Here is a 42,703-nt window from a genome sequence, read left to right on the forward strand (position 1 = left end):
CCGCGGCCGGTCTCGGCCAGCCACAGCGCGGTGTCGGCGCGCGCCAGCCAGTCGGCGTAGACCGGCTCGGCATGCTGGCGCGCGCAGTGGGCGAGGATGTCGGCCCCGTCCAGCACCCCGGCGAAGGCCTCCAGGAAGCTGGCCGCGCCGACCGCCGCCAACGCGGCGGCATCGGCCGCGGTGGCGGCACGGACCCGGGTTTCGACAACGTCGCCGGCGCTCATTCGTCGAAGCGCAGGTGGCGCACCGACTTGCCGTGGCGGCGGATCAGCCGCAGCGCCTCGATGCCGACGTTGATGTGGGCGTCGACGTAGTTGGCGCTGACCCTGGCGTCGGAGGCCTCGGTCTTGACCCCCTCCGGGATCATCGGCTGATCGGAGACCAGCAACAGCGCGCCGCAGGGAATCCGGTTGGCAAAGCCGGCGGCGAACACGGTCGCGGTCTCCATGTCGATCGCCATGCAGCGCATCGCGCGCAGCCGTTCCTTGAACGCCTCGTCGTGCTCCCAGACCCGGCGGTTGGTGGTGTAGACGGTACCGGTCCAGTAGTCGTGCTCGAGGTCGCGGATCGTCGTCGACACCGCACGCTGCAGCGCGAACGCCGGCAGCGCCGGCACCTCCGGCGGCAGGTAGTCGTCGCTGGTGCCCTCGCCGCGAATCGCGGCGATCGGCAGGATCAGGTCGCCCAGCGCGTTCTTCTTCTTCAGGCCGCCACACTTGCCCAGGAACAGCACCGCCTTCGGGCAGATCGCCGACAGCAGGTCCATCACGGTGGCGGCGTTGGGGCTGCCCATGCCGAAGTTGATCAGGGTGATGCCATCGGCGGTGGCGCTGGGCATCGGCCGGTCCAGGCCGACCACCTCGGCCCCGGTCAGGCGGGCGAACACATCCAGGTAGCCGCCGAAATTGGTCAGCAGGATGTGGTCGCCGAAGGCATCCAGCGGTACCCCCGTGTAACGGGGCAACCAGTTTTCGACGATTTCTTCTTTGTTCTTCATCTCGGCATCGCGGTCGGTCGGGGGAATCCTCCCATCTTATGGGGTATCGCGACCCTCGCCGCCGCCCGGAGGGCACGGCCCATGACCTTCGTCAGGGTTGGCACCGCCGATGGCGGCCTCTACGGTCGCAAGGTTGTCTTCCGCGCCACATCACGTGCACGCCATGTGCAACACGCCATGCGCAACCAGGGGAATGCCCGCATGTTCCGAACCGCCCACGCCGCACTCGCCGTGGCGCTCGCCACCACCCTGGCCTGCGGCGCCGCCGCGGCCGCCGACCGCGACGGCGCGAAGCCGCGCTTCATCGACGACCCGTACCCGAGCACCTACCGGCCGATCGCCTCGCCGCCGGTGCTGATCCGCAACGCCACCGTGCTGACCGGCACCGGCCAGCGTCTGGACGGCGCCGACGTGCTGATGCGCGACGGCCGCATCGTCGAGGTCGGCCAGGGGCTTTCGGCGGACGCGGCGACCCTCGTCGACGGCACCGGCAAGTGGGTCACCCCGGGCATCATCGACGTGCATTCGCATCTGGGCGTCTATGCCAGCCCCGGGGTCAACGCCCACAGCGACGGCAACGAGATGACCTCGCCGGTCACCGCCAACGTCTGGGCCGAACACTCGGTATGGCCGCAGGACCCGGGCTTCGCCGCCGCACTGGCCGGCGGCGTGACCTCGCTGCAGATCCTGCCCGGCAGCGCCAACCTGGTCGGCGGCCGCGGCGTGACCCTGAAGAACGTGCCCGCCACCAGCTACCAGGCGATGAAATTCCCCGACGCGCCGTGGGGCCTGAAGATGGCCTGCGGCGAGAACCCCAAGCGCGTCTACGGCGGCCGCGGCACCGCGCCGGGGACGCGCATGGGCAACGTCGCCGGCTACCGTGCGGCCTTCATCGACGCCGCCGAGTACCTGGCCAAGAACACGCCCAAGTCCCGCGACGGCGGCAAGCGCCGCTGGTGGCAGGGCGACGGCAACGGCGCCGACAGCGACCAGGCCACCGGCGGCAAGCGCGACCTCAAGCTCGACACCCTGGCCGGAGCGATCAACGGCGACATCCAGGTGCACATCCACTGCTACCGCGCCGACGAGATGATGACCATGCTCGACCTCGCCGACGAGTTCGGCTTCAAGATCGCCGCCTTCCACCACGGCGTGGAGGCCTACAAGATCGCCGACCGGCTGGCCGAGGCCGGCACCTGCGGCGCGCTGTGGGCGGACTGGTGGGGCTTCAAGATGGAGGCCTTCGACGGCATCCAGGAGAACATCGCCCTGGTCGACCGCCCCGAGGGCAGCTGCGCGATCGTCCACTCCGACTCCGCCGAGGGCATCCAGCGGCTGAACCAGGAGGCGGCCAAGGTGATCGCCCACGCCAGGCTGGCCGGGATCGAGATCCCGCCCGAGCGCGCGATCCGCTGGCTGACCGCCAACGCGGCGAAGTCGCTGGGCATCCTCGACCGGACCGGCACCCTGGAGCCGGGCAAGATGGCCGACGTGGTGGTCTGGAACCGCACCCCGTTCAGCGTCTACGCCCGAGCCGAACAGGTCTACGTCGACGGCGCGCGGGTGTACGACCTGGCCGACCCGGCGCGACAACCGGCGTCGGACTTCATGCTCGGCCACGGCGCCAGCGACCGCGCCGGCATGACCGGAGGTGTCGAATGAAGCGCCTGTCCCTGACCGCGCTGGCCGCGGCCGTCCTCGCCCTGGCCTCGGCCGGCGCTCCCGCCCAGGACCTGCTGGTCCGCAACGCCCGCGTCCACACCGCGACCGCGCAGGGCACGCTCGACAACGCCGATGTGCTGATCGGCGCCGGCACGATCCGCGCGATCGGCAACGGCCTGGCCGCCCCGGCCGGGGTCCGGGTGGTCGATGCCGGCGGCCGGCCGCTGACCCCGACCCTGTTCGGCGGCATCACCGAAATCGGCCTGGAGGAGGTCTCGGCCGAGGAAAGCACGGTCGACGCCTCGCTGGCGCTGGGCGCGGAAACCAAGCAGATGGTGGTGCGGCCGGAGTTCGACGTCACCCTCGCCTACAACCCCGCCTCGGTCCTGATCCCGGTCAGCCGGATCGAAGGCATCGGCTGGACCCTGCTCGGCGCCGGCACGCCCGAGGGCGGCTCGATCATCGGCGGCCAGGGCGGCGTGGTGCGGCTGGACGGCAGCGCCGACCCGATCGGCAACCGGGTGCTGTTCGTGCGCCTGGGCAGCCAGGCCTCGGGCCTGAGCGGCAAGTCGCGGGCGGCGCAATGGATGCTGCTCGACCAGCTGATCGACGAGGCCCGCGGGCGCATTCCGCTCGATGCCAACAGCGCCCTGCTGACCCCCGCCGGGCGCCGCGGCCTGCTGCGCTACCTCGACGGCGGCGGCCGGGTGATGGTCGGCATCGACCGCGCCGCCGACATCCGTCAGCTGCTGCGCTGGTCCAAACGCCAGAACGTGCGGATCGCGATCGCCGGCGGCGCCGAGGCCTGGCAACTGGCGGCCGACATCGCCGCGGCCAAGGTTCCGGTGTTCGTCGACCCGCTGGCCAACCTGCCGTCCAGCTTCGACGCGATCCACTCCAGCTTCGAGAACGCCGCGCGGCTGGCGGCGGCCGGGGTCCAGGTCGGTTTCAGCCAGGGCGGCGACGCCTCGCATAACGCGCGCAAGATCCGCCAGCTGGCCGGCAACGCGGTCGCCCACGGCCTGCCGTGGGAGCAGGGCCTGGCCGGACTGACCACGGTGCCGGCGCAGGCATTGGGCGTGGCCGACCGGGTCGGTGCCATCGCGGTCGGCCGCCGCGCCGATCTGGTGCTGTGGAGCGGCGACCCGCTGGAGGTCGACGCAGTGGCGCTGCAGGTCTGGATGAACGGCCAGGCGGTGCCGATGCGCAGCCGCCAGACCGAGCTGCGCGACCGTTACCTGCGCCCGCAACTGCCGCGCGACCAGGGCGGCCTGCCGCGCGCCTACCCGGCCGGAGGTGAGTGACAGGAGTGAGAAACGAGGAGCGAGAGGAAAAGCTTCGGCGTTTGCCTTTCTCTCACTCCTCACTTCCATTTTCTCACTCCCGGCACCTAAGCCAGCACCACGACCTGGTTGCGGCCGGCGTGCTTGGCCCGGTACATCGCCTCGTCCGCGCGCCGGATCAGCGATTCGACCGTGTCGCGCGGCTCGCATTCGACAACGCCGATGCTGAGGGTCAGCCGCACCGGCGCCCCCATCACCTCGCGACAGCGCGTCTGCACCTCCGAGCGCAACCGTTCGGCGGTGCCGCGCGCCGCGGCCAGCGTCGCGCCCGGCAGGTACAGCAGGAACTCCTCGCCACCGACCCGGCCGAGCTGATCGCCGAGCCGGGCCTGGTCGCGGATCACTTCGACCACCGCGCGCAGGCAGGCGTCGCCGATCGGATGGCCGTAGTTGTCGTTGATCGCCTTGAAGTGATCCAGGTCGAGGAACAGCACCGCCAGCGGCTGATGCAGGCGCCGCGTCTCGTTCAGCGCATGACCCAGGCGCGCGGTGATGCCGTCGCGGTTGTAGGCGCCGGTAAGACCGTCGCGCTCGGCGTGGCGCTGCGCGGCATCGCGTTCGCGGCGGAAGGTCAGCATCCGGTCGGCCAGTCCCAGCACCAGCACCACCGCGGCGAAGGCCATCAGCAGCGGCAGGCCGTACTCCAGCCACGGGGTCAGCGGGATGCCGGCGCCGAGCTGGACGGTGCGGGCGGTCGACACGCTGATCATCGGCACCCAGGCGATCAGCACGAAGCCGGCGTGGCGACTGCCACGCAGCCAGGCCACCGCCAGGGTGACGATGGCGACCAGGTTGGCCAGCAGCAGCAGGCCGTTGCCCAGCGGCGGGAACCAGCCCTTGTAGGCCGGCCACGGCAGCACCAGTGCGATCAGCAACAGGCCCGGCAGCCGCGCGCCGACCCAGCCGAGGATCCCGCTCAACCGCGGCGCCCGCGGCCGCAGTTCGCCGAACTCGATCAGGAACAGCACGGTCACGATCGTCGACGAGGTGGCGACGAACCAGATGCCCTCGACCCCGAACCGTCCCAGCCAGGCCAGCGCCGGCAGGCTGTAGGCGTCGCCGTAGGCGCACAGCACGTACAACAGTTGCAGCGCCATGCTCAGCGCGAACAGCAGGTAGACGCGCTCGCGCAGCAGCGACCAGAACAGCAGCACCGCCAGCGACACCCCGATCAGGATGCCCGCGCTGCCCCACAACAGGCGCGCGTGGGCCTGGTCCTGCACCGCATAGTCGTGGGCGTCGCGGACTTCGACCGGCAACGGGTAGCGGGCGGATTCGACGCCGACGTAGAGGGGGCCGTCGCCCTCGAACGGGAACACCAGCGCCCGCCGCGAATAGGCCGGGTCGGGCTCGGGGGTGAAGATCGACGCGCTGCGTGGCCGGTAGTCCGGCGGCAACGCGACGGTGACCCGGGCGCTGTACGGGTAATAGACCAGCAACAGGCGCCCGCGACCGTGCGTCGCCGATGCGCCGGCCGTCGACGGCTCCGGACGCAGCCGCCACCAACCGCGGCCATCGACCGCCCCGGCCAGGTGCTCGGTCCGCGCCAGCGGCTGGAACCGGGCATCGGCGGCGGCGACCACGCGATCGGCGGACAGGTCCGCGGCAGCCACCGGAAGGCGGTCGTCGACATGGCGATCGATCGAGCGGATGCCGGCCCCATCCTGGCGCGCGCAGCCAGCCAGCAGGATCATCAGCAGCACAAGCAAGACTCGGCTCATCGCGACCCCGGTTACCCCACCGCCAGTCTCGGTCGCGATCGCCGTCACCGCAAGTCCGGGCCGACGGACGCATCGCGTATCGTGGAAGCCCCCCGTCGGAACCGGAGCCCCCCGATGCCGCTGAGCTGGTACTTCGACTTCATCTCGCCGTTCGCCTACCTGCACTGGCAGAAGATCCGGGCCCTGCACGGGGCCGGGGTGGCGATCGAACCGGTCCCGATCGTGTTCGCCGCGGTACTGGCCGCGCGCGGACAGAAGGGGCCGGCGGAGATTCCGGGCAAGCGCGAGTTCACCTATCGCCACGTGCTGTGGCAGGCCGGGCGTGAGGGCGTGACATTGCGGTTCCCGCCGGCGCACCCGTTCAACCCGCTGCCGTCGCTGCGGCTGTGCCTCGCCGCCGGCGGTGGGGTCGAGGCCGTCGATGCGATCTTCGAGTCGATCTGGCGCCGGGGCGAGGCGGCCGACAGCGCCGCCGCGATCGCCCCGCTGGCGCGGGCGCTGGGGCAGGACGCCGACGCGATCGACCGGGCCGAGGTCAAGGACGCGCTGCGCGCGAACACCGAGCGCGCACTGGCGGCCGGCGTGTACGGGGTCCCGACCCTGGCGGTCGGCGGGGAAATGTTCTGGGGCAACGATGCGCACGACTTCGCGATGGCCGTGCAGGCCGACCCCGGCCTGCTCGATTCGGCCGAGATGCGGCGCGTATCGACGCTGCCGGTCGCGGTCCAGCCGCGCGGCTGAACGCGCGTGACGGGGCTGCGGACAGAGCGTCGGCCACGGGTCGTGACGGCGATCGCGGGCAAAGGGTGCCGCAGCGCAACATGAGCGTGCCCGCAGTTCGGCGCTATCCTGACCGCAATCCGCTTCCCTGACCGTCTGGATCGCATATGCGCATTGGACTCGTCGTCGACTCCGCCTGCGACCTGCCGCTCGAATACCTGCAACAGCACGACGTCACCATCCTGCCGATCACGGTCAGGATCGGCGAGGCGGTGCTGGCCGACCATCGCAACGAGCAGGCGACGCTGGAGTTCCTGCACGCCCACGTCGCCGAGCGCGGCGCCGAGGCCGAGACGATGCCGTTCAGCGTCCAGCAGATCCACGATCTGTTCCTGGAGCGGCTGGTGATCGACTACGACTACGTGTTCTGCATGACGATCACCAAGTCGCGCAGCCCGATCTTCGACAACGCCCAGCAGGCCGGTTTCGCGATCCTCAACGACTACAAGAGCGCGCGCGCGGCCGCCGGCAACACCACCCCGTTCGCGCTGCGGGTGATCGATACCCAGAATCTGTTCGCCGCCCAGGGCATCACCGCGGTCGAGGCGATCCGCCTGCGCGAAGCCGGCGAGGGCGCACCGAAGATCCGCACCCGGCTCGAGCACCTGGCCCTGCACACCCACGGCTACATGATCCCGCGCGACCTGTACTACCTGCGCGCGCGGGCCCGCAAGAAGAACGACCGCAGCGTCAGCCTGCTCAGCGCGGCGTTGGGCAGCGCGCTGGACATCAAGCCGGTACTGCACGCGTATCGCGGCGAGACCGGCCCCACCGCCAAGATCAAGGGCTTCGAGCCGGCGGTGGAGAAGCTGCTCCAGGTCACCATCGGGCAGGTCCAGGCCGGGCTGATGACCCCGACTGTCTGCCTCAGCTACGGTGGCGAGCTGGAGGAGATGCGCATGTTGCCGGGCTACCAGGACCTCAAGCGGGCCTGTGCGGACAACAACATCGAGCTGTTCGAGAGCGTGATGAGCCTGACCGGCATGGTCAACGTCGGCAAGGGCGCGCTGGTGGTCGGATTCGCCGCCGAGCGGGTGCCGTCGTTCGACTAGCGCGCCGCACGAATACCCTTATCGCGGCTTACGTCGCTGCTACGGCATGGTCGGCGCCCCAGCCCCCTGAGTGAGGGGGCGATTCGTGCCGCAGGCACGAATGGGGGTGTGGTAGCGCAACGGCGGGGCCCAAGGTTTGCGCAGCAAACTTTGGGGATTCCCGGGCGCAGCCCGGGGATCGCGGCTTGCGCCGCTCCTACGATTTTCTGGAACGCGGATATGGGGCAAGAGGCTGGGCTACGGCTTGGTCGTCGTTGGGGCTCGGGATCCCTGTAGGAGCGGTGTGAGCCGCGATGGGCCTTCCCGATGAACCCGATCGCGGCTTGCGCCGCTCCTGCGGCCGTGCCGGGTACGACTTTCGGCCCGATGCCGGCGGCCGCTGGTCGGGTTAGGCTGCGGGGTCTTTTGTCCTGGAACCCGCACAGATGATGTCCCGCCGACTGCTTGCCGTCGCGCTTGCCAGCGCGCTGTCCGTTCCCGCCCTGCCCGCCTGGTCGCAGGATGCGCCGCCCACCGACAGGGACGAGGACGCGCAGCTGGAACAGGACGCACTCGACCCCGTCGGCAACGATCCGGCCAAGGCGTCGACGCAGACCGCGCGCGGCCGCGGCCACATCGAGGGTGAGGACGTGGAGGCCAAGTGGGACGTCAACGCGCCGCACGGCCCGGTCAGGACCGTGCGCTTCGAGACCGACGAGGGCACCTGGATGGACGTGGACGTGTCGCCGGACGGCCGCACCCTCGCGTTCTCGCTGCTGGGCGACCTCTACACCCTGCCGATCGGCGGCGGCCGCGCACAGCGGGTCACCTCCGGCCCGGCCTGGGACGTGCAGCCGCGGTTCTCGCCCGACGGTCGCGAACTGGCCTTCACCTCCGACCGCGGCGGCGGCAACAACCTGTGGCGCATCGGTGTCGATGGCCGCAACCCGGTGCAGGTGACCCAGGAGGACTTCCGCCTGCTCAACAACCCGGCCTGGACCCCGGACGGGCGCTTCATCATCGGCCGCAAGCACTTCACTTCCGAGCGCTCGCTCGGCGCCGGCGAGCTGTGGCAGTACCACGCCAGCGGCGCCGCGGCAGGGGGCGGTCTGCAGCTGACCGAGAAGAAGAACGACCAGCAGGATCTCGGCGAGCCGGCGCTGTCGCCGGACGGTCGCCACGTCTATTTCTCCGAGGACGTCAGCCCCGGTCCCAGCTTCCAGTACAACAAGAACCCGCACGCGGTGATCTATGCGATCAAGCGCTTGGACCGCGAGACCGGCGAAGTCGAGACCCTGCTCGCCACCCCAGGCGGCGCGGTGCGCCCGCAGCCGTCCCCGGACGGCCGTTCGCTGGCCTTCGTCAAGCGCGTGCGCGAGAAGTCGGTGCTGCACGTGCTCGACCTGGCCAGCGGCGAGGTGCGCCCGGTCTGGGACGGCCTCTCGCACGACCAGCAGGAGGCCTGGGCGATCTTCGGTCCGTACGCGAACTTCGACTGGACCCCGGACAGCCGCGCGGTGGTGATCTGGGCGCAGGGCAGGCTGTGGCGGGTCGACATCGGCAGCGGCCGCGCCGACAACATCCCGTTCACCGCCAGCGTCGAGCAGACCGTGGCCGAACCGCTGCGCTTCAGCCAGCACATCGACGAGGATCGTTTCACCCCGAAGATGATCCGCGACGTCGCCACCAGCGCCGACGGTCGCACGATGGTGTTCCACGCGGTCGGCCAGCTGTGGCGCAAGCGCCTGCCCGACGGCCGCCCCGAGCGTCTGACCTCCAGCGCCAACGTCTACGAGTACCAGCCCAGCTTCAGCCCCGACGGCCGCCAGCTGCTGTACACGACCTGGTCCGATGCCGGCATGGGCGCGATCTACGTGCGCAGCGCCGACGGCGGCGGCAGTGGTCGCCGGCTGACCCAGGAGAAGGGCTTCTACTACGGGCCGCGCTTCTCTCCCGACGGTCGCCGCATCGTCTACAGCAAGTCCGGCGGCGGCGGCCTGACCGGTTCGCTGTGGTCGGGCGACCGCGGCGTCTACGTGATCCCGGCCGGCGGCGGCACCCCGGTGCGGGTCGCCGACTCGGGCGAGGCGCCGCAATTCAGCGCCGACGGCCAGCGCATCTACTACCTGACCGGCGGCGGCCTGGAGAAGAAGCTGATGTCGGTCGGCCTGCGCGGCGAGGACCCGCGCGAGGTCTTCAACCTCAAGTACGTCGACTCGGTCAGTCTGTCGCCGGACGGGCAATGGGTCGCGTTCACCGAGTTGTTCAACGCCTATGTCGCGCCGCTGGCCACCGCCGGCAAGGCGGTCGAGCTGAGCAAGGACACCAAGGCGGTGCCGGTGACCCGGGTCACCGAGAACGTCGGCAGCTATCTGCACTGGGGTGCGGACAGCCGCTCGCTGCACTGGATGGTCGGCGACCGCTATTTCTCGCGCGCGCTGAAGGACAGCTTCGCGTTCCTGCCCGGCGCCCCGGCGACGCTGCCGGAACCGAGCAACGACGGCGGCATCGAAGTCGGCCTGCAGGTTCCGGTCGATACGCCGAAGGACGTGTTCGCCTTCACCAATGCGCGCATCGTCACCATGCGCGACGCCGAGAACAACGAGGAAGTGATCGAGCACGGCACCTTGGTGGTGCGCGGCGACACCATCGCCGCGATCGGCGCCGACGTCCCGGTACCGGCCGGCGCACACGTGATCGATGCCAGCGGCAAGACCATCGTGCCCGGCTACATCGACGTGCACGCGCACGCCGCGCACTTCGGCCAGGGCGTGGTGCCGCAGCAGAACTGGGCGTACTACACCAACCTGGCGTTCGGCGTCACCACCATGCACGACCCATCGGCGACGACCGAGTTCGTGTTCTCCGAGAGCGAGCTGCAGAAGGCCGGGCGCATGGTCGGCCCGCGGGTGTTCTCGACCGGCACGATCCTGTACGGCGCCGATGGCGACTTCAAGGCGGTGGTCGACTCGCTCGACGACGCGCGCGGACACCTGGCGCGGATGAAGGCCAACGGCGCCTTCTCGGTCAAGAGCTACAACCAGCCGCGCCGCGAGCAGCGCCAGCAGATCAACCAGGCCGCGCGCGAGCTGGGCATGCTGGTGGTCGAGGAAGGCGGCAGCACCTTCCACCACAACATGACGATGATCCTCGACGGCGCCACCAGCATCGAGCACAACCTGCCGGTCGCTCCGCTGTACAAGGATGTGGTGCAGCTGTGGTCGCAGACCGACGTGCGCAACACGCCGACCCTGGTGGTCAGCTACGGCGGCCTGTCCGGCGAGTACTGGTGGTACGCCCGCGACAACGTCTGGGAGGACCCCAAGCTCAACCGCTTCTTCCCGCGCGAAACCCTGGACGCGCGCAGCATCCGCCGCGAGACCGCGCCGGACTGGGACTACTGGCACATCGAGGTGGCCAAGGCGGCCAAGACCCTGCGCGATGCCGGCATCCGCATCCAGGTCGGCGGGCACGGCCAGTTGCAGGGCCTGTCGCCGAACTGGGAGACCTGGATGCTGACCCAGGGCGGTTTCAGCAATTTCGAGGCGCTGCGCGCGGCGACCTTCGACGGCGCCGACCTGCTCGGCCTGTCCTCGCAGATCGGCTCGATCGAGGCCGGCAAGCAGGCCGACCTGGTGGTGCTCAACAGCAATCCGCTGGAAAACATCCGCAGCACCATCGACACCCGCTACGTGATGGTCGACGGTCGCCTGTTCGATGTCGACGCCGACATGGCCGAGGTCGGCAACCATGGCGAGGCGGCGCCGCAGTTCTACTGGCAGCGCCATCGCGACGGCCAGACCTTCGGCCTGGAATTCGGACCGACCGCGATCTGCCACTGCCCGAAGGGCCACGGAGCACCGGGCGGACACGTGCATTGACGAGACGATATCCGGGGCGATATCCGGCTGCGCCCGGATATCGCCCGGGGTCTGCCATGCAGGCCTCGGCGCCTGCGGGCGTGCTTGCGCCTCCACATCCCCATTCGCACCTGACTCTGGGGGCTGCGCCCGGGCCCTTGTGTTGTAGGAGCGGCGTAAGCCGCGACGGGGCTTTCATGGGAAGGCCCTCGCGGCTTGCGCCGCTCCTACGGTCATCCGACTCGTGTCGTTCTCGGAGGTCCCTTCGTTTCGCCTGGCAGGGAGCGGCGGTTGGGCGGCTTGACGCGTAGCGAATATTCGATGCCCTAACCTGTCACTGGCCCAGCACAGGAAAGGATCCCATGGCGACGCGCTACTATCTCTCGCTCCCCGACAGCAACGCCGCGCGCGGCGACGAGCCGTCGCTGTCGTTCACCGCCCAGGGCGGCGATGCCTTCGCCGAGCAGTTGCAGGAGGCCTTGCGCCACGACGCGCTGTTCGAACGCTGGCGGCTTATGCAGGACGAGCCCGACGAGGTCGATCCCACCCTGGGCGCGACCGATCCGCAGGCGACGGTGGCCGGCAAGCAGCACGATCTGCATATCGACCTGGTCGTCACCACCTCGTTGCCCGGCGACGTGCTCAAGCACCGGCTGCGGCTGCTGGCCGGGCGCCACTGGCAACTGCGCGACGTCACCGCGGCCTGAGCGCCCTGTCGCGGCTTACGCCGCTCCTACACGCCTTGTCGCGACCAGTCGCCGCGGTCGAGGCGGTAGACGTGGCAGTCGTCATCGCCGAACCAGCGCCGTTCCACGAAACGGAAGCCGAGGCGCTGGTAGAACGCGTGCGCACGGGTATTCGAGGCCAACGGGTCGATCAGCGCCGCCGCCACGCCGTCCGCGGCAAAGCAGCGCGCCAGCGCCTGCCGCATCATCTCGGTGCCGAACCCGCGACCGAGATCGACGGCCTCGCCTATCCAGATGTCGATCGCCCTCAGGTCGGCGGCGACGTCGCCCCAGTAATGGCTGTCCTCGCGCGCGGGGTCGATGATCTGGATGAAGCCCAGCGGCCGCCAGCCTTCGCCCTCATCGACCTCGGCGATCAGCAGTTCACGCCAGTCGGGACGACGTCGCAGCTCGGTTTCCCAACCCCAATCGTCGTTGGGGTCGGCCGCGACCACGTGCGGCTGTTCGTCCCAGTGGCGCAGCAGGGTCAGATCATCCGGCGTCGCATCGCGCAGGCGGACACGCGTGCCGCGATCAGCCGCCACGATCCGACCACACCGCCAGCTCGTTGCCGGCCGGATCGGCGAAGTGGAAGCGACGCCCCCCCGGGAACGCGAAGATCGGCTTGACCACCTTGCCGCCGCAGGCGGTCACCGTCTCCAGCGTCGCCTCCAGATCATCGGCATACAACACCACGAGAGCGGCGCCGGCGGCGGCACTGGAGCTGAGTGGCGCACGGTAGAAACCGCCGTCGGTTCCGCCGTCGTTGAAGGCGGTGTAGTCCGGACCATAGTCGGTGAAACGCCAGCCGAATGCCTTCGAGTAGAAGTCCTTGACCGTCTCCAGGTCGGCGGCGGCGAATTCGATGTAGTTGATCGTGCGGTCGTTAGGCATGTGATCTCCTGGCGGATCTGTTCAGTCGCGCCGGTGCCATTCGCCAAGCGGCACCAGCACGGCGGGTTCGCGCGGCCGCTGCAGCAGTTCCGGCAGCCGCGCCTCGTAAGCTTCGCGATACGGCTTGGCCTGGCGTTGCAGGAACACCTCGACCGAGGGTTCGCGCCAGCGCTCGTAGAGCGTGAACAGGTTCGGATCCTGCGCGTCGCGGTGCAGCTGGCAGGACACGAAGCTGTCTTCCCGCGACATCTTCTCGATGATCTCCGTCACCGCCTCGCGCCACTCATCGACGCGCTCGGGCTTGACGTGGAGCTTGACGTAGAAGACCAGGTCTTCGTTGGACATTGGCACCGCCTGTCACCTGTGGATGCGCGCAACGATACCCCGCCTTCGCATCGCAGGCGATATGCAGAAAGGGACAGCTCGCCGCCGCGCCGACTGCCGCCTGGCCAGCGATCGCAACCGGGTCGATGCGCGTATCGCATGCGTATCGCCCGGTGAACAACGCTCACGGACTTGTCCGCGCAGGCGCGCACGTTGATATTCGACATGCCGCCACCCTATCGTAGCCGGCGGATCTCCCTGCGAACGCGGACATGACGCCCACAAGCGCTTATCACGGATGGATCGGCAGGCTGCTGTGCAGTCTGCTGCTGTATGGCCTGCTGACGGGCTGCTGGGCGGGGCTGCCGAGCACGCCCGAGGCGTTGGCGCGGCAACGGGCGGCGGGCGTCTTCGACGACCCGCAGGCGCAGGCGCTGGCGGTGGCGGCCGAGCTCAACCAGGCCGATGAAGTACGTCGGCTCATGCGCGAGGAAGGCGTCGACCCGGACCTGTTCTTCGGCAAGCAGAACGACCGTCTTCCCCTGGTCGCCTGGCCGGTACTGACCCGCAGCCCCGAGGGACTGAAGGCAATGCTAGACAACGGCGCCGACCCGAACGCGCGCAGCCCCGACCAACATGTCACCCACTACGAGGACGGCAGCGGCGGCACCTATTTCCTCGGCATCACCGCATTGCAGGTCGCCGCCCCGCTGGAAGACCAGACCTATCTCAAGCTGCTGCTGGAGCACGGCGCCGATCCGAATACCCCGACCCGGGGTATCGAAACGATGCTGTACTACGCCAAGGTCAACGGCGCGCCCTGGTCGTCGATCCAGATGCTGGTCGAGCATGGCGCCAAGGTCACCGGCCGGGCCAGTCCGGGGGCCTCGATCATCGGCAACTACGCTGCCTTCGCCAACTTCGACAAGGTGTACTGGCTGCTCGAGCACGGTGCCGACCCGATGGACCCGGCCGACCACAACCGCATGCTGCCGCCTCCACAGTCACAGGTTATCGACGATATCTACTGGTACCCTGCAAAGACGGCCAATGGCCGCCGATGGCAGCGCAAATGCCAGCTCTGGCTGCTTGAGCACGGTTATCCGCAGCCGGAAAGGATGTCCGACACCATTCGCAAGACCCGTGCGGACTTCGGCTGCCCGACCGAGGAGAAGGATATTCCGCTGCCCGGCCCCGGCAGCACCATGACCGACACCAAGGAAGAATTCGATGTCGACCCCTGCCGAACACCGTGAGCGCCAGGCCCTGCTTGGGGAATTGCGGGCCCAGGACAACCCGGAGACCCGGCGCCAGGCCGATGCCCTGCGCCAGCTCTATCACGACCGCGAAATGGCGGGACTGGCCGACGATGTCTATGCCGCCGCCATGCACCTGGGCGAGCCGCCGCCCGGCTGGAAACGCGCCAGTGAACACCTGGACGAGTTACGCTCGTTGACGCCTCGGCTTGGCGACTACAGCAGCGACGAGTTGCTCAGGCTGCTGCAGCCGCCCGATTCCAAGTTTCGTGCCGAGATCTATCTGCCCGACGCGGGCGTACTCGGCCCCGGCTACCAGCCCACGGTGGTGTTCAAGGGTTCGCGCGGCGAGGTGATGACGGCCGACGGCCTGGTCGACAGCACGGCGGAGGACTTCATCGGCAACAACTTCCCGCAGTCGGTCGGGTTGCAGACCGACTACTACGACCGCACGATGGATCTGGGCGCACGCTTGCAGCGTGCCGGCCTGGAATTCGAAACCGCCGGCCATTCGCTCGGCGGCGGCATGAGTTCGGCAATGTCGGCGGTGACCGGCGCCCCGTCCACCACCTTCAATTCTGCCGGGCTGCACCCTGAGACCATCGCGCGCTTCGTCCGCGAGAACCCGGAGGTTCGCGCCCACGACACCGACCGCACCGTCCGCGCCTACCAGGTCGAGGGCGAGGTGCTGACCGACGGCGTCCAGGAGAACCTGACCTCGCTTGGGACGCTCCAGAACCTCCAGATGGCCGGCTTGATCCGCGAGACGGCCGAGCTGAGTCGTGAGCTGCCGGAGACACGCGCCCTGCTCCAGCAGCACATGAGCAGCCAGATCTCGCCGTCGTCGCACCCGGTCGTCGAAGCCTTCCTGGAGCGGATATCCGAGCGCGACACCGCGCAGTTGCTGCGCGAGCTGCCGCTGGCCGCCGGCCAGGAACAGCCGCGACTGGCGGCGATGACCAACGGCGACACCGGCCCGGTCGCACGCGGTGACATTCCCTCGCTGCGCGAACTGATTCCGGATGCGGCGCCGTTGTTGACCAGCCTGCATGTGGCTGCCCACGGTGCGCGCGCGGGCCAGCGTGCCGGCGAAGGCATCGAATGGACCTTCTGTTCGACCGGCCGCTCGATGGACGGCGTCGGCGATCTGTATCGCAGTTACAACATGACCCTGGGCGCGGTCGGCGACGGCTCGGCGCGCTTCGTCGGCGAGGCCTCCGGAACCGCGATACGCTGGGGCGGCGAGGTCGTTGCCCAGACCCACGAAGCGGGGTCGAGAATCAGTGCCACGATCAACCTGGCCGAGGGCTACCTGGAGAAGACCCGGGCGGACCTGAAGTCCGGTGCCCTGCGCGGCATCGGCGACTGGCTGCCCGACTCGCTCGGCGAGCGTTTGCGCGACAGCGCCGAGCGCATCGAACAGGCCGGCGAGCAGGCGCAGCGCCGCCGTATCGCCGAGGCCGTCAGCGACCTGCGCGAGGGGCGCGAATCCGCGGAATCGGCCCGGACCGGATCGCGCGAGCTCGGCGACCGGGCCAGCGGGCTCGGCCGCGATATCGGCGAACAGGTCCGCAATCGCTACGAACGCCACGGCGCCGAGGTCGACCAGGCGCTCGATCGCGGCGGCGACGCCCTGTGCCAGACCGGCCGGCAGGCGCCCGCGTATGGTGCGATGGTCGGCGGCACGGCGACCGGGGTGACAACGGCGGTCGCCCTGCACGACCCCAGGACCGTGCCAGGCGTGGTCAATCTGCTGAGCACCCGGCGCTTCCTCGGCCAGGTGGGGGAAGCCGCGGGCGAAGCCACCGCGCGCCACTCGATGCCGGACACGGTGTTGCCGAGCCTCGATCAGCGCATCCGGGAAGTCGAACAGACCGCGCGCGAACATCTGCAGGGCCGCCAGACTCCGACGGCCGGGGAACAGACCCGTGCCGGCGTGGACAATGCCGCTCCGGCCTACTCGTCAGCGGCCGCCGCCGATGCCCATCAGCGATTGGACCGGCTGCTGGCCGGCGAGGTCGATCCGGCCTCTCGGGCCGGATGGGACCGCGAGGTCGCCGCGCATCGCGAGCGCATGGACCCGGCCCGCGAGCAGCAGGACGCCGTGCAGGTACAGCAGCAGACCGCGCAACAGGCGGAAATGGCGCGCTGACGCCAACGCGCCCGCTACGGCACGCTCAGGCCACCCATTCGCGCGGCCTGAGCCATGCCCGCGTTCTCAACCGCGCAGCGCCTGCGCGTGAAGCGCGATGTGTTCGCCGATGAAGCTGGCGATGAAGTAGTAGCTGTGGTCGTGGCCGGCGCGCATGCGCAGGTCGAGCGGATGCCCGGCGGCCTCGCAGGCGGCCTGCAACCGGGTCGGTTGCAGCTGACTGTCGAGGAATTCGTCGGCCTCGCCCTGGTCGACCCGCAACGGCAACCGGTCGGTGCCGGGCCGGGCGCCGATGATCAGCTCGCAGGCATCCCATTCGCGCCAGCTCTCCGAATCCAGCCCCAGGTAGGCGCCGAACGCCTTGTGGCCCCACGGCACCCGGGTCGGCGCGACGATCGGCGAGAACGCCGACACGCTGCGGTAGCGTCCCGGATGGCGCAACGCGGCGACCAGAGCGCCGTGTCCGCCCATCGAATGACCGCTGATCGCGCGCGCGGTGGTGGTCGGGAAATGCGCGTCGACCAGCGCCGGCAGCTCATCGACCACGTAGTCGTGCATGCGGTAGTGGGCGGCCCACGGCGACTGGGTCGCGTTGAGGTAGAAGCCCGCACCCTGGCCGAGGTCGTAGCTGTCGGCATCGGCTACGCCCTCGCCGCGCGGACTGGTGTCCGGCGCGACCAGGATCACGCCATGCTCGGCGGCGTAGCGCTGCGCGCCGGCCTTGGTGATGAAGTTCTGCTCGTTGCAGGTCAGCCCCGACAGCCAGTACAGCACCGGGCAGTCCCCATCGGCGGCCTGCGGCGGCAGGTAGATGCCATAGCGCATCTCGCAACCGAGCACGCCGGACCGGTGTTGCCAGACTTCCTGGGTGCCGCCGAAGCAGGCATGGGATTCGATGCGTTGCATTGAGGTTCTCGCTTTTCTTTTCCGTTTCTTCCAGCGGCGGAATGAATGCGCGCGCGTCGGCTGCAGAAGCCTGGGATGGCGGCGGCCGCGGATACCCGCACCGCCCCCGGGGCACATGGATTCGTCACATCCATGTGCCCCCCTCACGGGGCGGCTGTGCCGTCGAAACAGGCAATCCTGCCGATGCGCCTCCCTTGAGCGGGAGCAAGCGGACAGGGTCAGTAGTGGATCACGGTGCGGATCGACTTGCCCTCGTGCATCAGGTCGAAGGCCTCGTTGATCCGCTCCAGCGGCAGGGTGTGGGTCACGAACGGGGCCAGCTGGATCTCGCCGGCCATCGCCTGTTCGACCATGCCCGGCAGCTGGCTGCGGCCCTTGACGCCGCCGAACGCGGTGCCCATCCACTTGCGCCCGGTCACCAGCTGGAACGGCCGCGTGCTGATCTCCTGGCCGGCCCCGGCGACGCCGATGACCACCGACTGGCCCCAGCCGCGGTGCGCGCATTCCAGCGCCGCGCGCATCACGTTGACGTTGCCGATGCACTCGAACGAATGGTCGACGCCCCAACCGGTCATCTCGACGATGACCTCCTGGATCGGCTTGTCGTGGTCCTTCGGATTGACGCAGTCGGTCGCGCCCATCTGCTTCGCCATCGCGAACTTGTCCGGGTTGGTGTCGACCGCGATGATCCGCCCGGCCTTGGCCTGGCGCGCGCCCTGGATCACCGCCAGACCGATTCCGCCCAGTCCGAACACCGCGACGCTGTCGCCCTCCTGCACCTTGGCGGTGTTGTGGACCGCGCCGATGCCGGTGGTCACGCCACAGCCCAGCAGGCAGACCTGCTCGGGGTTGGCCTCGGGGTTGACCTTCGCCAGCGAGACCTCGGCGACCACGGTGTACTCGCTGAAGGTCGAGCAGCCCATGTAGTGATGCACCGGCTGGCCGTTGTAGGAGAAGCGGGTGGTGCCGTCGGGCATCACACCCTTGCCCTGGGTCGCGCGCACCGAAGTGCACAGGTTGGTCTTGCCCGACTTGCAGAACAGGCACTCGCCGCACTCGGCGGTGTACAGCGGGATCACATGATCGCCCGGCTTCAGGCTGGTCACGCCCTCGCCGACCTCGACCACGACGCCGGCGCCCTCGTGGCCGAGCACGGCCGGGAACAGGCCTTCGGGATCGTCGCCGGACAGGGTGAAGGCATCGGTGTGGCAGACACCGGTGTGGCTGATCTTGACCAGCACTTCGCCCTTGCGCGGCGGCTCGACGTCGAGTTCGACGATCTGCAGGGGCTTTCCGGCTTCGAAAGCGACGGCGGCACGGCTCTTCATGGCGACTCCTGGTTCATGTGCATGTTCGTGTGCATGTATGTGTGCATGAGGCCGATGCGGACGCATCGGCCGGGATGTTGGACGGGGGTTATTTCAGATAGGCGCGGATCAACGCGGTGACCTCGCCGACGCGGGCACCCCGCTGTTGTTCGGAGGCGGCGGCATGACTGAACTCCTCGCGGATGTGCGACTCCAGCACCTCCGACATCAGTCCGTTGACCGCGCCGCGGATGGCGGCGATCTGCTGCAACACCGCCCCGCACTCGGCACCGCCCTCCAGCGCGCGCTCCAGCGCCTCGGTCTGGCCACGGATCCGGCGGATCCGCGCCAGCACCTTCTTCTTTTCTTCCGGCGAGTGCGGCATGCGACGGCTCCGGTCAATGAACAATACTGGGGTACAGTATATAGATGATACTCCCCGGGAGTACACCCCCACGCGTCACCCGACCTGGCGAGCGCTCCCGACGGAGGCCTCCGGACCGCTGGCTCCCCGTCGTGAGCGCTTGCCGACACCTGCCCGACGACGGGTCTCCGCGATGATGCCGGCGTGACGTTCGCGGATCTGGCCCCATGCTATGGTCCCGGCAAGCGGCAAGGACTGCTGCCGCCGGGGACGCCCGATCCTTCCAGCGGATGCGGGAACTAGTGACTGAAGTGACTGTTGCCAGGCAGGGAGCGCCTCATGGCAAGCACGATCGAGTTGCCGAAACTGTCCACGCCCGCCGGCGGCGGAGCCGTCCGTGGCATGGGCGAGAGCTATGCCGCCGACGACTTCACCGGGGCGGCGACTTTCCGGATCCCGGTTCCCGCCTCCGAGTGCAGGGAAGTCACCCCGCAGTTGGTGCTGGGCTACACCAGCGGCGGGAGCAACGGCGCGTTCGGCCTTGGCTTCGAGCTGGCCCTGCCCCGGATCTCGCGACGGACCGACGCCGGCATCCCGCGATACGACGACAGCGACGAGTTCATCGCCGATGGCGAAGTGCTGGTGCCGGCCCTGGAACAGGCCGGCGACCAGTGGCGGCCGATCGTCTCGCCGCGCTCCGCCCACGGCATCGACTATGAGGTGCGGCGCTACCGCAAGCGCGTGGACGGCGACGGGACCCGCTTCGAGCGCTGGCGACGGCTGAGCGACAACGACGAGCACTGGCGCATCGCCAGCGCCGACGGCAGCGTGGCGGTGCTGGGCGCGGATCCGGCCGCCCGCATCGCCGACCCGGACGCGCCCGCGCGGGTGCTCAGCTGGTTGATCGAGTATTCGCTCACCGCCCTGGGCGATCGCGTCGAGTACCGCTACAAGGCCGAGGACGGCGACAACATTCCTTCCGTGCCCAGCAACGCGGGACGCGATCACCGTGCGAACCGGTATATCGCCGAGATCCGCTACGGCGCCTACGACGACGGCCAGGGCGGCCTGGCCTACGCGATGCGGGTGGTGTTCGACTACGGCGAGTACGACATCTCGGCCGCCAATCCCGACCCGTATGCGCCGGTACGCACCTGGCCCGCGCGGCCGGACCCGTTCTCCAGCTACCGCAGCGGATTCGAGATCCGCACCTATCGCCTGTGCCGTGGCGTGCTGATGTTCCACGCACTGCCCGAGCTCGGCGCGCAGCCCTGCCTGGTCGCGGCGACCGTGCTGAGCCACACCGTGCAGGACGGCCTGTCGGTGCTCGATCGGGCCGTGCAGCGGGGCTATCGCCACGACGACGCTGGATGCACGATGCTGGAGGTGCCGGGGATCGCCCTGGACTACCAGCCATTCGAACCGGCGCGCCAGAGCTTCCAACCGGTGGCGCCGGCACGGGGCAGCTTCCCGGCGCCGTTGTCGCAGGGCGAGTTGATCGTCGCCGACCTGTTGGGCGAAGGCCTGCCGGGGCTGCTCTTCAGCACCCCGTCGGCCTGCCAGTTCTGGCGCAACCTGGGCGATGGACGCTTCGCGGCGGCGCTCACCCCGCAGGCGATGCCGGTGCAGCGCGACGTATCGAGCGGACGGCAGTTGCTGACCAGTCTGCAGGGCAATGGACAGCTGGACTGCGTGGTGGCCGAGAGCGGCCAGGCCGGCTATTACCGGTACCGGCGCAACTCGGGCTGGAGCGCGTTCCAGGCCTTTCCGCAATGGGCGCCGGAATCGGCCACTGCCGCGGCCCAGTACGTCGATCTGAGCGGCAGCGGGCTGACCGACCTGCTGGTGATGCAGGACGCGTCGTTGCGCTGGTATCCCGGCAGGGGCGAGGAAGGCTATGGCGAGCCGGTGGAGCTGGTCCTGGAGGCGGGCGTGCCCGACCCGCGCAGCTCGTCGCAGACGGAGCTGGTGGACTTCGCCGATCTCATCGGCGACGGCGGCGCGCACATCGTCCGCATCCGCGACGGCAGCGTGGAGTGCTGGCCGAGCCTGGGCTACGGACGGTTCGGCGCGCGGGTGCTGTTCGATGCCGCGCCGGTCTTTCCCGGCGGATTCGACGCCAGCCGGTTGCGGCTGGCGGACATCAGCGGCTCCGGCGGCGCGGACCTGATCTACTTCGGCGAACGGCAGGCCCATGTCTACCTCAACCTGGCCGGCGACGGCTTCGCCGAGCCGGTGACGGTGGAGTTGCCGGCGGCCTATTCGCAGCTCAGCTATGCCGGCAGCGCCGATCTGCTCGGCGGCGGCAGCCACGACCTGCTGCTGGGCACCGCCACCCAGGGGCAGTGGCTGATCGACTTCACCGGGGGACGCAAGCCCTGGCTGCTTTGCGCCGTTCGCAACGACCTGGGCGCCAGCACCGAACTGACCTACGCCAGTTCGAGCCGGTTCGCCCTGGACGACGCCCTCGCCGGCCGACCGTGGCCCTGCACGCTGCCGTTCCCGGTCCAGGTGCTGACCCGGGTGGTCCGCACGGAACCGTTCTCCGACGCACGCGACACTCTGCGGCTGGCGTATCACGACGGCTACTACGATCCGGTCGCCCAATCGTTCCGCGGATTCGGCCAGGTCGAACGCTGGACCGAGCAGACCGTCGACGGCCAGGCCTTCGCCCCCACCGCGCATACCCGGACCTGGTACGCCACCGGCGCCTTCGTCGACGGCGACCTGCTGACCCTGCAATACCTGCGCGACTACTGGCACGGCGAGGCCGGCCGGCAACCGGCGCCGCCGGACAGCGCCATCCGCACCCTGGAGGCGCCGCCCGACGCCGCACTGCTGCGGGTCGCCCAGCGCGCGCTGAAGGGACAGGTCCTGCGCAGCGAGAGCTATGGGCTGGATGGCGGCCCGCAGGAGGACCGGCCGTTCACCGTGATCGGCAACAGCTACACCCTGGACGAAGTGCAGCCGGGCAGCGGCGATCACGACGCGGTGTTCCAGGTGTCGGCGCGCGAGACCGTCACCGCGGTCTATGAGCGCGACGCGCAGGATCCTCGCATCAGCCAGCAGTTCACCCTGGAGGTGGATGCCTACGGCCACGTGCTGCTTGCGGTCGAGGTCGCCAACCGGCGCGGCAACACCTCCAACGGCGTGCCCGCCACCGCCTGGCCGGCGTTCCAGACCGAGGCGCTGGCGACCGCCCGGCAATCCACGTTCGCCGCGCCGCTGGAGCACGGCGACGCCTTCATCGTGCCGGCACTGGAGGACATCGCCTACCAGTTGGGCCAGGTCGCGCCCACGGCCGGCGGCTGGCTGGATTTCGACACGGTGCTCGCGCGGACTCGGACCGCGCTGCAGCACGTCATCCCGCCGGAACAGGCCTTCTCCGGCGCGCAACCGCAGGCCCGCCTGCGCCTGGACTCCCGCCAGATCTACTGGGACGCGGCGCAGGCGCAAGCGCTGCCGTTCGGCAACGTTGCCTGGCCGGGGCTGCTGCACCACGCGCTCGCCACGCGCATGAGCATCGGCATGGTGGCGCAGACCTATGGCGATCGCCTGAGCGCGGAACAGTTGCAGGACGAAGGCTTCCTGCAACGCGATGGCGACTTCTGGTGGGCGCCGGGCGACATCACCCGCTATACCGACGCCACCGGCTTCCACCGCCCCGTGAGCGCCACCGACGCGGCCGGCAACAGCGTCAGCGTGGGCTACGATCCCTACGCGCTGCTGCCGGTCTCGATCACCAACGCCGACGGCACCGCACGGGCGGTGCCGGACTATCAGACCTTGCAGGCCACGACGCTGACCGACGTCAACGGCGTCGTCGACCAGGTACTGCCCGACGCCCTGGGCCGGGTGGTCGTCGCCACACGCTTTCATGCGCCCGCGGGCGGCACCCGCCAGGGCGACGGCGACCTGTCCGGCTACGTCCCCAGGACCGCGACCGGAATCGACGAGGTACTGGCCGACCCGGCCGCCTACCTGCAGCAGATGACCGGGTACTTCTATTACGACTACGGCATCGGCAGCGAACAGCCCCCGGTGGTGCTCAGCGTGGCCCGCCAGCTGCATGTCAGCCAGCTGACGTCCGGGCAGTCCTCGCGCCTGAAGCTGGTGACGAGCTACAGCGATGCGCTTGGCCGTGGCCTGGAAACCAGGACCCGGGTCGAAGCGGCGGCCTGCGGACAGGAACAGGACGCCTGGGTCTGCAACGATCAGGTGCAGCTGGATGTGCAGGGGCAGGCGGTGAAGCGCTGGCTGCCCCGGTTCGGCGACACGGCCGCATTCACCGGCGATCGCGGCCAGTGGTACGACACCGACTGGCGCGATGCCCAGGGACGGGTCGTGGAGACCCTGACCGCCAAGGGCTTCATCGCGCGCAACGTCTATCGCGCCTGGACCGGCGAGCAGTGGGACCTGGACGACACGGTGCCGACCTCGCCCTACTACCTAGCCCATATCGGCGATACCTCGCCGGAATTCGCCGACGAACGTCGCGCGCTCGAGCAGGCCGCATTCTTCGCCGATACCTACCTGACCCAATGGCTGGACCCGCTCGGACGCGTGGTCGACCTGGAGCAGCGCAATCGCAGCACGGACGCACCGCAGGTCCAATCGATGGTGACCGCCAGCGTGCTCGATCTGGACGGCCGCACGCTGGCGCTGGCCGACCCGCGCTTCAGCGCCCGCAACGCCGCCGGCGATCCGCCGGTGTGGAACATCGTCAGCGGCTACGACCTGGCCGGCAACACCATGTCGCTGGACAGCATGGACTCGGGAACCCGCGTCGCCTTCAACGACGCGCTGGGACGCCTGGTCCATCAATGGGACGGCCGCGGCGTGCATTCGCGTCGCGACTACGACGCCATGAACCGGATCACCGGGATCTACGTGGATGGCGCGCTCGGCCTGCAACAGGTCGTGGAGCGACTGAGCTACGGCACCGATGCCGCCACCAACTCGATCGGCCGGCGCGTCGAGCTGCGCGACGCCTCCGGCGTGCTCAGCGAAGGCCCGTTCGACCTGGGCGGCAAGCCGGTCAGCAGCCGTTTCCAGCTGCGCGTGGACTACGTCGACGAGGTCGACTGGTCGCCGGGCAAGACCGTCGCGCTGGAACCGGCGCGCACCACACTCAGCGAGCGAAACGCCTTCGAACAGTTGATCGACAAGACCTGCGCCGACGGCAGCCGGCAACGGAACGACTACTACGCGATCGGATGGATGGCCTCCGCCGACCTGACCCTGGCCGGGGCCACGGCACCCAGCCAGGTGCTCGCGCAGGCGGTCTACTCGCCGGAAGGCAAGCGCGCCTCCGCGCAGCTGGGCAGCGACCTGCTCGCGGTTCGCCGCTATGAGGACAGCACCGGCCGGCTGCTGGGCATCGACACCTCGCGGCGCGGCGACGGCAAGGCGCTGCAGCGGATCGCCTACACCTACGACCCGGTGGGCAACGTCACCTGCGCCGAGGACGCCACGGTGCCGCTGGTGTTCTGCAACCAGTCCCAGATCGGACCGCGCCAGGACTACGGCTACGACGCGATCTATCGCCTGCGCCAGGCCAGCGGTCGCGAGAACCCGGCGATCGGCGCGGACAGCTACCGCACCGGTTTCAAGCAGAGCGTGTATATCCCGCTGTGCCCGGACAACCCCACCGACGCGACCAAGCTGGTGCCCTACCAGGAAAGCTACAGGTACGACGACTCGGGCAACCTGACCCTGCTGGAGCACACCACACCGGAGTCGGGCCTGTCATGGACGCGCCGGTACTCGGTGTCGGAATCCTCCAACCGCGTGGTCCTCGACGACGGCGATGGAAGCGGGGCCGATCCCGATGCGGCCTACGACGCCAACGGCAACATGGTCGACTTCGAGCACCTGCGCTCGATGGACTGGGACTGGCGCAACAAGCCGCACCGCGCAGTGACGATCGCCCGTAGCGGCGACGACGACGATGCGCAGTACTACGTCTACAACAGCGCCGGCCAACGCGTGCGGCGGGTCACCCAGCGCCTCACCGCCGGCGGCCTTCAGGTGGAGGACAAGGTCTATCTGGACGGCTGCGAACTGGTCCGCGAGCTGCCCGCATCCGGTCCGCCCGAGGTCGTGCGCACCGGCATATCGGTGGGCGAAGGCGGTGGCCGCCTGTTGATGGCCTACCACTGGCCCGCCAGCGACGGCCGCTCGCCGCAATGGCGGTTCCAGCTCGCCACCGTCACCGGCTCCGCGGCGCTGGAGGTGGAGGCCGACGGCTCGGTGATCAGCTACGAGGAGTACTTCCCCTACGGCGGCACCGCGATCATCGCCGGCAACTCGCAGACCGAGGTCGAGCTCAAGGATTACCGCTTCTGCGGCAAGGAATGCGACGCCACCACCGGGCTGTACTTCTTCGGCGACCGCTACTACGTGACCTGGCTGGCGCGATGGCTCAGCCCCGATCCCAACGGACCGGTCGACAGCCCCAACCTGTACCAGTACGTCGGCTGCAACCCGTTGTCGTATGTCGACCCCAGCGGCGGCTGCAGGGCCAAGATCAACGTGCCGCCATCGGGGACGACCACGGCGTTCAGCACCTTCGAGAGCAACTACCGCTACCTGAGCCAGAGCGAATCCGACGCCTATCAGCAGCTGGCCCAGGACATCAACGACTACGTATACAAGTACAACTCCGAGGCGACCGGCAGCTACGACGCGCGCCTGTCGCCGCAGCTCGAATACCGCGTGCTGTCGATGTTCGAGAAGTTCAAGCCGCTGCACATCGCATCCAACCCGGAATTGCTCAGCGTGTTCCGCACCGCCCAGGGCAACGCCGGCGTGGACGACGACACCGGCGGCATCAAGTCCTATACGAAGATGCGCTCGCCGTACTTCACCCGGGCGATGAACGACACCGAGATGGGCGACATCGTCGCCTCCGACGATTTCTACCGGACCGTGGAGCTGCACCACGGCGCCAAGAAGCAGTTCCTGCCCGAATACGCCACCAGCGCAAGCAACCTGTGGGCGCTCTCGCGCGGCGGAAGCAGCTACGGCGTGGTCGGCCAGCACGAGGGCGCGTTCCACACCGTCGGCGCGGCCAAGTTCGGCAACATCTACACCACAGAACTGCCCGCCTACACCGGTCTGCTGCTGCACTGGCAGGGGCTGAGGACGCTGAAAGGCGACGATCCGATGGATGCGTTCAAGCCCCCGCCGCCGCAGCCGGTCTTCACGACGCAGCCGTTGCTGCCGAGCTTCTCGACGCTGCTCAGCTCGATTCCGCAATCGTCGTTCACGCAGCCGGTGGTCCAGGGCTACGCCCCTCCTCAGCAGCCGATGCTGCTGTGGTCGCCGCAACCGTCGCCGACGTTCTTCCCCAATCAGTCCGGCGGCCACGGCTACCCGTCGACCAATCTCTACTGACGGCGCGGCCCCGCAGCCCGCGCCGTCCCCTTCTTCTGCCCCATGCAACGAGGTTCGCCATGCTCGACTCCTCCGTTCCAGGCACTCCCGTCGGCGCACGCCGGCCCGCAACCAAGTTGCGCGTAGCGCTCTCGGAGATCGCCCACGCCCACCCCACCCTGGCCGCCCTGCCGGCCGCCCGGTCCGGCCAGGACCTGCTCGCGCTGAACCTGTGGGACCGCGACACCCTGGCCCGGTTGGGACTCGACGGGGACGAGCACGCGGCCGCGCGGGCCTCGTTGCATCACTACCAGCGCATGGCCCAGATCGGCGTCGCGCCCGCCGGCGCCGACACCCTGAAGGCGCGAGGGCTGACCAGCGCGCATCATGTCGCGGCGGTGCCACGGCGCCGCTTCATCAGCGAGCACACCGATTGCCTGGGCTCGGCCGACGAAGCCGCGCGCGTGCATGACGAGGCCCGCGGCATCCAGGCCCGGGTCACCCACGCATGGGCGCGACTGCGCGACCAGTTGGCACCGCACGTGCGCGACAACCGCTATCTGCAGCCCGGCGACGAACTGGTCGAGGCGGTGGCCGACCTGCCCAGCTACACCGACCTATTCGGCACCCTGGACTACATGAAGGTGCCGGAGTGCCAGTCGGTGCTGGGCCCCTCGGCGTATTTCGTCGACCTGATGCGGGTGATCGAGGAGACCATCGTCGCCGAGAACCCCGGCATCGCCGACGCGTACAAGCTCGCCACCCGGCGGCCGGACATGTTCAGCACGCCGCTGACCTGCGCGAACGCGCTCGACCCGGTGTCCAAGGTCGCCATCATCAACGAGGTCATCTCCAAGCGCCTGAGCGGCGCGCTCGGCGCCGACACCGACTACGCGATCGCGACCCGGGTGTTTCCGTTCTTCCTGCCGCAGAACCTGCACCTGCTCGGCCTGCGCGCCACCCTGGGCATCGGCGGCCAGTCGCTGGCCTCGGTGTACGAGGACTTCCTCGCCCAGGACGGCGGAAGCGCGGACATGCCGCAGCCGGTCGATGTCGCCAGCGAGCTGCTGGCGCTGAGCAGCGAGCAGCGAGCCATCGTCGTCACCGCGGACACCACCGCCGATACGCTGGCCCAGTACTACGGCCTGCCGGCCGGGTCCGACGCGCCCTCGCCCATCGCGCTGGCCACCGACCTGGGCGAGGTCTCGGTCGCCAAGGACCAGCTGGCGATGACCGGCAGCGGATTCACCGACGCGGTCGTCGGCTGGGTGGTGAACGTCGGCGGCACCCTGCGGGTGATCAACAGCGTCGACAGCGCGACCACGATCAGCGTCGACACGCCCTGGCCCGCCGACCAGACCGGCGTGGCGGCGCAGGCCTATCCGCCCCAGAGCGTGGCGCAACTGGCGGTGTTCTCGAAGGTGACCGGGATCGACACGCCCGGCGTCTGCGACCTGCTGAGCCAGAACCTGAGCCCCGATGAGATCGCCGCCGGCCTGGCGGGCCGCTTCTACATCAACGCGACCGGCGGCGGCGCGCCGGTCGCGGTGCTCAGCGACCTGACCGACGCCAACTACAGCCTGGACCTGCTGACCGGCCTGAGCCTGGACCGCCTGGATCGCATCAACCGATTCCTGCGCCTGGCGGCCAGCTGCGCCTGGCCGCTGGCCGACCTCGACTGGGCGATCGCCTGCGCGGCAGGCGGCAACCTCGACGAGGCCGCCCTGCCCCAGCTCGCACTGCTGGCACGCCTGCAGGAACGCCTGTCCCTGTCCCTGGACGAGGCCTGCGGCCTGTTCGCGACGGTCAAGACCTACGGTCGCGGCAGCGACGTCCGCCCGCTCGACCTGTTCGACCGTGTCTTCAACGTCACCCGCGTGCTGGAGGACGGCTCGCCGTACCGCCCCCGCTACGCCGACAATCCGCTGTTCACCTCCGATCCGATCGAATGGTCGCCCAACGCCGACGACGGCGACAGCCGGCGTGTCCTCGCCTGGCTTGCCGGCGCGCTGCGACTGAGCGAGGCCGATGTGCGGCAGCTGGCCGCCGCCGTCGGCGGTCCGGCGCCGATCCTGCTCGACGTTCCCCGGTTGTCGCGCTTCTACGCGCTGGCGCGGCTGGCGCGCGCGCTCAAACTGAAATTCCCGGCGCTGATGCAGGCCATCGAACTGCTGGGCGACGGGATACCCGGGACGCTGGAAGCGGTGGCCGCGCTGGTCGCGTTCAAGGATGCGGCGGACCAGGCCGGACTGTCGCTGGACGACATCGGCTACATCACCAACGGCCCGGTGCTGGGCAAGCTGCCCGGCGCCCTCGACCCGCAGACGATCCCGTCCTTCCTGTCCACCCTGCGCACCCTCGGCAAGGCCTGGCTGCTGGAGCCGCACTCCTTCGTGTTCGACAACATCGATCCGGAGCGCTCGGCCAACCTGTTCAAGGCCTTCGTCAAGGCGGGCTGCATCGACGCCAACGGCGTGGTGCTGCTGTCCAGCCCGCCGCAGTTCGGCGCGGTGGCGCCGCTGTTCCCGGTCACCGTGAAGGCGCTGCAGGTCCGCCCGCTTACCCAGGCCGATGCCGAACAGGCCCATGCCGAGCTGAACGCCAACGGCATCCTGGCCGACAACGTGCTGACCGCCGAGGTCACGCCGGACACCGACCTGTCGTTCCTGTTCCCGGGCGATCCCAAGCAGAAATCCAAGATCGATGCCGTGCAGGACGTGCTGCTGCAGGCCAGTGGCGACATCGTCCACACCATCGCGGTCGTCGGCGACGCGCTGGGCGAGCAGTTGCTGGGCATCTATACCCAGCTGTCGTTGCTGTACGAAGACGAGGTCGAGATGGCCCAGGCGGTGACCTCGCTCACCCTGGGCGAACTGGGCGTGCCGCAGCAGATCCTGCTGACGCCGCCGACCGACATCGGCGCGGTGGTCGATGCGCTGGTCAATGCCGATCGCCTGGCCTATGCGGCCGGCAAGCTGGGCATCGAGGCCGCGGACATGGAAACCGCCTGCCTGATCCCGGTGGCGTTCGGCTTCGTCGACCTCGCCCACCCCAATCTCAAGGACCTGTACCTGCTGGCGACCTATGCGCGCCTGATCAGGGCGTTCTCGACCACCGGCTTCATGATCGCCGGCTATCTGATGGCGCCGATGCAGCCGCCGTACGTCAAGCTGCAGTCCCTGCAGGTGGTCACCGGCTGGCCGGTCGAGCAGTCCGCGGCGCTGATCGAGGCGTTGTGGGGCAGCAACGAGGGCTTCAACAGCCTGCCCGGTCTCGACCGCATGCGCGTGTGCTTCAACAGCGCGGACAACTCCGGCGTGGAGCTGGAGTCGATGCTGGCGCTGGCATCCAGCGCCCGCTACCCGCGAATGCCGTTGCCGACCTTCTCCGGAGGCGACGCCTCGGCCTGGGCCCGCTGGGCGCGACTGGCGCAGTCGGCGCTGGACATGCTCAAGGCCAAGTACGGGGACGCCGCCTGGGCCGAGATGTCGCGGCCGGCGGTCGACGCGGTGGCGGCCAATCGCCGCGACGCGCTGGTGGCGCTGGCGGTGCTGCTGTTGCGGCCGGACATTTCGATGATCGATTCGCCGCAGGGGCTGAGCGAATACCTGCTGATGGACGTGGAGTCGGGCAGCTGCAATACCACCACGCCGATCCTGGAGCTGACCCTGGCCGCGCAGATGTATCTGCAGCGCTGCCGCATGGCGCTGGAGCCGGGCGTGACCAGCGCCGAGATCTCCGACCTGACCTGGAGCTGGATGTCCAGCTACCGCCTGTGGGAAGCCAACCGCAAGGTCTTCATCTATCCCGAGAGCTACATCGACCCCACCCTCAGGCGCGCCCGCACGCCGCTGTTCTCGACCCTGCTGGAACAGTTGCAGCAGGGCGAGATCACCGATGCGGCGGTGACCAGCGCCTTCACCCAGTACCTGACCTCGCTGGACGAGCTGGCCAAGCTGCAGACGGTCGGCTCGGTCTACTGCACCGCGCCCGACCCGGATACCGGCGAGCTGGTCGACCAACTGATCATGGTCGGCCGCACCGCGGACGAACCGTTCGGCTACTACCTGCGGACGATGGAGGACGGCGTGATCTGGTCGGCCTGGCACAAGATCGACCTCAAGATCCCCGCGCCCAACGTCACCCCGGTCCACGCCTTCGGTCGCCTGTTCCTGTTCTGGGTGGAGACCGAGGAGGCCAGCATCGGCCTGATGGAGGGCACCAGCCAGGAAAACGTCAGCAGCCTGCGCGGTTCGATCCGCTACTCCTACCAGCGTCTGGACAAGACCTGGACCGCGCCGCAGCCGGTGCTGAGCGGCATCGTGTTCGACGCGATGCCGGACACCTACTCGACCTCGCTGCTGAGCACGAACAGCGACGACCCGCTGTCGGGCATCGATGTCGGCCAGCCGTACTGGTACCGGCCCTACGTCACCGTGGTGCCGGACGCGCCCGGGATGTCCGAACGCCTGGTGGTGGCCTTCGGCAATGCCTACGAGGCCAAGACCACCTCGACACTGAACCCGCCCGACAGGAACGACCCCGCCGCCGACCGCCTCCAGCTCAACGAAAGCGTCTACAACGCCTCACGGGTCGCCAATGCGGTACCCGCCGGCACCCCAGGCTCGGTGCAGTTGCTGCCGGTGGCCGTGCTCGACGACACCCTCTCCATCAGCGAAGCGTGGGCCTTCTTCCAGGACCACGACGGCGCGCCGCAACCCTTCGGCGCCACCGCGTACGAGAACACGTTCCGGCTGATTCCGAGCCAGAACGTGCTGATCGACAACATGCTCTCGGAAGGCTCGGATTACTACGAGCGTGTGTATGCCGGCGGCGTCACCACCTCCTGCCTGTACAGCCTGTCCCGTCAGGCCCAGGTGATCGGCGTGGCCAACATGCCCGGCTGGTGGGTCTTCGACAACGGCGACGAAGCGTTCCTGGCGGTGACCACCGAGGTCACCTTCAAGCAGATCGAGAAGATCGTCAGCATGGCGCCGAACGCGCTGTCCCTGGCCGACGGTCCGGACGAGGTGTCGCTGAGCTGCGCCGCCTACAGCGACGAACCGATCAACGTGCAGGACGCGGTGGTGCAGTTCACCCGCCTGAGCACGGGCGCGGTCGGACACATGAACCGGGCGCTGTTCTCCGGCGGCATCGAGGCCCTGCTGTCCAACGCCACCCAGGTCGCGCCGGGACCGGGCTCGCTGTGCTTCACCCGTTTCTACAGCTCCACGCCGAACATCACCGCAACCTGCGAGCCGCAGGGCGGCGGCATGCCGCCGCCGCCGAACACGATTCCGCCGGACGTGCTCTGCGGCGGACAGGTCGATTTCAAGGGCGCGTACCGGCCGTACTTCGAGGAAGTCTTCTTCCACATCCCGTTCCTGCTGGCGACGATGCTCAGCGCCAACCAGCGCTTCGCCGAGGCCCAGCGCTGGTACGACTTCGTGTTTGATCCCACCGCCGCGGTGCAGGACCCGGATGCGCCGCAGCCGGCGGTGTTCTGGCAGTTCCAGCCGTTCCGCGAGGACACCTCGATGCCGTCGTTGTCGCAGGAGTTGTCCGACAACGCGGCGATCCTGCGCTGGAACAAGCACCCGTTCGATCCGTATTCGGTGGCGGACCTGCGTCCCAGCGCCTTCAGGAAGACGATGGTGATGCACTACATCGACAACCTGCTGGACTGGGGCGACGCGCAGTTCGCGCTGGATACGCGCGAGTCGCTCAACCAGGCGCTGCTGCTGTACCTGATGGCCTACGACCTGCTCGGACCCAGGCCGCGCGAACGCGGCACCATGCCGACGCCGGCGCCGCTCAACTTCCAGGACATCCTCGACACCTACGGCGACGACATCCCGCAGTTCCTGATCGAGCTGGAGACCGCGTTGCCGCCCGCACCGCCGGCCCGGTTCCAGTACAACCCGGCCCCGTTCAACCTGATGCAGACCTATTTCGGCGTCGGCGAAAACGCCGACCTGGTCGCCTACTGGTCGCGCATCGAGGACCGCCTCTACAAGCTGCGCCATTGCATGAACCTGGCCGGCGTGGTCCGGCAACTGCCGTTCTACCAACCGCCGATCGACCCCAACGCCCTGGTCGCGGCGGTCGCCAGGAACGGTGGGCAATTGCCGGAGGTGATGGACCACAGTCCGGCGGCGGCGCCGAACTACCGCTTCCGCACCATGCTGGAACGGGCCAAGTCGCTGACCCAGACCCTGATCGGCTTCGGCGGCTCGCTGCTGGCGGCGCTGGAGAAGAAGGATGCCGAGGCGCTGGCGCTGCTGCAGAACGTGCAGGAGCGTGCCGTGCTCAGCCTCGGCACGCAGATGAAGGAACAGCAGGTCATCGATGCCGAGCAATCCCTGGCCGGTCTGCAGACCTCCTATGCCTCGGCGGTCTACCGCCAGAACTACTACGCGAACCTGATCGACGAGGGGCTGTCGCCGGCCGAGGAGGTCAACATCGCGATGATGGCGCTGGCCAACGTGTTCCAGACCCAATCCGGCGTCATGCGGGCCATGTCCAGCGCCGCCCACCTGATCCCGAACGCGGGCTCGCCGTTCGCGATGACTTACGGCGGCATCCAGATCGGCTTCGCCTTCGATGCCGCTTCGGCGATCTTCGACACGATCTCGCGCAACTTCGATTTCGCCTCCTCCCTCAGTTCGGTGCTGGCCGGCTATCAGCGCCGCAGCCAGGAGTGGTCGCTGCAGGCGCAGCTGGCCGGCTACGAGGCCAGCCAGCAACAGAGCCAGATCGCCGCCGCGCAGGCGCGGGTGACGATGGCCCAGCGCGATCTGCAGTTGAACGGTCTGCAGATCAGCCAGGCCGACGACACCGAGCGCTTCCTGACCGAGAAGTTCACCAACGCTGAGCTGTACAACTGGATGTCATCGCGGCTGTCCACGCTGTACTTCCAGACCTACAAGCTCGCCTTCGAGCTGGCGATGGCGGCCCAGCGGGCCTACCAGTACGAGATGGACAGCGACGCCACCTTCGTCGACTTCCGCTACTGGGACAGCGGGCGCAAGGGTCTGCTGGCGGGCGAGGGCCTGCTGCTGGGGCTGAGCCAGATGGAAAGCAGCTTCCTGTCCGGCAACACGCGGCGCCTGAGCATCAGCAAGACCGTCTCGCTGCGCGACCTCAACCCCAAGGCCCTGCTGGATCTCCAGAACACCGGCACCTGCAGCTTCGGATTGAGCGAACTGCTGTTCGACCTGGACTACCCGGGCCACTACTGTCGCCGGATCCAGGGCCTGAAGGTCACCGTGCCCTCGGTCGTGGGACCGTACCAGGACCTGCACGGCCTGTTGACCCAGACCAGCAACACGATCCTGATGAAGGACGATCCGGAGGCGGTCGCCTTCCTGCTCGGCGAGGAGACCTCGACGCCGGTCGACGGCGCGCTGCGCTTGAACTGGCGCGGCCAGCAGCAGATCGCCGTGTCGCGCGCGATCGACGACGATGGCGCGGGCGTGGAGTCCGGCGAAGACCGCTACGCGCCCTTCGAGGGCACCGGTGCGGTGTCGCAATGGCAGCTGGACATGCCCCAGCGCAACAACGGCTTCGACCTGGGCACGATCTCGGACGTGATCCTGCAGATCGACTACACCGCGCAGGCCGGCGGCCCCGGGTTCCGCAAGACCGTGACCGACATGCTCCCCACCGACATCGCCGGCGGTCGCCTGCTGGAGCTGAGCCAGTACACCGGCGCGTGGTACGCCTTCATGAACCCCGCCGCGGACGACACCGTGCAGACCCTGCAGTTCCGCGTGCCGCGCAACCTGTTCCCGTTCAACATCGACGGGGCGGTATCGCTGTCGGGCGCCTACCTGCAGCTGGTGGTCGAGCACACCACCTTCGTCGGCCCGATGCCGGTCACGCTGTCGGTGCCGGGCGAGGCCGACCCGACCCCGCTGACCTTCGCCAAGGACACCATTTCGGTGGCGACTTCGCTCGACGTGGAGCTGGACGCGACGGCGAACTGGGTCCTGCAGGTGAAGCGCTCCGACATCCCCGCCGAACTGAAGCTGGGGGACCGCCTGGACCCGGCCAGGCTGGTCGGGATCTACCTGGTGCTGACCTTCAGCGGACAGGTGGCCTGAACGTCCTGCCGCCGCCCTCCTGTCGGGGAAGGCGGCGGCCCGGCCTGATCCGGCCGGACAGATCGGGCCGGACAGATCGGGCCGGCCGGATCAGGCCGCTCGGATCAGGGGTATGGAATCCCCACCGGGGTCGAGCTCAACGAATCCTTGGGCCGGCCCCGGATGATGGGCTCGACCACGACGGTGTAGACCCCGCCCGGATCGCAGGTGAAGTCGACCTGATTGCCGGTCGCGGCGGGATCGCCGACCTCGAAATTGTTGAGCCGGGTGGCGCCGGTGATGATGCCGATGACGAAGCCCTCGCCCCCGTTGTAGTTCACCACCTCCCAGTTCACGGTGACGACGTCGGCCTCGTAGGAGGTCGAGGTAACCACCATCGGTTGCTCCGCGGCCGCAGTGGAACCGCCGGCGCTGCGGGTATCGTTGTCCGTGTTCTTGGCGCTCATGGATGCTGCTCCTTTGCTTCCGCTTTCGCCTCGGCCAATGCCGCCTTCATCGCACCGTCGCCGACCAGGATGCCGCCGGCGAAGTAGGTCGACCCCTGCTTCGGCGACACCCGCGCCGGCGTCAAGACCAGGTCGTAGACCTGCAGCGGCTCGGGCAACACCTCGGCGACGATGCGGGTCACCGGTGACGTCCCGCTGCTGGTGGTCAACTCGTCGCCCAGCCGCAGCTCCTGCGCCTGGACGATGCCACGCCGGGTCGGAATCGCGTGGATGGTGCTGACCTGCACGCTCTGACCGCCGGCCAGGGTCAGCGTCACCGACGCCTCGCGCATGCCCGAGGCAATGGCGGCGATCTCCAGGTCGCCGCCCTCGCTCTGGACCCGGTCCCCCACCTTCAGCTGCTCCACCGCCCGGGCGACGCCGGAAGCGAGGGTGACCCGGGTGCCCTTGGCGATGCAGCCGGCGACCACTTGCACCGGCGGGATCTCGCGCGCGGTGATGGTGTCCTCGTCGATCTGGCTGCTCACCGTGGCCCAGGCCGGGCGTCCCTGCACGCGCACCGAAACGACCAGCGAGAAGTCGTACGCCCCGGTGGCGATCGCGCAACCGTTGTCGAAGCGCAGCGGATCGAACGACCAGCTCAGCGTGTCTCCCTCGACCCGCGTCCCCGGGTCTTCGAAGAAGGCATCGTCCAGCTCGGCGATCCGGCACGAGGCGGTCCCGTCCGGCGCCAGCATCACCAGCGTCGCGCTGGCATTGCTCGGCTTGCCCGAGCCGTCGACGTCGATATCGCCGTCGAACACCGCCGACCCGGCCACCGGCAACTGCAGCGGGGGCGGCGAGTCGATCGCCGCGAGCACGAAGTTGCAGGCCGGCGCGGGCGCTCCGGCGGCGGTGGCGCGATTGATGCACACCTGCACGTCGGTGTTGTCGGGTGCCGCGGCATTGAGCACCGGGGCCTGGTTCTCGACCCGGGTCGGATAGCCGGCAACGTCGCCACTGGCGTAATAGACGTCATGCGAACCGTCCGAATACAGCACGCTCGCGGTCGCCAGCGCGTTGAGCGGACGCTGCTCCGGGTTCTCGCCTCCGGAGACGTTGACCACCGCCGAGGGACTTTCGGTGACCTCGGTCGTGCCGCTCGCGACGACGGCGCCGCCCGGGCCGGTCATCATCAGGGTCAGGGTGATCTTGTAGACATCGTCGTCGGAGACGTACAGGGCGCCGCTGGACACTGTCTTGCCGGCGTCGTCGCTGCCGAATCCCAGCAGGGTGAGGACCTGGTTTCTGGTGGCCTGGTTCCTGCTGGACTCGTTCCCGCTGCCCAGATTCATGCCGGCCCGCCGCTGACCGGCGCCCGTCCACTGGTACAGCGGACTGTCCGCCGCAACGCCGGCATGCCGCAGGTGGTCGCGATAGGCGCGTTGCTGCAGCGGATCGTCCAGATCGAGCAGACGCGCCCGCGGCGCCGGCTCAAGCCGCCCGGATTCCATCGCCGCCGCGTCCGCCTGCGCCTTCGATGGCGCCCATGGCGCCATCGCCAACAGGGTCGCCAGCGCCAGGGCGGCGGCCCGTGAACCGATATTCTGCATGGTCATTTCGCACTCCCTTGCGATGCATCGGTGGGGGGATACGGGATCGGAACCACGTTGCTCTGGTTGGCCGTGTCGGGAAATCCCGGACGCAGGATCGGCGTCACCCAGACCTGGTACTCGTCGCCGGCCTTGAGCAGGACCCCGAATGTCTTGGAAACGGCGTCGGGGTCGTCGACCGGCACGTTGTTCATGCCGACCGAGACCTGCAGCAGCGTGACGATGTAGCCGGAGAGTCCCGATTCGGAGAACGGCTCCCACTCCACCGTGACCGCCGAACCGTCATAGCTCGCCGAGGTGATCACCATCGGCGAGGTGGTGTCCCTGCCCGCGCCGCTCATGGCTTCACCGAGGCGGCTTGTTCCTTCACCCAGTTGTCGAAATCCGCGTGCCACGCGGCCGGAACGCGATGGCGCAGCTGCGCCGGGCTGCCGGCACGGTCGGCCGCGGCGCGCTTGCGGGCCAGTTCGCCCTGGACCGCCGCATCGCCCACCAGCACGGAGCCGGCGAAGAAGGCGGCATCATCTCGCTCGGCGATGAAGGCGCCGTCGCCGCCCAGCACGCCCAGGTTGTAGACGTTGAACGCCTGCGGCACCTGCTGCATCGACACCTCGACCAAGCGGCTCTCGCCGTCGGGACCGTAGATGACGTCGCCGACCTTCAATTCGCGCGCCTGGACCATGCCGCCGCGGGTAGCGACCGGGTGCAGCGGGGTCAGCCGCACGTTCCTGCCCGCGCTGTCGGTGAGCTCCACCGATCGGGTATCCCACCCCGTGGTGCGCCACTCGACCACGACCGGGCCGCCATCACGACCGCGCAGGCGATCGCCGCGGCGCACGTCCTCCACCGCCTTGAGGCTGCCATCGGCCATCAGGATGGGCGTGCCTTCGACGATGCAGCCATACTGCAGCTGCAGGTCCTTGGTGATGAGCGTCGATACCGTGGGTTTGGTGTTGGGCGCATTGGTGATCGTCGCCCACACCGGCACTCTCTCGATATTGAGCATCAACGCCAGCGTCAGCGTGTAGTACTCGTTGTTCTGCCAGCACACCGTTCCGAAGTCGGCCGGCTCCAGGTCCCAGGTGATCGTGTTGCCGTTGACCTTGGTGTTCGGGTCGTTCATGAACGACTCGCCGATATCGACCAGCTTGCAGTTGCCGCCGGTGGTGCGCCCGGTCAGCGACAACGACACGCTGTAGCTGCCCTTGGCCGGCTTGCCGGTGGCCGGGTCCACGTCGATGTTGCCGAAATACTGCACCGACCCCTTGAAGGGGAACTTGATGTTCGGCGGCATGTGGCCCGGGTCGGTGGGGCCGTAGTCGCATTCGGTCGGCGCCGACGGGTCGGGATTGGCCCGGTTCAGGCATACCACGATGTGGTCGTTGGTGGTGGTGACGACCGGCTTGTCGTTGTTGATCTGCTTGGGAAAGTAGCCACCGCTCATGACCGCGTAGACGGGGCCGTACGGCTTGCCGGTGTTGTCCTCGCCGTAATAGACCCCCAGCGCGTCGATCGCGCCGCCGGTGTTGTTCTCGCCCAGTCCGCTGTCCACGGCCATGTCGCGGCCGCCGTCCCACTCCTCGGCATGGTTGGTCTTGATGACCTCACCCTGGTCGTTGGTGACCGTGACCATGGTGTTGGAGTAGTGCGAGCCGTTGAACATGGTGCTGAACGCGGTGGAATCGATGGTCTTCCAGTCGTTGGTGCCGATGTTCAGTACCGCGTAGTCGTCGCTCGGGGTGTCGGCGCCGATGAAGGCCGCGTTGCGCGGCGACAGCGCCGGCAGCGCCTCGCCGTTCGCGCGCAGGGCCAGATGCGCTGCCTTGACCTGCGCCAGCGTCCGGTACAGGTGCGGGCGGTTCTCCGGCGTGAGGCCGTTGAGCCGCAGCAGGGCCCGATAGGCCCGCTCGTTGGCGGGATCGGACAGATCCATCAGCGCCGCCTCGCCGCGCTCCGGCGCGCTGTCGATCAGTTGTCTCAGGTCGTTCGACTCCTGCGCGCTCAACCTGGCCGGCTCGCCGGCGTGTGCAATTGCGACGAGGCCCAGCGACGCGAGGCCGAGAGTTCGGATCCATCTCGTGAACATACCCATGCTCCTTAGGTAAGTGATCTTGGCGCGACAATCGTTCAGTCGTATGGTGCTGGCGCCGGGCCGGTGGCCGGCGCAGCCATGCTGATGCAGTGTCTTCCCCTTGCCGACGCGACGCCCTGTTGGCAGTCGTCGCGGCGCACGTATAGCACAGCGACCGTGATGCCCGGGCATCGACGCAAAAGCCCCGTCCACCCGGAATATCCGGCCCCGGAAGCGGCGATTCGATCCGCCCGGATCGGTTGCGGATTGCGGCGGCTGGCCACAGCCGCCCGCGACGCATCCGGGCGCCGGTGCGGAGGTCCAAATTCCGGATCGACGGGATGCGCCGCGAAACCGACGGGACCGCACGTCCCTCGGTTGCGCCGCATAGCGATGGCGTCCGGCGCCGCCGGACCGCTGCCCGCCCCGCCAGCTACCCGGTGTTCTGGATGCCCGCCGCGATCCCGTTGACCGTTGCCACCAGCGCGCGCAGGCGCTCGTCATCGGGGCTGCCGGCCTCGCGCCAGCGCGCGAGCAGATCGACCTGCAGCAGGCTGATCGGGTCGACATAGGGGTTGCGCAGGCGGATCGACTGGCGCAGACGGCGGTCGTGGGCGAGCAGGTCGTTCTCGCCCTTGATCGCGAGGACCGCGTCGCGGGTGCGTTCGAACTCTTCGGCGATGCCCGGGTGCATCGTCGCGTGCAGCTCGCCGGCCAGGCGCGAGTAGCGCTCGAAGATCGCCGGGTCGGACTTGGCCAGCACCATCTCGACATCGTCGACGAGGGTGCCGAAGAACGGCCAGTCGCGGGCCATCTCGGCCAGGGCATCGCGACCGTGCGTGTCCAGCGCCGTGCGCAGCGCGGTGCCGACGCCGTACCAGGCGGTCAGACCGCAGCGGTTCTGCGCCCAGGCGAACACCCAGGGGATGGCCCGCAGCGAACCGATCCCCGGCGCGCCGCCACCGCTGGCGCGCTTGGCCGGACGCGAGCCGATCCGCAGCCGCTCGATCACGTCGATCGGGGTCGCGGCGCGGAAGTAGGCCGGAAAGTCGGGATGTTCGTGGACGAGCGCGCGGTAGTGGGTGCGCGCGTCGGCGGCGAGCTGCGCGGCGATCTTCCGCCAACCGGCCTCGCGCGGTTCCGGCGGCCGCGGCCGCAGGGTCGCCCGCAGCACCGCGCCGGTGGTCTGTTCGAGGTTGCGCAGCGCGATCGCGCGGATGCCGTACTTGCGATGGATCACCTCGCCCTGCTCGGTCAGGCGCAGGGTGCCGTCGACCGAGCCGCGCGGGGCGGCGATCACCGCACGCTCGGTCTTGCCGCCGCCACGGCTGATCGAACCGCCGCGGCCGTGGAAGAACGCGATCCGGATGCCGCTGTCGTGGGCGAGCCGGGTCAGCGCGATCTGGGTCTGCTGCAGCGCCCAGCGCGAGGCGACGATGCCGCCGTCCTTGGCGCTGTCGGAATAGCCGAGCATCACCATCTGGCGGTTGCCGCGCGCGGCCAGGTGGGCGCGGTACAGCGGGTCGGCGAACAGCGCCTCGAGGGTGTCGGGCGCGGCGGCGAGATCGTCGACGGTCTCGAACAGCGGCGCCACGTCCAGCGGCACTTCGCCGGCATCGTCGGTGCACTTGGCGACCCGCGCCAGCGCCAGCACCGCCAGCGCGTCGGCGGCGCTGCGACTCATGCTGATGATGTAGGGGCCGAACGCGCGCGCGCCGAACCGCGGCCGCAATTCGGCGACGGCGCGGAACACCGCCAGCACGGCGGCCGCCGGCTCGGGCTCGACCGCGGGCGTCTCGACGCTGCCGTCGACGATGCCGTGCAGGCGCCCGGCGCGCTCGCTCGGCGAGCGCTGCGCCCACTGCGGGTCGTCGAACACCGCCGCCAGCGCGGCATCGTGCACCGCCGAGTCCTGGCGCAGATCGAGGGTCGCCAGATGGAAGCCGAAACACTGCGCGCGCCGGCGCAGGCGCCGCACCGCGAACAGTCCGGCGTGCTCGCCACCGTTGCCGAGCAGGCTGGCCTCGATCGCCTCGATGTCGGCGAGGAAGCCGGCCGCATCCTCGTAGCCGCCCGGCGCCTCCTTCACGGTCAGGTCGATGCGCTCGATCATCAGCGCGAGCAGATTGCGGTACGGCATGTCGGCATGGCGCGGACGCAGTCGCGCGGCCGCCAGCGGCAACCGCTTCCGGTAGTCCTCCAGGCGCTCCAGCACCGCGGCGTCGACCGCGACCCGGTGCAGCGACTGGCTCAGCAGCTCGCCCAACGCGGCCAGGTCGCGGCGGTAGGCCGCCAGCACCAGTCCTCGCTGGCCGACCAGCGAGGCGACGATGGTGTCGGCGCCGACATTGGGATTGCCGTCCATGTCGCCGCCGACCCAGGTGCCGAAGCCCAGCAGCGGCGGCAGCGTATCCCCGGACGGCATCTCCCCGGACGGCATGTCCCTGGACGGCATGCCCTTGGACGGCGTGTCGCCGATGCCGTAGTTCTCGCGCAATGCCTCGTCGAAGGCCTCGTGGAATACCGGCAGCACCTTGTACAGCACTTCCGACAGATAGAAGCCGACGTGCTCGAACTCATCGGCGACGCTGGGCTTGGCGGCCGGCGCCTCGGCGGTCTGCCAGCTCGCGGTCAGCGCCAGGCGGATGCGCTCGCGGTCGGCGCGGCGTTCGGCCGGGGTCAGCCCGCGGTCGATGTCGTCGACCAGGCAGGCAACGATCTGCCGCTCCTTCTCCAGCAGCGCGCGCCGCACCGCCTCGGTCGGATGGGCGGTGAACACCGGCTCGATGCGCAGCCGCGGCAGCAGTTCCAGCACCTCCTCGGCGCTGACGCCCTGTCCGGCCAGCGACGCCAGCACGTCGCGCAGACTGCCCGGCTGCGCGCCGGCGCCGCTGCGCTCGTAGTCGCGGCGGCGGCGGATCCGGTGCACGCGCTCGGCCAGATTGACCGCCTGGAAGTAGGTCGCGAACGCGCGCACCAGGTCGCTGGCCTGGGACAGCTCGATCCCGGCCAGCGCGGCGGCCAGCTCGTCGACCGGCGCTCCGGCCTCGCGTCGCCGGATCGCGCTGCGGCGCAACGCCTCGACCTCGCCCAGGAACGCGTCGCCGCGTTGTTCGGCAAGGATCTCGCCGACCAGGGCGCCCAGTGTCTTGACGTCCTCGCGCAACAGCGCGTCGGTGGATGCGAACTCGACGATCCGCAACGGCTCTTCCGAAGACTCGGCGTGCAACTGGCTTGATTCACTCATCCGCCGAGCGTACCGCACTGCAACATCGCATGCGCGTCGGTTGCGCCCGCAACCGTCTGCGAGACGCCCGCCTCCGGTATCCGACGGGCGGTGACCGGGATCCGGTGTCCACAACGTCTGGTTGGCTGTCCCACACCGGTGAATGATCATGCGTACGATCGCCGCCCTACTGACCCCATGCCTGGCCGCTCTGGTCGCGGCCACCGCCTGCCAGGCGCCCGATGCCCGCCCGGAAACCGGGGCGCCGCCGCTGTTCGACGACTTCGGCGACCTGCATCGCGATACCGGCAGCGACATCGCCGCCGCGCAGCGCTACTTCGACCAGGGCCTGCGGATGACCTACGGGTTCAATCACGAGGCCGCCGGCCGCGCCTTCGCCGAGGCCGCGCGACTGGATCCCGGATGCGCGATCTGCGTCTGGGGCCAGGCCCTGGTGCTGGGCCCGAACATCAACATGCCGATGGACCCGTCCCACGCCGCCGACGCCACCCGCCTGGCGCGCGCCGCGCTGGCACTGGCCGACCGCGCCGGTCCCGCCGACCG

23 protein-coding genes and 2 pseudogenes are annotated in these 42,703 nt (G+C 69.2%); 11 read left to right on the forward strand and 14 right to left on the reverse strand.

The window, feature by feature from the left end; translation table 11 throughout:
* A pseudogene (locus tag FKV24_RS05920) lies at window positions 1-224 on the reverse strand (GNAT family N-acetyltransferase); the annotation flags it as partial.
* Window positions 221-997, reverse strand: coding sequence for an AMP nucleosidase (locus FKV24_RS05925; protein ID WP_141481715.1), 777 nt, complete (start codon window positions 995-997; stop codon window positions 221-223). The pseudogene FKV24_RS05920 and the gene FKV24_RS05925, both read right to left, overlap by 4 nt.
* Window positions 998-1,198: 201 nt before the next feature.
* Here FKV24_RS05925 and FKV24_RS05930 point away from each other — a divergent pair, with 201 nt between their 5' ends.
* Window positions 1,199-2,659 (forward strand): amidohydrolase, encoded by a 1,461-nt coding sequence (locus tag FKV24_RS05930; protein WP_141481716.1) that lies wholly within the window; start codon window positions 1,199-1,201, stop codon window positions 2,657-2,659.
* Window positions 2,656-3,963: an amidohydrolase family protein gene (locus FKV24_RS05935; RefSeq protein ID WP_111267682.1), complete on the forward strand. Its 1,308-nt coding sequence runs from the start codon at window positions 2,656-2,658 to the stop codon at window positions 3,961-3,963. Before FKV24_RS05930 ends, FKV24_RS05935 begins: the two co-directional genes overlap by 4 nt.
* A gap of 86 nt (window positions 3,964-4,049) precedes the next feature.
* Here FKV24_RS05935 and FKV24_RS05940 read toward each other — a convergent pair whose 3' ends face one another.
* Window positions 4,050-5,723: a sensor domain-containing diguanylate cyclase gene (locus FKV24_RS05940; RefSeq protein ID WP_141481717.1), complete on the reverse strand. Its 1,674-nt coding sequence runs from the start codon at window positions 5,721-5,723 to the stop codon at window positions 4,050-4,052.
* A 114-nt stretch (window positions 5,724-5,837) separates the two neighbouring features.
* On the opposite strand from FKV24_RS05940, the gene FKV24_RS05945 reads away from it, so the two are divergent.
* The 4 genes from FKV24_RS05945 (at window position 5,838) to FKV24_RS05960 (ending at window position 12,101) form a co-directional block, all read left to right on the forward strand.
* On the forward strand, window positions 5,838-6,464 hold the full coding sequence (locus tag FKV24_RS05945; RefSeq protein WP_141481718.1) for a 2-hydroxychromene-2-carboxylate isomerase: 627 nt from the start codon (window positions 5,838-5,840) through the stop codon (window positions 6,462-6,464).
* 146 nt (window positions 6,465-6,610) lie between these two features.
* Window positions 6,611-7,555 (forward strand): DegV family protein, encoded by a 945-nt coding sequence (locus FKV24_RS05950; protein ID WP_141481719.1) that lies wholly within the window; start codon window positions 6,611-6,613, stop codon window positions 7,553-7,555.
* Window positions 7,556-7,980: 425 nt separating this feature from the next.
* Window positions 7,981-11,415 (forward strand): amidohydrolase family protein, encoded by a 3,435-nt coding sequence (locus FKV24_RS05955; protein WP_249040938.1) that lies wholly within the window; start codon window positions 7,981-7,983, stop codon window positions 11,413-11,415.
* A 341-nt stretch (window positions 11,416-11,756) separates the two neighbouring features.
* Complete coding sequence (locus FKV24_RS05960) at window positions 11,757-12,101, forward strand: hypothetical protein (RefSeq protein WP_111267686.1); 345 nt, start codon at window positions 11,757-11,759, stop codon at window positions 12,099-12,101.
* Between the two features lie 26 nt (window positions 12,102-12,127).
* On the opposite strand, the gene FKV24_RS05965 is transcribed toward FKV24_RS05960, so the two are convergent.
* From FKV24_RS05965 to FKV24_RS05975, 3 genes are read right to left on the reverse strand one after another with little or no spacing between them, the layout of a single operon-like run.
* Window positions 12,128-12,664 carry a GNAT family N-acetyltransferase gene (locus tag FKV24_RS05965; RefSeq protein WP_141481720.1) on the reverse strand — a complete coding sequence of 179 codons (537 nt, stop codon included), beginning with the start codon at window positions 12,662-12,664 and terminating at the stop codon, window positions 12,128-12,130.
* Window positions 12,654-13,013, reverse strand: coding sequence for a VOC family protein (locus FKV24_RS05970; protein ID WP_141481721.1), 360 nt, complete (start codon window positions 13,011-13,013; stop codon window positions 12,654-12,656). Before FKV24_RS05970 ends, FKV24_RS05965 begins: the two co-directional genes overlap by 11 nt.
* Before the next feature lie 21 nt (window positions 13,014-13,034).
* On the reverse strand, window positions 13,035-13,358 hold the full coding sequence (locus FKV24_RS05975) for a putative quinol monooxygenase (protein WP_111267688.1): 324 nt from the start codon (window positions 13,356-13,358) through the stop codon (window positions 13,035-13,037).
* 251 nt (window positions 13,359-13,609) lie between these two features.
* Between FKV24_RS05975 and FKV24_RS05980 the strand changes: the two genes are divergently transcribed.
* Together FKV24_RS05980 and FKV24_RS05985 are read left to right on the forward strand one after the other, a co-directional pair.
* Complete coding sequence (locus FKV24_RS05980; protein WP_141481722.1) at window positions 13,610-14,593, forward strand: ankyrin repeat domain-containing protein; 984 nt, start codon at window positions 13,610-13,612, stop codon at window positions 14,591-14,593.
* The gene (locus FKV24_RS05985; RefSeq protein WP_141481723.1) at window positions 14,568-16,745 is read left to right on the forward strand and encodes a Tle-like phospholipase domain-containing protein; all 2,178 of its coding nucleotides are present in this window, start codon (window positions 14,568-14,570) and stop codon (window positions 16,743-16,745) included. The genes FKV24_RS05980 and FKV24_RS05985 overlap by 26 nt, the downstream gene beginning before the upstream one ends.
* 66 nt (window positions 16,746-16,811) lie before the next feature.
* On the opposite strand, the gene fghA is transcribed toward FKV24_RS05985, so the two are convergent.
* The 3 genes from fghA to frmR all read right to left on the reverse strand — a co-directional run bounded on the left by fghA (window position 16,812) and on the right by frmR (window position 19,343).
* A complete protein-coding gene (fghA, locus tag FKV24_RS05990; protein WP_111267691.1) occupies window positions 16,812-17,651 on the reverse strand; it encodes an S-formylglutathione hydrolase in 840 nt (279 codons plus the stop codon).
* Between the two features lie 218 nt (window positions 17,652-17,869).
* Entirely contained in the window at window positions 17,870-18,979 is a 1,110-nt protein-coding gene (locus FKV24_RS05995) for an S-(hydroxymethyl)glutathione dehydrogenase/class III alcohol dehydrogenase (RefSeq protein WP_111267692.1), read from the reverse strand.
* An 88-nt stretch (window positions 18,980-19,067) separates the two neighbouring features.
* Window positions 19,068-19,343: a formaldehyde-responsive transcriptional repressor FrmR gene (gene frmR / locus FKV24_RS06000; RefSeq protein ID WP_111267693.1), complete on the reverse strand. Its 276-nt coding sequence runs from the start codon at window positions 19,341-19,343 to the stop codon at window positions 19,068-19,070.
* 318 nt (window positions 19,344-19,661) lie between these two features.
* On the opposite strand from frmR, the gene FKV24_RS06005 reads away from it, so the two are divergent.
* Entirely contained in the window at window positions 19,662-26,720 is a 7,059-nt protein-coding gene (locus tag FKV24_RS06005; protein WP_141481724.1) for a SpvB/TcaC N-terminal domain-containing protein, read from the forward strand.
* 59 nt (window positions 26,721-26,779) lie between these two features.
* Complete coding sequence (locus FKV24_RS06010; RefSeq protein WP_141481725.1) at window positions 26,780-34,804, forward strand: Tc toxin subunit A-related protein; 8,025 nt, start codon at window positions 26,780-26,782, stop codon at window positions 34,802-34,804.
* Window positions 34,805-34,908: 104 nt separating this feature from the next.
* On the opposite strand, the gene FKV24_RS06015 is transcribed toward FKV24_RS06010, so the two are convergent.
* From FKV24_RS06015 to ppc, 5 genes are all read right to left on the reverse strand, one after another.
* Entirely contained in the window at window positions 34,909-35,250 is a 342-nt protein-coding gene (locus FKV24_RS06015) for a hypothetical protein (protein WP_141481726.1), read from the reverse strand.
* Complete coding sequence (locus FKV24_RS06020; RefSeq protein ID WP_170288222.1) at window positions 35,247-36,848, reverse strand: hypothetical protein; 1,602 nt, start codon at window positions 36,846-36,848, stop codon at window positions 35,247-35,249. The genes FKV24_RS06015 and FKV24_RS06020 overlap by 4 nt, the downstream gene beginning before the upstream one ends.
* Window positions 36,845-37,183, reverse strand: coding sequence for a hypothetical protein (locus tag FKV24_RS06025; protein WP_111267698.1), 339 nt, complete (start codon window positions 37,181-37,183; stop codon window positions 36,845-36,847). Before FKV24_RS06025 ends, FKV24_RS06020 begins: the two co-directional genes overlap by 4 nt.
* On the reverse strand, window positions 37,180-38,928 hold the full coding sequence (locus FKV24_RS06030; RefSeq protein WP_141481728.1) for a Hint domain-containing protein: 1,749 nt from the start codon (window positions 38,926-38,928) through the stop codon (window positions 37,180-37,182). Before FKV24_RS06030 ends, FKV24_RS06025 begins: the two co-directional genes overlap by 4 nt.
* A 418-nt stretch (window positions 38,929-39,346) precedes the next feature.
* Window positions 39,347-42,160, reverse strand: a complete 2,814-nt coding sequence (ppc, locus tag FKV24_RS06035) for a phosphoenolpyruvate carboxylase (protein ID WP_141481729.1) — start codon at window positions 42,158-42,160, stop codon at window positions 39,347-39,349.
* Window positions 42,161-42,308: 148 nt separating this feature from the next.
* Between ppc and FKV24_RS06040 the strand changes: the two are divergent.
* Window positions 42,309-42,703: pseudogene (locus FKV24_RS06040) on the forward strand (hypothetical protein); the annotation flags it as partial.

The organism is Marilutibacter maris (genome assembly GCF_006546735.2).
Classification (GTDB): domain Bacteria; phylum Pseudomonadota; class Gammaproteobacteria; order Xanthomonadales; family Xanthomonadaceae; genus Marilutibacter; species Marilutibacter maris.

Coding starts and splice junctions, on each gene's coding strand:
- FKV24_RS05975 (WP_111267688.1), bottom strand. CDS start 13,358: ATGTCCAACGAAGACCTGGTCTTCTACGTCAAGCTCCACGTCAAGCCC.
- FKV24_RS05985 (WP_141481723.1), top strand. CDS start 14,568: ATGTCGACCCCTGCCGAACACCGTGAGCGCCAGGCCCTGCTTGGGGAA.
- FKV24_RS05980 (WP_141481722.1), top strand. CDS start 13,610: ATGACGCCCACAAGCGCTTATCACGGATGGATCGGCAGGCTGCTGTGC.
- fghA (WP_111267691.1), bottom strand. CDS start 17,651: ATGCAACGCATCGAATCCCATGCCTGCTTCGGCGGCACCCAGGAAGTC.
- FKV24_RS06020 (WP_170288222.1), bottom strand. CDS start 36,848: ATGACCATGCAGAATATCGGTTCACGGGCCGCCGCCCTGGCGCTGGCG.
- FKV24_RS05925 (WP_141481715.1), bottom strand. CDS start 997: ATGAAGAACAAAGAAGAAATCGTCGAAAACTGGTTGCCCCGTTACACG.
- FKV24_RS05940 (WP_141481717.1), bottom strand. CDS start 5,723: ATGAGCCGAGTCTTGCTTGTGCTGCTGATGATCCTGCTGGCTGGCTGC.
- FKV24_RS05970 (WP_141481721.1), bottom strand. CDS start 13,013: ATGCCTAACGACCGCACGATCAACTACATCGAATTCGCCGCCGCCGAC.
- FKV24_RS05930 (WP_141481716.1), top strand. CDS start 1,199: ATGTTCCGAACCGCCCACGCCGCACTCGCCGTGGCGCTCGCCACCACC.
- FKV24_RS05995 (WP_111267692.1), bottom strand. CDS start 18,979: ATGAAGAGCCGTGCCGCCGTCGCTTTCGAAGCCGGAAAGCCCCTGCAG.
- frmR (WP_111267693.1), bottom strand. CDS start 19,343: ATGCCGCACTCGCCGGAAGAAAAGAAGAAGGTGCTGGCGCGGATCCGC.
- FKV24_RS05935 (WP_111267682.1), top strand. CDS start 2,656: ATGAAGCGCCTGTCCCTGACCGCGCTGGCCGCGGCCGTCCTCGCCCTG.
- FKV24_RS05960 (WP_111267686.1), top strand. CDS start 11,757: ATGGCGACGCGCTACTATCTCTCGCTCCCCGACAGCAACGCCGCGCGC.
- ppc (WP_141481729.1), bottom strand. CDS start 42,160: ATGAGTGAATCAAGCCAGTTGCACGCCGAGTCTTCGGAAGAGCCGTTG.
- FKV24_RS06025 (WP_111267698.1), bottom strand. CDS start 37,183: ATGAGCGGCGCGGGCAGGGACACCACCTCGCCGATGGTGATCACCTCG.
- FKV24_RS05945 (WP_141481718.1), top strand. CDS start 5,838: ATGCCGCTGAGCTGGTACTTCGACTTCATCTCGCCGTTCGCCTACCTG.
- FKV24_RS06005 (WP_141481724.1), top strand. CDS start 19,662: ATGGCAAGCACGATCGAGTTGCCGAAACTGTCCACGCCCGCCGGCGGC.
- FKV24_RS06015 (WP_141481726.1), bottom strand. CDS start 35,250: ATGAGCGCCAAGAACACGGACAACGATACCCGCAGCGCCGGCGGTTCC.
- FKV24_RS05955 (WP_249040938.1), top strand. CDS start 7,981: ATGATGTCCCGCCGACTGCTTGCCGTCGCGCTTGCCAGCGCGCTGTCC.
- FKV24_RS06030 (WP_141481728.1), bottom strand. CDS start 38,928: ATGTTCACGAGATGGATCCGAACTCTCGGCCTCGCGTCGCTGGGCCTC.
- FKV24_RS05950 (WP_141481719.1), top strand. CDS start 6,611: ATGCGCATTGGACTCGTCGTCGACTCCGCCTGCGACCTGCCGCTCGAA.
- FKV24_RS06010 (WP_141481725.1), top strand. CDS start 26,780: ATGCTCGACTCCTCCGTTCCAGGCACTCCCGTCGGCGCACGCCGGCCC.